Origin of the sequence: Bradyrhizobium sp. F1.13.3, assembly GCF_040548265.1 — a bacterium.
Classification (GTDB): Bacteria; Pseudomonadota; Alphaproteobacteria; order Rhizobiales; family Xanthobacteraceae; genus Bradyrhizobium.
The window spans coordinates 111,948-168,807 of record NZ_JBEPRI010000015.1 but is presented as its reverse complement, the minus strand read 5'-3'; the positions used below and the strand labels follow the sequence as shown (position 1 = coordinate 168,807).

Genomic DNA, 56,860 nt, shown 5'->3' with positions numbered 1-56,860 from the left:
AGCGCAGTTTTACCCCTTAGATCGAACGCCTTCATAATGCTTGCCATTCCGTTCCTCCTGTAAGTCTTCGAACTATCTGCTGTCTCAAAGATCTGCCGCCGCGAGATCCATCAATCCCTCGGCACCAAGACTGGCGCGCTGCAGCAAGGCGCGTGTCATAGGCAGTTCGCGCTTGGCCCAGAATTGGGCCAGTGCGAGCTTGCGCTCATAGAAGGACGATCTCGCATCTCCCTGCGCAATTTTTTCGTTTGCTCGAACAGCGATCCGAGCCCACATCATTCCGATCGCGACCAACCCGAAGATGTCCATAATGTCGTAGGAGGCGGCTGCGGCGTCGATGAGGTCACCGGCGCCCCTGCGTTGCAGCCACGCTGCGGCCTGCTTGAGATCCATTGTGCTCTCGCGCAAGCCCTTCGCTAGGCCGCCGAGACGCGGGACGACCTTGCACTGCTCGATCGCGCTCTCGATTTCCTCGAGAAAGGTTGCGAAGAGGCTGCCGCTAGAGATCGGCATCTTGCGAGCGACGAGATCCAGCGCCTGGACGCCGTTCGCACCTTCGTAGATCTGATAGATGCGCGCATCGCGCACGAACTGCTCGACGCCGTTGTCACGGATGTAACCGTGACCGCCGTAGATCTGGACCGTAGCGTTCGCGGCCGCGGAAGCTTGATCGCTGAAATAGGCCTTAATGACCGGCGTCAGCAACTGGGCCAGGTCCGCGGCTCGCTGACGCTGCTGCGGGTCGGCGGAATGCCGCTCAAGGTCGATGAGCAGGGAAATCCAAGCGCCGAGCGCCCTCGCCCCCTCGATGAAGGCCCGCTGCCGCATGAGCAGTCGCCTGACGTCCGGATAATCGGCGATCGTATGTGGTGTGGAGGCGCCCTGCGCGCCTTTTCCTGCAACGCGCTCTCGCGCGTACGTGGCTCCATTTTGAGAAGCTGTCTCCGCGACGGCCAAGGCAGAAATGCCGGTGGCGAGACGGGCGCCGTTCATCATGGCGAACATGCCCGCCATTCCGGCCGCCGAGCTCCGAGCACCCGACTTCTGATCGTTGCCGGCGAGGCGGTATGCCACCGCGCCCTCGAAATTCAGGACACAAGTCGCGTTACCTTTGATGCCCATCTTCTTTTCGACGCCGCCCACACTAACGCCGTTGCGACCGAGCATCTTTCCCGTGGCGGGATCGATCGAAAGCTTCGGAATCATGAAGAAATTCACCGTCGACAGATCGTCGACGAACTTTCCCTCCGCGTCCGGCAGCTTCGCCAGAACGAGGTGAATGATGTTCTCGGAAAGGTCGTGGTCGCCGCCGGAGATGAAGATCTTCGTGCCCGTTACCCGGTAGGTACCGTCCGGTTGTTCGTAGGCCTTGGTCTTCATCAGGCGGAGATCGGTGCCGCAGTGCGGTTCAGTCAGGCACATGGTGCCTGTCCACTTCCCGTCGATCATCTGCGGTCTGACGTGCTCCTGCATCCACGCCGCGCCCGACCGGGCGAGCGTGGCGTGAGCAGCGTTCGTCAGCCCGGAATAGAGCGCCAACCCTGCGTTCGCGGAGACGGAGAATTCGGAAACTGGCAGCGCGATGACACCGGGAAGGCCTGCGCCGCCGTGCTCTTCCGGCGCCGCAAGCTTATTCCACCCCGCATGGCAGTACTGCTGATAGGCCGCGGCAAACCCGTCCGGTGTCCGCACGACACCATTTTCGAGGATGCATCCCTGTTCGTCGCCGACCTGATTGAGAGGCTGCAGAACTTCCTCGCAAAAGGTCGCCGCTTCCTCGAGAATCTGCCGCGTCAGTTCCTCGCTGACGTTTTCGAACCCGGCAACATGCGTGAAGTCCTGAATTCTCAAGACTTCATGCAGGACGAACATGTACTCATCAACGGGTGCCTTGTAGGCGACCATCGCACAACTCCAGAGTAGCGAGGGAAGGTCTCAGCGGCCCTTAAAGACCGCGGCGCGACGTTCGACGAAGGACTGAATGCCCTCCTTCATGTCTTCGCTGTTCATGACTCGATCGCGGATATGGGGAATGATGTCCATCGCGGCCTTCTCTCCCGCCTCGATGAACTTGAGACCCGCTTCCTTGGTGATCTGGATGCCGATTGGCGCATTCTTGGCGATCAACTGACCCAACTCCATGGCTCGTTCCACCTGCTTGCCGACGGGCACGACCTCTTGGACGAGGCCGATCTTGTAAGCTCTCTGGGCGTTGAACTCGTCGCAGAGAAGCAGGTGGTACATGGCATCACCCCAACCGGCGCGCGTCAGATAGCGGAAGTGGGCGCCACCGAGCGGCGCGATACCGCGCTTCGATTCCATCTGGCAGAAGCGCGTATCCTCGGCGGCGATGACGATGTCGCCGGCGAGGGAGATCTCGATGCCGATCGTGAAGCAGATCCCCTGAACGGCCGTCACGATCGGTTTACGGCAACGGTTGGCGAGACCGAAGGGGTCGATGTTACCTTCCTTGCGCGGCTTCACTGTCGCTTTGGAGCCGAAGAACTTCGGCATGTCCAGACCGGCGGTGAAGTCCGAGCCGTTCGCACAAAGAACGCCGACCCACAGATTCTCGTCGCGGTCGAGCACCGTCATCGCTTCTGACAGCTCAGCCATCATTTCGGGGCTGAAGGAGTTCTTCTTCGTCGGATTGTCGATTACGATCTTCAGAACGTGACCGTGCGTTTCGTGATAGACGCAGCCTTCCGTCTCTACCTTGTCCGACATTTCCCGTCTCCGTTTCGTTGTGTTGCAGATCTGCCTAGCGTGGGATGATGATTACGTCGTTCGCGAGGGGATCCGCGTACAGACGTTCGACGGCGGCGGACCGACTGGTCAGTCCGGCGCGTTGATTGAGGTAGCCCTTGTCGGTGATCTCGTTGTGATCGGTCGACGGCGGCTCGCTGAGCAGGACCGCGCGACAGCACGTCAGCGTCAGCACTCGGTAGGACTCCTCCCACGTCGTCTTCTCCCTGTCCGGGGGTTGCTGACCACTCCGGACAAGTGCGGCCGAAAGTGATTGGCAGCGGCCGCGAACATCCCTATCTTCTGGAAAGCAATCTGGATGACGTTCATCATTCTGAAATCAGGATGACGACTATCATCCAGATCGTCAAGCGTTAGTTTTTGGAGATTTCGGAACGTGGGTCATTCTCAAGCCGACAAGGCGCAAAGCCGGCAGCGGATCCTGGACGCGGCAGCGCTTCAGCTCCGGGAACTCGGGCTATCCGGCGTGAGCATCGGGGATCTGATGAAGTCCGCGAAACTCACGCATGGGGGTTTCTACGGGCATTTCTCGTCTCGAGACGATTTGGTGGCCGAGGCGCTCGAAAAAGCGCTGCGGGACGGCGAAGAATCCTCGCTTCGCAGCGGCAGCGCGAAGGGTCCGCGCACGCTCAAATCGTTCTTGAACAGCTATCTCAGCAAGACCCATCGCGACAATCCGCGCACCGGATGCGCGATTTCGGCTCTGGCCGGCGATGTTGCGCGCGCCGACACGCGCGCGCGGTCGATCATGTCCGATAGGCTCGGAAAGTACTTCGAAAATATCAAGGACATCGCCGACGAAGACAAGGCCGACGACTTCGCCATGGCGGTCATGAGCATGGTCGTCGGAGCAGTGACCCTCTCGCGCGTCATGAGGGACGAGGAGACCTCGGACAAGCTGCTACTGGCGGCTCGCAAGGCCATCCTCGAATACGACGAGCTCCGCAAGAAGACCTAGGTCGGCCTAGCCACCGACCTTCGTGAACTCGGCTTCTGCGTTCTGCAAACAAGGCCTCCCTCGCCTCGGCGCTCAAGAAGCGCTCGCTGAACATGGTAAGCTCCCGCTCGAGCTGCCGCATCATCGCGGCACCGTCTCCCGCATGAGATGCTTCGTGTAGCTCAGCGATCCGGTCGGACGCGTGGCAAGAACTTCGCAGGCGGCGCGCGCGCGCCCTCGCAATTCCTCGGGGCTAACCACAGCGTTCGCCAATCCCCAAGACAGCGCGGTATGTGCGTCGACCGGCTCGCCCAAAGCGAACATCTGGTAGTCACGAACGTGCCCCACCCGCAGCGGAAGCAACAAGCTTGATGCTGCCTCGGGTACCAGCGCAAGATTTACGAATGGTGTTGGGAGCTTCGCGGTGTTCGCCCTGCACGGCAGCCACCGGCGGCTTGCCCGTCCGCGTTAGATTCCGAATGAACCGCGTCGACTGCCGCTCTTCATACGACTTTCCAGTCGACGCGGCGCTGAATTCAGAAATATCATCTTCGAAAGTTCCCTTGAGCCGAATCGACCCGGTGCCTTGATCAATCTGGTTGTCGATTAGTTCGAGCTGGCCTCGGCGAACTTGATGCGCTCGTCTTGATTATATGCCGACACAGTGAGCGATTTACCGGCGCGCGTTGCTTCGATGACCTCCGGGAGGTATTTCTGCGGCAAGGCGAAAATCACGCTGATTAGTGCGAGTTGTGTAATGACAACAACTCCGCGTGCATCGGAGCAGGAACGATGTTGCCCTGGTCGATCAGGCGGATCCCGGTGCGGCCTGCCAGTGGAGAAACGATCGTTGTGTACCCTACCTGCACGCGCGCATTGTCTATCAAGCCTGATGATGGGCGACCTCAGCTTCATACGGCGCGACCAGTGCTCCCTGCGTATCGACGCTCTGGCGGCTGGCGAATTCTTTCGCGACAAGTTTGCTGTATCGCTTTGGCGTTGGCGAGCAGCGCTTCGTCGCGCGCCTTGTCAGCCTTGATGCAGCTGGGCGTCATCTGGGCGCGGATCAATTTGCGCCATTACAGCGCCGACCTTCACATCTTGTCCTTCGCGAAAAGCGATCTTTTTCACCTCACCATCGAGGCGCGGTCTCAGCGTCACGGTGTTGTAAGCCTGGACAGTGCCCGGGCCTACGCGTGCAATTGCGAAGTTCTAATTCTTCACCACGCCACAGCTAGGGGCCGGCGGCTGGAGTATTCGCTGCCGGTTGGTGGCTTGGTATGCCTTCGCGCCATAAATGAGCGCTTGACTCGGCCAGCACGGCTGCAGACAAGCCCACGATCCATATTTATTGGGCCTTCATTTCGGTGATCCTCTCATAGAGCGCATGACCGACTCGATAGACCGGGCGTTCCATCTGTCTGAGGGCGCTTCTCTTGGAGCGGGACTACTCAGGTCTCCGCTGCTCAAATTCGGCGGCGTGGAGCTTCACGAAATCCCGCATATTCATCGGCGGCTTGCCGGTGAGTTTGAGGAAGGTATCGGTCAAGCGGTCATAACGCCCCTGCCTGTTCAACTCGGTCATGGCTGAGAGATGGTTGACGACGTGTTCGGGAAATCGCATCCTTCGAAGGCCTTCGCTCCACGCCGCGAGCGGGACGTCGCGATATCGGATGGGCCTGCCGAGCGTCTGTGAGAAATCGCGCGCGTAGTGGTCCAGATCGGCCGATTGGGGTCCCGTCAGATCATAGATTTGTCCGATATGCGGCGCCGGGTCGTCGAGGATTGCCGCTGCCGCAAGGGCAACATCGAGCGCCGATATGGGGGAGGTCTTGCCGGCGCCCATTGGGAGAGCCAACTCGTCGGAAGTCCGCACGCCACCTGCCAGCGTGAGGAAGAAGCCCTCAAGGAAGACGGTCGGCCGCATTGTTACAACCGGCAACCCCGACCAGGATAGAGCCTGCTCCGCCAGCCAATGCAGCTTATGCTGCGGACTCTCGGTGCTCTCGCTGATGCTCATCTGCGAGACTGTCATCTGCGACATGTTCACAAAAGCTTCGACGCCGTGGTGGCGTGCCACTGCGGCGGTGTTGATCGTCGCTTCCAGATATGCCGCTGACACCGACATTCCGAAATAAATGCGTTTGCACCCTTCGATGACTCGGTGCATTGAGGCGAGGTCCGTGAGGTCGCCCTGTACGACTTGCGCACCAAGGCGCCGAAGGGCCTCCGCCCGTGCGTCCTCTCGCCGGACCATCGCGCGTACCTTGTGGCCCCTTGCGAGCAGAAATTCCGTGAGGTTGCGACCAACCGCGCCGACGGCGCCGGCCGCTCCCGTTACGAGGATTGGGCTGTCATGGCTCTCTTTCGTCGTCATCTTGTCGACCTCACGTTGCATTCAAATGCCGAATTGCGGTACGGCCTACACCGGGATTTCTTTCGTGCGGCTGCTGCACGTCAGCGCGTGGGTAGTCCAGCTTGCCGCATGACGAACCGCTGAATGCGCGGAATGACTATTACCAACATGGGGACGACGAGAACGTAGCTCGTTGCCGCCGCTCTAAGCCAACGCAAGGCGAAGTCGGGCTGAAAGCCGTAGTTCAAGGCGAGGCCGACAAAAGACATGCTGGTCGAGGTGATGAGGCCCGTGATCATGGAAATTGCAGGTCCGATCAGTTTTGCCGGAAGTGCCATTTGCTTGCTCCTGGAAACGAGTTATTATTTATACGACGTAAAACTTATACAACGTAAAAGCAATAGGGCTCTATGCCGCGAACCGCAGATCCGATGCTGCCTCACAGAATCTTGAAGGCCGCCGACGCTCTATGGCAGTTGGGTGGCGAGGACGCCGTGACGATCCGCGGCGTTGCATCGGAGGCTGCCACCACGACGCCGACGGTCTATAGCTACTTCGCTGACCGGGAGGCGCTGCTGACGGCCTTGCGCACCCTCGCATTCCAGCGTTTCTCAGCGCACCTGGCGAAATCGCGCGATTTCCACGACGTCTGCGTGCGACATCTTGAGTTCGGCACTAGCCACCCGCGCGACTACGAATTGCTTTACGGGCGGGGCTGGATGGAGCGCGTCACGACAGATGCTCAGGGCAGCGAGATCGCACGATATACCAGCCATCTGGTGCGCGCCGGCGTCGAGGAAAGCAGGGCCGCGCACGTCGCCTATCCCGTCATGATGATGCTGCATGGCGTGGTAATGCATCGCTTATTGAACAAGAAGCAGAGTCCGCTCGGCCGCACGATCGCTGCAGCCTGTCTCGATGCTTGCATGACTCTCCTCGAAAGCGCGCGGCACGGTGAATAGCCGTTAGCGCAACCGTCAATGACCGGAGTGCGTTGCGCCCGCCGACCGCAACCAAATGAGATCCTGACAGCGCGCCCTGTGCCTGCCGCCCCAGCGCAAGAGCCGGCGGCGATTTGGCCTGCCGCGCGCCTGAGGATGTCGATGTATGCTGAGGGCCGCAGGACGGTCGACGCGACCGGCTGCTTAGCCAAATGTGCTTCGATCTCCATGTGCCAGGCAAATTGAGGCGAGATGCCGGCCCCAAAGCGGAGAGTTGCCGCTCGCGACAGCCCAGTCCACGAGCTACTTATCAATTTTGAAAGGAGCTAGATCAGGTCGCGCAAATCGCCTCGCGCCTTATGATGAGGTCCACCGAGCGGTTCTACGCCAAGTACATCCTGCAGAATCTTTTAATGGGCAGATCGGCGTGCTTTACCAGAGCGACGATTGCGGCCGCGACTACCTCAAGTGCTTAAGAGATGGGCTTGGAGCGGAAGCCGCGAAGCGCATGATCTTCGCCGAGATTCCTACGATCCGATGGGTTATTCGAAAACCACGTCGCTGAAATCGATCGAGACCAGTAGCATGTCCGTGATCGGCCTGCGATCAGGACCGCGGCAGTACGCGCGCCGTACGCTCGGCAGATGGATACCATCCGATACGATATAGTCAGATGTGAGCTGGGAGACTGGAAAACCTCCTGCGATGTTCACCCTGTAGTCGTGACGGCGCAGCATCATGTCTTCGCCGAAAAAGAACTCCTGGACCATGCAGTGAGTTTCCATCCACGCCGGGAGGTGGGCGCGGAGCACGCGCCAGGTCTCTTCCCCTTCCCGCCAGGCGTCGGTCTCTTCTACACGGACCCCATCCATTATCAGCAGGAAGGGCGTTGTGAGATAGGTCCACACGGCTTCGCCGTTGAAGTAGGCACGGTGAAGGGGATCCCAAGGTGTGTGCATCTGATGTCCGGCAAAGGAATCTCGGGTGCGCATCGCTCGCCGACCAGCGTACCATCGAGCTTCTCGATTGCGATCCGGTCCGGTGTGAACATCGTGCGTTGATCGGGAGCTCCGAACGGCGTGATGGAAGACCGCTCCTCGTGCAGCCACACAGTCATGCGGCGCGGATTTCGATCCTGTATCAAGCCTTTCAGCGGAAATAGGCCGCCACCGGTGACGATGGTGGCCTCAACTTTGCTGTGTTGCCCCCAGCGATCTAGACCGCCATGCGCTTCCAGGATGTGAGCGAGCAACGTGTCCACGGCTACCTCATGCGTTTAGATCGTGTAGAACTACTCTCCATCTTCTAACCTGAGCCAATGCCGTTTGATCAAGCTTTCCACCCTCGGCAGCGTGTACCGGCGGCCGGCCTAATGATCTCAGAGAGCTCTACCCGCTACTCCTGCCCACGCGGGGTCCCTACCACCGTTACCTCACCCGTCCGCCCATAGCTTCAACCGACCCAGTCGACTTCGCCGACGCTGGGTTTGTCTCAGTCTCAACCGCGCTGCTTACGAAGTGATCCTGCACCGGTTCGGCCGTCAGCTCGACCAGCGCGGGGCTGCCCGGCTGCGCAATCATATCCGTGTTGACGAGATTGGTCAGCCGCAATTCTTCGCGAGATAGTTCGCACAGATCCTGCCACGGCGGCACGTTCAGCGAGAGCGACAGCAGATCACCGGTGCCGCCCATGTCGAACGTGTATTTGGCGAGACGCCCGATATCGCGTTCCACGATCGTTAGATCATCTGCGCTGTAGGTCGCAGCCTTGGCGTCATTGGCGCGGTCGCCCATCCAGATCTGGTGCACCCTAACATGGGCACCGTCGGGAACGGAACGCGTCCTACCCGCTAAAAGTAGGAACACGCACATCGATTCGCAATATGCCCCCAACGCCATGTCGGCAGGAGCCTCCTGCGCGGTATTGGTCTGCACGCTGGTGCCGACCGTGGTCAGCGCCCCAAGATTGCGCCAGCGGCGTCCAAGCGCGATCGCGTCGTTGACGGAACCGCCACTGGAGTCCAGCACGATGGTCGTGCCGCGGAGCTGTCGGCCACGCGCGAATTCATCGAAATCTCCCGGAGTATTTGCTGTTACGAGGCCGACCGCGCTAACCCAGCCGCCGCAATTCGGCTGGCAAGAGACCCAGCTGAACATCATCGGCAATTTGCGTTCCTCGAGAACGACGCCGGCATGCGCCGAACCGGTCAGCACAGCCACTAATGCGATGCAAAGGGCGGCGCCAACCAGCAGAATCCAACCCCGAATCTCCATCCAAGGAGCGTGAGCAGAGGTCAGAATGGAAGTGCGAGCGCACTTGGAGGTTTCCGCCCTGGAGATTGTCGATTGAGATGGCAAGGGAGCGACGGAACCGGACCCCGAGCCGGCAGTTGCAAGACAAGGTCGGCGGCGTAGCGCCCGCCGGCCTTTCTCTTGCCCAAGCGACCAGCTGAACTTTTCGGGATTGTGCGGTCGACCGGCCAAACTACCCATCCCATTCCGCGCAATCAGCGGGGACGGAACCACGGCCAACGGACAAAGCCGGTGCCGAGCCCGAAATTGCACTCGATGAACAGGCGCAGCAATGGCTTTCGTCGACCAGCTCATTGACGACGAACATCGACAGGCTCACGACTCCGGCGGTCGTCGCGTCAGTTCCGCTGGGCGGTCCAGTAGCCCGAGCAACGCGCGCTTCCCGAATAGCCGCTCCATGTCCCGCGACCGGAATTGCGCGAGAGCCGGCCTGTGCCGGACGCATATTTGTCCGGAACGGTCACCGAGGCGTGGACGGCGCCCGAGCTCGCCACATGGCCCCTGAACCTCACGAGGTTGGGATGCGTGATGGCACCGTCAGTGATGTTGACGAAAAAACTATAGGTCGGATCGCACGCCCCTCTTTGCGTCACGAAGAGAAGGTCCCAAGACCCATCGTACGCAGAGCGAGCTTGTGCGACCGGTACGAAGGCGATCAGGCAACTCGCGGCGATCGCACATGCGAGAAAGTTTTTCATTGTAAGCTCCTAGTGTTTGGTCATTCGGTTGGTTAAAACCGTTCCCTCAGATCGGCTTGTCGATCTCAGTGCGGCGCATACCCGATGCGGCATGCGTTGCTGATCACTCTGCCGCGAGGGCGCGGTGTCGAAGCGGCAATTGGACGCGGCCCCATACATCGACTAGCGCTTCAGCGAGCGCGTCGACCTGTGCGTCATCATGATAGGGCGTCGGCGTGATGCGCAGCCGTTCGGTGCCGCGCGGAACGGTCGGATAGTTGATCGGCTGGACATAGATGCCGTGCTCGGCGAGCAGGAGATCGCTTGCTTCCTTGCACTTCTCCGGATCACCCACCATCATCGGTATAATGTGCGTCTCACTCGGCATTACCTGCAGCCCTGCTGCATTGAGCACCGACTTTACTCGCGACGCGCGCTCCTGATGGCGGTCGCGCTCCCATTGCGAAACCTTGAGATGCCGGATCGCCGCGGTGGCTGCGGCACAAATCGCCGGTGGTAGAGCAGTGGTAAAAATGAATCCTGGCGCGTAGGAGCGCACCGCATCGATAACGCTGGCACTTCCCGCGATGTAACCGCCCAGGCAGCCGAACGCTTTCGCCAGCGTGCCCTCGATGACGTCGATGCGGTGCAAGGCCCCTTCCCGCGCGGCGATGCCGGCGCCGGCCGGGCCGTACATGCCGGCCGAATGCACCTCGTCGATGTAGGTCATGGCGCCGTAGCGCTCCGCGAGGTCGCAGATGCGGTTCACCGGCGCGATGTCGCCGTCCATCGAGTAGAGAGCCTCGAATATGATCAGCTTCGGCCTATCGGGTGCCTCCGCCGCCAGCAATTCTTCGAGGTGAGCGACGTCATTATGGCGCCAGATCTTCTTTTCCACGCCGGCACGACGCACGCCCTCAATAATTGAATTGTGGTTCCAGGCATCCGACAAGATCACGCAGTTTGGCAGCAGTCTGGCGATCGTCGCGATGCCGGTCTCATTGGAGACATAGCCCGAGGTGAAGACCAGCGCCGCTTCCTTGCCGTGCAGGTCGACGAGTTCGCGCTCCAGCTCGACCAGCGGGTGGTTGGTGCCGGAAATGTTGCGGGTGCCGCCCGCACCAGCACCCATGCGGGTCGCGGTTTCCACCATGGCGCCGATCACCTTCGGGTGCTGGCCCATACCAAGGTAATCGTTCGAGCACCAGATCACGACCGGGCGGGGGCCGCCCGGCGAATGCCATGTTGCGTGCGGAAAACGACCGGCGATGCGCTCGAGATCCGCGAATACGCGGTAGCGTCGTTCCGCGTGCAGGCGAACAAGCGCGGAGGAGAAGTAATGATTATGGATCACGGATCAACTCCCTGAAATTGTCCGACCTGGCGTTCCAGATCAGAGCGCCGGCTTTTTTGCGCGAAGGTTTCCATCGTATTGGCTGCTTTTCGTCAGGCCGGAGGAGCCTAAGTCGGTGGAATTCCCTCAGGGGGCATTGCCGTCAAAGCCGTGCATGCCCAGCGCCCATTGCAGCCCTACGACCGCGCCCTTCACCGGTTGCAGCAGGGCCAGCGACATCAGCACCGTCAGCGGCAAGTAGATCGCAAGCTGCAGCCCTACCGGGGGCGAGTAGTCGGTCTCGATCAGAAGCGCGGCAGGAACCACGATATGTCCCACGATGGCGATCACGAGGTAAGCCGGCAGATCGTCAGCGCGATGCGGTGTAAAATCGAGCCCGCACACGGAGCAACGATCGTCGACTTTCAGGAAAGCTTGGAACAAGTTGCCTTGGCCGCAACGTGGGCAACGGCTGCGAAACCCGCGGCCAATGGAAGACCATAAATCGCGTTTTCCGGCCGCGACTTCGCCGGTCCAGACTTTATTGGGGGGCTTGATCGTTAACATGACTTGGCTCTCTTCGAGTTGCTAAATGATCACTGGTCACGAGCTCGATTTGGAATCGTCTCCTATCAGGCCCAAAGGGCGGCCGGTCCTCAGGAGGGGGAAAGGACCGGCCGCAGAAAGCCACGACGGAGGGAGGAGCGCCGGGGCCAAGCACTTGCGGAGTTGTCCGCTTCCGCAAGGCAATTGGTACCCGACAAGGACTGTCGGTGCGAGTGAAGCAATCCAAATCTCAGCAAATCGTGGAGAATGCGTACACAGTGCCTCAAGCACACTGATGTCGATCGATACAATGTCAATTCGGCTTGCCGAGCACGAAAGTGAAGGGCACAATGAAGAGCTCATCGCCCTGATCGTCGCTGACATGCAGGACCCAGTCACGCCAATCCTCAAAGCTGCGCTCGCTGGTGAAGGATTGCACGAGGCGGGTCGCATGATCGCGCGCCTCAACGAGATCGTCGACCACGGCCCCCCGGTGATCGAGGAATACCTTCTTCGTGTTGGAGCAGTGGAAATATACCTGGGTCATGTTCAACCTCCTTCAAATGGACGTGTAGCCAACAGACCTCGTCGCTGCTGGCGTCGTCGACGGTGCGGTACGAAAGCCAGATTCGGTGACGCTTCGAGGATGCGAAACCACATCCAGAGGTTCATCAGGGGGAGCAGGAACATTTGTGCACCTCGTGCCATTCGCCTAGCCGTCAACCGCCACACTTCGTGGCCATGAGGTTATTGAAAGCGTTGATTTCGGAATCAAGCACGGCGAGATTTCGCTCGCTGGGAGTGCACGCTGTCGCGACCTGCCGAAGCGTCACCGCCTCATAGAACAAGGTAGCGTAGGTACGGCAGATCTTCTCCTTATCCGCCTCTTTGGCCGGCTGGCTGCGCACCATCTCCCAGCGCGAACGAGAGGTGTCGATGTCCTTGATCGACGTACATCCCGCAGCAACCGCAGGAATCGCGGAGACGTTGATCGCGGCGGACGCGATGAGAACGGCGATTCTCCTCATGAGCGAACTCCACAGAGAGAGTTGTTGTAAGAAGAATTACAGTTCTGCTGGCCTACATTCTATTGTACGGGAGTCGTTCCGAGTACGGCTTGTGGTTGCCGCACATAACCCTTGGCTTAGGACGGAGGAACAAGGATTCTGATGCGAGGGGCCACCGCCTCTCAGCGAGCGGCGGCACCAAACTCAATCGACGGTCGCCTGTACTTCCAGCTAATAACCGCGTTCTACCGCTATGGAGACGAGGGACTGGGAATGCAGCCCGGCCGCGCCCGAGCTCCGCCTATCAATCCAAAGAAAGTCGTCTCGACTTCCGCCCGAACTCGTTGCAAGAGCGTTTCGCCCGCGCCGCCCTTGCCGTTTCGGATCGTGACGGTTGCGGTCAAGCCCGACACCAGCGGCACGCCCGCCGGCACATTGTCGATCGCAATCCGGACCGGCACACGTTGCGCCAAGCGTACCCAAGTGTAGACCGGATCTACGTTGGGTAACCCTTGCGTCGCAGCCGCTGCGTTGGATACGCTGATGCCACGCGTCACTGTTGCGATGTGGCCTATGATTGACGCTGAGTAGCCCATTAGTTTTGCCTCGGCGCGGTCGCCTACGCACAACCGTGCCAGCTTCGTTTCCTCAAAATAGCCATCGATCCAATAGCTATCCGCATCGATTATCGAGACATTGGTGGCACCTTGATGCGCGTAGTCGCCCTCTCGCAGCAAGAGATTTGTAACGATTCCATTCACCGGACTGCGCACTTCAGTGCGCTGCAGGTTGATCTCCCCCTGTGATACTTGCTCTTGAGCCACGTCTACGGCCGCTTTCGCCTGAAGCGCACTTCCCTCATAGACTTGCTTCTGTTCAACGGAAGTAGATAGTTCTGATAAGCGGTTCCGTCGCTCGGACTGCAATTGCTTCACGTTCAGATCGGCTGTCTTTTGCTGCAATGTCGCTTTGTGTGCACGGAGCGCGACCTCGAAGTCGAATGGCTCGATGACATACAAAATATCCCCCTTGTGGATGAATTGGTTGTCTACAATTCGTAGTTCCTTGATTTGACCGGAAATCTGCGGCGCTACACTTGCAACATGAACTCGCACGCGCCCATCCCGTGTCCAGGGCCCGGCGTTATAGCGATCCCAGGCGACGAGAGCGACCAGCACCGCAACGACTGCGATAGCGGTAGTCGCCACCTTGCGCAGTAGAAACCGTGCGGTTCGCAGAGTGCCGCCTCGCCTCCGCACCATGGACGCTCCTGAGGGAGAGAAGGTCTTACCTGGATCACTCTCCAATACTCTTCGCGCAACGTTGTCGATTTCGCCGCCCGGGCGGGGTGCGTCATCGACAATCTGCGACGGGCGCGCGACGATTGCCTGCACCTTGTCTTGCTGAATAGTCTCATCATGAACGGCCGCATCCATCACCACCTCCTCTATAATAGCAGCATCAATAAGCTCAGAATGATTACGCCCAGACTCAACTCTGCGATCGAGGCGTGACTGAACATCTTCGCAAAGCCGACGACATGCAGAAGCGGTCGCAGAACTATGATGACGATAAGAGTCATCACCAGAAAGGTTACAAACGGCGCCAGCAGGACGCCCCCGACGACCAGCTCTGAAAAAGTCTGTGCCATCAGGCTGCCTTCCCAATGGCATCGGCGCCACTGCCCCCGTCGAGGATGTTGCTTGTCATCACAAGGCACGCAGCAACATCTGCCTCGATCGAGCCGTTCTGCGGAGCTTGTTCACAAAACCTGGGTGCAATGGCGCGCAAGGCGGCGGTATCCCGCCCGGCAATCGCTGCGCGTGCTTCGTCCACCAGCGATGCAAGTGGCCCATCGGTCAACTCCATCAACTTCGTATCGCAAAGCCGCAGCATCGACGACTTGTCGAAGCAGGAGACCATTTCCGCGAGGGCGCGACTGTCCTGCGCTCCTCCAGCGCCGAGAAACTGCCCGATTCGCGAGGCGTCCCGGAACGCTGCTTCCTCCGCAGCTTCTCGCTTCGGGTGGACCGGTCCATGCAGCTCGCTGCGAGCCTCCGCGAGCAGCCGCATCCTGCGTTTTTCATCGGAGACGGGCGGAATCAGCGTCTGTGCTGCAAACAGCAGCGTCGCTGCCACGATGACGAACAGAGAGGTGAACAGGAAGGCCTGCGGATTGTAAGTCTGCGGATTACTCGGCGCCAGGATCATGGTGATGAAGGGCAGATTGATGCGGCCAAGGGATGACCACAGAAGGTTTTTGGAGGTCAGGAGGAGTGCTGCGCCCACCGTGAAAGGAGCAAGACCGATGGCCAGCGCCGGAAAGGCGTCGGCGCCATCGAGGATGATGAACTCGAGTGTGCCGGCCAGGACAGCTGCGATCGGCGTACCAACAAGGCCGAGAGCGGTGAAGCCGCGCGGATTCGGAGTCGTGTTCCCCAATGCGGCAATCAGGGCCACGAAAGACAGCGAAACGCTCGTCGCAGGCCACCCGGCCCAAATGTAGAACGTGGAGGCGATTGCAAACCATGCGGCGGCGCGGACCCCGCTTTCGGCCGCCGATCCAAAGGACCGATACAAGGGCGCGCGCCAGACCCGCAGCGGCCACCTCGCCAACCTCAGGGCTAGTAGATTCCTGCGGACCTCGTCATCCCGGTGCAGTAATTCCCGCGCCGCCCATTCCGAAGTTTCGCTCTCAAGACCCCGTTTAGTCCGCGCAACCTGCAATTCGGCGACCAGCGCGACCGCAGCACTGCGGGCGGCAGCGCTCCTGACGGATCCACTGCTCGACTCCAGAGCTACGCTTGCGATCTCCGGCCGGAGCGCCACGATTTCCAGCAGCAGCGTCAGGAATGTAGTCGGGCTGCCTGGTCCACCGCGGAGGGTTGCGCTTGCATACGCACGAACGCGGCGATGAAGCGCGGCCAGCTGCGCTCCCAGCCGCGGTTGACGGTCGGGAGCAAATACCAGCGTATTTACCATTGCGATCGAAAGAATGCCAACCGCGATTGCGGCGCCACGCGCCATGCTGGATTCAAAAACGTGCTGGGGGTTATCGATCTGCTGTGTCGCAATAAGTGCTACCGTGTAGCCGGACAGCACGGCCGCATAGGCCCGATAGCCGTCGAAAAGTTTCGCGGCAAAGACGCAAATGCCAAGCCACACTGCAAACGCCGCGAGGATCAGATCTCGCGCCTGCGAGAACAGACCGGTGATCGCGATTGACGCTGCCACGCCAACCAGCGTGGCGAGCAATCGGAAACCTGCCTTCTCCAGCGCCTGGCCGCGGGTTGGCTCGGCAAGAACTGCAACGGTAAGCGCGGCCGACGCCGGCGCTTCAAGCTGTAGCCAGAAGCTGACGAACAAGGCCAGGACCGTAGCCAGCCAGACGCGGATGGCGAAGCTCCAGGAGCTGACGGGAATCCTCGCTACCGTGAACGGCTGATCTGCTATCGTCGCGACCATGTTGGTGCCTTTGCGGATGCCTTGCCAGTTGTGCTCAGTTCTCGTGTCCCGACACATCGACGGACGCGACAAAGCAGTAGCCGCGTCCGGGGATGTTGACGATGAACCGATGCCCGTCCCGGCCGTCACGCAGCGCGCGACGCAGCGCTGACATATGGACCGTGAGATTGGCAGGCTCGACGAAGATGTTGGGCCAAACCCTAGCCATCAAATCCTGTTTGCTGACCAATTCACCGCGTCGTTCAAGTAAGGCGATCAGGATTTCCAGAGCCCGGCTTCCGACAGCTACGGGTCTGTCGCCCTCCCGCAAGAGAAACTGCGTCGGAAGCAGGCAGAATGGTCCGAACGAAATCCTGGGGGGCGTGGCGCCGGCCGATTCGAAGAATGGTTTGCTTGTTTCCGCAGTTTGAACGGCGCGTCTCTTCTCAGGCGCCGCAGCTGGCCCGTGGGTCCAGGGCAAGTTTTCGAAATCCGTAGTGGATCCTGATGCGCGCATGGCAATCTCGTGTGCGTGAGGAAGGCTAAGTCCTGACAAATCCTAGTGAGGCGGAGTTTGTAGGCTTAGGGCACCGCAGTCCATTGCGCGTAGGGCGGTGTGAGGTTCGCTTATGGTTGTCCATGCTAAGCGATCGCTTAGGATCAACGCCGGCGGCCAGACCTCTAACCTCGTGCTTCATTCGTTGGCTGAATGAGCAGGTAAGGGTACAACGGTCAGCGCTGGGGGCGACCGTGCCAGATGGCCATCTGCGCGCAAATTTGCGTGCATACCGAGCGCCTTCGGGCAAAAGCGACTGGGCAGGATGCCTGGCTCAGAACTCTACGTCTGCTGTAGTCTCACATTGAGCATGTCCGCCATCCTGCTGAGCTCGGGAAGCGAACGCGCCTTTATCTTCCGCATCAGATTGGTGCGATGCACCTTCACCGTCGATTCAGCGATACCGATATCGTTGGCTATCTGCTTGTTCAGGCGACCGGCGACGACATAGACCATGACTTCACGCTCGCGGGGACTAAGCGTGTCGAAACGCTCCCTGAGCGCAGCTAATGCCCGATCGCTCTCTCGACGGGCACGATCGCGAGCGAGGCCGGCCTCGACAGCGTCCAGGAGGTCCTGATCACGGAACGGCTTCGTGAGGAACTCCATGGCACCGCCCTTCATCGCTTGCACGGTCATTGGCACGTCGGCGTGCGCCGTAATGAATATGATCGGCACCTGCCTGTTTGCAGCGGCAAGATCGCGTTGAAGTTCAAGACCGCTTCGCCCGGGCATTCTCACGTCGAGTATTAGGCAGCTCGGGCCCTCCGGCGGATCCGCCTTGAGAAAGTCGGGAACAGACGAAAATTCCCGGGTATGCAGGCCGACCGTCCGCAACAGCCGCGCAACCGAATCCCGAAACTCGGTGTCGTCATCGATGACCAAGACACTGGGATTTGCGTCACCCATCCCCGGTACTCTGCGCTAAATAAGCGAATGCTTCCCACTGGATTAACGTCATTCTACGCACAATCGGTCGAGATGAACAGTATCCGTTGGCTAGGCAGATAGCCGGCGGCCTAAGCCATCGCTTAGGAGCGCCGGCATTGCCTTATCGGGAAATGTCCCTGAGAATTGGACCTTGCGTCCGGGCGCGAAGTGTTGTGCCGCGGGAATGCTGGAGCGAGGAAGTTGCCTGGAAAACGCAATGTTGAATCGCACATTGATATCTATTGTCGACGATGATGAGCCATTTCGCGAATCCATGCGAAAACTTGTCATGCTGATCGGCTACCCAGTCAAAGCGTTTCCATCGACAGCCGATTTCCTGGCATCGAGTCTGCTCCCTGAAACCGCCTGCCTGGTCTCCGACGTCCACATGCCTGGCATGACCGGCGTCGAACTCCATAGACACCTGGTCAAATTGGGGTACGCGATCCCGACCATCCTCATTACCGCGTATCCTGATCAGGTCGACAGGGATCGCGCTCTGAGGGACGGAGTGGTTTGTTACCTCAGCAAGCCCGTGGACGACAGGGATCTGGAGCGGTGCCTTCGTTCGGCTCTGAAACCCGGTCACCCGATTAAAGACAATTCATGAGTTCTCTTGGGTCGCCGGCAGAGTGAATTGAAATACGGCGCCGTGAGGCTCGTTCGCTTCCGCCCATAGCTTGCCCCCATGAGCATGGATGATGGAGCGGCATATCGACAGCCCCATACCTGTTCCACTGGACTTCGTGGTGTAGAAGGCGTCGAAGACTCGCTCGAGATGCGCGGAATCAATGCCTGGCCCCGAATCGCGTACCGCCACGACGGCGCCTGCCTGGTCCTGCGCGGTGCTGATCAACACCGCTCTTGCGCTCTCCTCAACCGAGCCCATTGCTTCAGCCGCGTTCAGAATCAGGTTCAGCAAGACCTGCTGCAACTGAATCCGATCCCCTAGAACTGGAAGCCATCCATCCACAAGCCGGGTCTCGACTGAAACGCCGTTCCTGTGGGTCACGCTTTGTGCCAATATGAGCACTTCGTTGATCGCCGCATTGAGATAAACGCGTTCCTTTCGAGGTGGCGCTTTCCTGATGTGATCACGCATCCGTCCGACGATGTCACTGGCTCGGTCCGCGTCCCTGACAACACATCCGAGCGCTTCCTTGACCTCACCCAGATTCGGTGGATTCATTTCCAAAAAACGCACGCCCGCACGCGCGTTGTTGCGAGCGGTAGCGATCGGATGTAAAATTTCATGAGACAGCGAGGCAGCAAATTCTCCCATCGTGCTCACACGGTTCATGTGGGCCAAATCAGATTGCATCTGCTGCAACCGCGCCAACGCTTGTGTGCGATCTTCGGTGTCAGTCAGCAGCGAATACCAGCGAACAATTCGGTCGGAAGAGCCCTCCCGGACCGGAATGCCGCGGATCTCGAACCAGCGATATTCGCCGTCGAAGCGCCTCACACGTGCCTCGGTCCTGTAGGGAATGCCGGCGGCGATCGATTTTGTGAAGATTTCAGCGAGTTGGGGAAGGTCATCAGGATGAATCGTTCCGTTGGTGCCCCAGTGCCTCAGCTCTTCCAGTGACTGGCCGCTATACTCGAAGATCTGACGATTCACGGCTTCGATGTCACCGTTCGGAGCCAATACGGCAACCAGACCCGGTATCCCGTCAATTGCCGAGCGCAAATTTCGCTCACTTTCACGCAGTGCCTCCTGCGCGCGAATGATCGCTGTCGCGTCCGTACCGGTGCCGCGATAGCCGAGGAATTCGCCACCGGCGCCAAACACCGGCTTGCCACTGGCCCTCACATACATCGGAGAACCCTCACCGCCGGCGGCGAGATAGACGAAGTCACGGAACGGCTGATGCGAATCCATCGTGGCCTGGATCGCCCGCCACTTCTCCGGTTCGGTGTCAAGGTCGAGAGCACGCTCCCAAGCTGCGGTGCCAAGCCGAGCCGAAGGGCTCGAGCCGAATGCGTTCGGGGTCAGCATCGTTAACTTGTGGTCTGGACCCATCTCCCAAAACCAGTCGGAGGCGGTTTCGGCGTAGTCGCGGAATCTTTCTTCGTTCTCGCGCAATGCGTTCTCGGCGCACTTGCGCTCGGTGATGTCAATGACACCGGCAAGGCCTCTGGTCCTGTCTTCAGTTACATATCGCAGCGTGAACAGCGCATCGAAGATCGTGCCATCGAGCCTGCGCACGCGTGTCTCGGTCGAGAACTTATCGTTGCCCGCAAGGGTAGCCAGGACCGCCTCCACATAATCATCGAGGCTTACTTCCGGCCAGAACGCCTCGACGCTCGTAAGCAACTCCTCCTTGTTACCTCTCCCGAACAATGCGACCGTCTGATCATTGACATCGACGACATACGTCGCGCGCATGATCTCACGTATCAGACGTGGGTTTTTCTTGAAGTGGCTCCTGAAATCGTGAACCCCCTCATCTCTCAACGCGCGCAATATTTTCCTGCTGTTGGTGTAATCGAGTTCGAAGAACGACACTGCCATCGCTTGGAAAAGATTCTGATAGCGCGTCTCACTCTGCTTGAGCGCTCGCCCGGCTTCCTTAGCCATCGTGACATCCATGACTGCACCCGCAAATTGCAGGTTTTGCGGCTTGTCCACCACGGCATGGGCCACGACATGCAGATGCTTTACCGATCCGTCCGACATCTGCAACCGATGCTCGATGTTGAAGGCTTCCCTGTTAGTGGCGGCGCGATCGATGACTGCCTGAACTTGCATTCGGTCCTCGGGGTGCACGCGCTGAAGCACCGTGTCAAAGGTGACTGCGGTTCCCGGCTGGCAACCAAAAATCCGGTAGGTCTCCGCCGACCAAACGATCTCTTCCTTCGACACGTTCCAGCCGAAACTGCCCGTTTGGCTGAGCTGCTGGGCCTCGGCGAGAAAAGTCTCGCCGAGGCCCAGAGCACTTTCGGCCCGCTTCTGAGCCTCTGCGGTTGCAACGTGTTGCCGTCTACGGCGCACAAAATGCCAAGGGCGCTTGCCGGGCACGATCCAAGGACACATTAGCACATACCTCTTGAGCAAAACCGCCGGAGCGAAGACTAGCTGCTGTAAGCGCGCTCGCTCATGATGCGAGAGCCCGCCGTTCCAGCTTCTCCTTGCGCGTCGCGCGGATGCGACGCGACTAAAATATATTATTCCTTCAACATCCACCATTATGCGCCATGGGCGTGGCCTCCCAGAATCGTACCTGATTGGCTACGAAATGCCAGCCGACCCGGTAGTACCATTAGCAATAATTTGGCGCGATTTGCCGGACTTCACTGGCTTAAGGAACGCATGCGGGTCAACTAGAAGCCATCGCGGACAAGAAATCCCACGATGGCAACGCACACCTTATCCTTGCGCTAATCAGCCGGCGCTTGATCAATCCTCGACTAGGTCGCTTAAGATCAATCGCAATACAAAACCGAAAACATGGAGAATAGACATGACTACGCTCGAGCAGACACGCACCACCGGACAGGATCGGGTCGCGGAGAAAATCAAGAAGCTACGCGAGCTTTACGCCGACGCGCCGGAGATCGGAAAAGCCGCGTTGGAGAACGGGCTCGCCATGCTCACGGAGGCGCTGGCAGCGCCTGGGCGGGCGCAAACCGCCGGACGCATCGGCGCCCGGCAGGGCAAGGTCTCAGAGCTCACCGTGTTCCTTCCGTTCGTGAAAGGGGGAGCGAAACGGCTTCGTGGCTTCCTGCAGTTGCTGGACGGGAACTTCCGGGCGGCGGACGCGGTAGGCACGGTCCATAACATGCGCTTCGTGTTCGTGGACGATGACACAAAGTTGCTCTTCGCGACGGCCTATGACGGCGACTTTGACCCCTACATCGACGACTTCGCGGCGAAGATTCCGAACGCCATGGATCTGTGGCTGTGCAATTTTGAGGGTTTCCCCGGAATGGGTAACCCGAAGGCGGCGGCGGACTGGATCGCCAAGCACCAGATCGCGGCCGAGGCTTGGTACGTCAACAGTCCGAATCTCACCGGGGCGGAGACCCGACGGCTCGAAAAGGTCGGCCAGGCCGTCGAGGAACTGCTCGACAAGATTGGATAGCCGCAGCGGTCAAATCGTTCGCTTGGGGTCCGGGCGGAATAGACCCGGCCCCATGAAAGGATCTCCCATGTTGTCCGTAACGGAAGTTGCCGGCGAGAAACGTTCGACGCATTCGCCGACACTTGAGTTGCACGAAATACAGGCGACAGTTCTGCGGCCCAGGCCGGCGCCGTACTTCGGCACACATGTGCTCTTGCGTATCGACGATGCTCAAGCGGGCCGTGCGTTTCTTCGGCGGCTGACACCGTATGTCGATTCTGCCGCAGACTCGCGAATCACGGCCAATGCCTGGCTTGACGTCGGGATCACCTATGGGGGACTCAGGGCGCTCGGACTTTCCCAAGAGTCGCTGCAAAGCTTTCCGGAGACCTTTCGCGTCGGGATGGCGGCACGTGCAAAGCACCTTGGCGACGATGGGGTCAACGATCCGAAGAATTGGGACAACCCCTTCGGCACAGGTCAAGTCCATATCGGCATCAGCGCATTCACTGATACGGAGGAAAAGCGGCACCGGGCGCTGGCGATCGCGCGCGAGCAATACGAGGGCTTCGCTGGTGTCAGCGTGCTCGACACGCAGGACTTTGGCGCCCAGCCCGGCGACCTCAATTCGCTCGGTTATAAGGACGGCATCGACCAGCCGGCGATCGAGGGCAGCGGCGGAGAGTCTCCGCCGGCCTATGGACGGCCGATCAAAGCCGGCGAGTTCGTCCTTGGATATCCGGGTGAGACCGGGGTCCTCTTGCCGATGCCGCAACCGGACATCCTCGGTCGCAACGGCACATACGTGGGCTTCCGTAAATATCAGTCGCGTGTCGGCGCCTTCAATCGGTTCCTTCAGGCTAACGGAAGCACCGAGGAAGAACGTGAATTGGTCGCCGCAAAGCTCGTTGGCCGTTGGCGCAGCGGTGCGCCGCTGACGCTGGCCCCGGATGTCGACGACCCCGCACTCGGTGCGGACCCACAACGCAACAACGACTTCGATTACGCGAGGGACCGGCGCGGCTACAAGGTGCCCTTCGGAAGCCACATTCGGCGCATGAATCCGCGGGACACGCAACTCACCCGCCTGACCGACGTCAACCTACATCGCCTGATAAGACGCGGAACGACGTATGGACCACCCTACGATCCGAACGCATTGTCCGAAGCCGATGACGAAGTGACGCGCGGCGCCATCTTCCTGTTCATCAGCGCCAAGGCGATGGCCACCATCGAATTCCTGCAACAAGAGTGGGTCAACGACGGTGATTTCATCGGCGCCAACGACGAGCGCGACCCGGTCATCGGGCGGCAGGAGGAAGGGGCGACTTTCACCATTCCAAAGCAGCCAGTCAGGCGTCGCATCCGCGGCATCCAGACGTTCAACGTACTCAAGGGTGGCGAGTATTTCTTCATGCCGAGCATCAGTGCCTTGAACTGGCTCGCGAACTTGAGCACATGAACGGAGGCCGATGATGTCCGATCACGTTGATGGTCCGCGCTCGATTGGCGACCCCGCGGCCGATATCACCGACCTCTTCGCGTTCACCAGTCCAGAAGACCCGGCGCGCACCGTCCTCGCCATGAATGTTTTCCCTTCGGCCGGCGAAGATGCGATTTTCTCGAACGTCATCGATCACTCAATTGTCCTTCGCCGTGTGAGCGTTGCAGGCGTTGGTAGCGCCGCAAGATTTCTGCCTGCTGACGACGAGATTCGCTTTAGCTTCCGGTTCGAGACCCTCAAGCGCGATGCCGCGGGGAAAGTGATCCAGCATGGCGTTTGCAGACTGCCGGGTGGTCGCGAGCTGTCGCTAAGGGTGAACGATGAAACAGGGGCGCCGACACCGGAAGGTGATATCCGCGTGTTCGCCGGGTTGCGTTCCGACCCTTTCTACCTCGCCTGGGACGTCGCGCAGCTCAAGAAGCTTCCGAATCTGCTGCAGCATACCAACGTTCTCTGCATTGTCATCGAGTTAGACACGCGCCAAGTGCTCGACCCTACAAAGGGCTCGTTATTCGGCGCTATCGCGGAGACTGTACCCCCACAGCATCGAAGCATTCTCGCACCTGCAATCCCCCGCATCGATTGGGTCGGTCGGCCCGAGCAAACGAATATACGGCTCAATAACCCGGCGCTGTCGGGGGGTGACGATTTACGCGACCTTTGGAATCAGCAGACGCCCTTTGCGATTCAAAAAGAGCTGCAGCCACTATTTCTGAAGCGCCTGAAGGACAGCTTCGCAAACTGGGACATGCAAGACGGTAAGGCCGATTGGACGCCTGAAGCCCTTGCCGCCAACGCCAACGTCTTCCTCGACGATTTTCTGCTGTTCGATGTGGCCAAGCCGATCAACGACGAAAGCCACCTTGAGATCGAGAAGAGCACGCTTTCCGGCCGCCCTTATCAGACAGGAGGAGGACGCACGGTCGACGCGAATTCGATCGACATCCTGCTCACCTGGCTGGTCAATTGCGATCGGGAGTTCCTCCTGGGCGGCGCGACCGGGGCGACGAAACCCGGCATGAAAGTCTTTCCGTACTTCGCGACGCCGAATACGGAACTACAGACTGTTGCCGAATCCGTTGAGCTTGCGGCAACGCCCGATGAGGTGTGGTCGTTGATCGGGCAGTTTGGCGGCACCTGGCATCCACTGACCGCGAGAGTCAAGCTGACGGGCACGGGGATCGGTCAACTCCGTAACATCCAGACACTCGATGGCAGGGAAATCGTCGAGCGCCTTGAGGCGATTGACGACGGGAAGCGGTTCTTTCGCTACACGAGCATCGCCGGAATGCCCGTTTCGCAATACACCGGCACGATCGAGGTAAAACCGAGGGGCGGCGGCAGCGTCGCCGATTGGCGCGTGCAATTTCTGGCCAACAATCAACCTGACGCTGCTGTGAAGAGAATGCTCTCGTCGTTTCTTAAGGGTCTCGAAAGTCTGAAGGTGCGTTTCGGAGCCGCGAAATGACTGCATTCGCGGAACTTGATCATCCGGGTCCATCCGCGACCGACGGGGAGATCGCCGCGATCAACCTGGAAAGTGCGCGCCGCGGGGCTTGGGCTCGTTTCGCGCAAGACCCGCTGCTGCCGGGAGTGGCGGAGGAGATTGTTGATAGCGAGCGTCTGGCATTGCAGTTTTTAGGTGATCTGGACGTGCTCGACCGTCTGAATACGCTCGCCTTGCAATTCGCGCGCGCGGATGACTCGTTTCGTTCGGCCCTTGTTCAAGCCGAGGTCGCCTCGGCAGCGCATCGCTTCGAGGATGCCCGCGGCTACCTGGCGCGCGCCGCGCTGACAGGTGGGCCCCGCGAGGCGGTCGAGCGCCAGGCGTTGGCGATCGATCAGGCCACTGGCGTGGGGCTCGATGCGGTGCTCGCGGCTCGCCGCGGGTTCGCCAAGGCGAGCGGCCGACTCGAAGACCTCATGCCTCTCGGCGCTGTGCTTGCTGATCTCCAGCGTTTCGCCGAGGCAGACACTGTCTATAAGCAGGCGTTCTTCTCATACGATGACGTTTCGCCGTTTCCGCTGGCATGGACCTGCTTTCAACTCGGCATGCTGTGGGGGGAGCTCGTTTCAGTACCGGACCCAGGCCTCGCGGCGTTCTGGTACCGACGCGCGGTAACTTACTTGCCGGGCTATGTGAAAGCGCGTGTGCACCTGGCGGAGATCTACGCAGGCCAAGACCGCACCGGCGACGCGGAGGCATTGCTCCTGCCGGCGCTTTCGAGCCGCGATCCAGAGGTCAATTGGCGCCTTGCCGATGTGCTGACTGCGCAAGGCAGGGTCAAAGAGGCCGAGAGACAGCTCGATGCCGCACGGTTCGGCTTCGATCGGCTCCTTGAGAGGCATCTGCTTGCCTTCGCGGACCATGCCGTTGAGTTCTACGCCGGCAGCGGCAACGATGGCCGGCGGGCGCTCGAACTCGCGCGCACCAATGTCGCCAATCGCCCGACGCGCCGTGCGGTCAACCAGGCGAACGCGATCGCGCTGATTGCAAACGAGACGGCAGCCGCAAGCGATCTCCACGAAACCTGCGTTGCGGGAACCCCCGCCTGACGATCATCGCAGAACCCAGCCCTGTGCACTGGCGTCGTTGCCGCCGGTTCGCATCGATTTGCAGTTCTTTGGCTTTCTTCACTCACGCGCGCGGGTCCGCCTGGCATAACTAATGGATGACGCGAGACGCAGCCGAGTTGCGCGAAGCGCGCTGCACTTGAACTGCCGTACGACGTTCTGCAGGAGGAACCATGATCAAAGTTAGCATGATTTATCCCAACAAGGCGGGCACGCGGTTCGACCACGATTACTACCGCACGACGCACCTCCCCCTCATCAAGAGCAGGGTGGGCGCCGCCTTCAAGTACTACGCCATCGACAAGGGACTTGCGGACAAGGATGGAACGCCTCTCGGCGCATATGTCGCTATGTGTCACCTGCTGTGTGACTCGATCGATGCGTATCAGTCGTCGTTTGCACCGCATGCCCAGGAAATCAGGGCAGACATAGCCAACTTCATTAACGTGGTGCCGATCCACCAGATCAGTGAGGTGGTGGTTGAGAACTCCGCAGAGGATGGTGCAAAGGCACGGCATCGAATCCCGATTGATCCCCCGCACTTGTCCCATCCGGTGGTCGGATGAAAAAGCCCATCGCGTTGCTGTTCGCCTTCAGCGTGCCGGCGCAGGCGCATGACTCACTCGCGCCACACGCGCATCTGCACGGATTGAGCATGCTGGCCGGCAACGACGCCGTCATATGCACGCTGTTCGCACTTGTGGTCGGCCTGGTCGCCCATTGGCGATTCAGGCGCACGCCCTGAACGCAAGCAAGGCTCTGGGAGTTTGCCGTGTTTAAGAAGCTGCTCATCGCGACCGTCGCACTCGGATGTCTCGTGCTTGCAGGCTTTGGCGTGTTGGCGTGGAAACCTGCCATCGCACCGGTCGCGCGGCCGGCCGCTGGCAGCTTCGCGCCGGAGTTGGTCGCGAAGGGTGAAGCTCTTGCCGGCGGCGGCTATTGCGCGGCGTGTCACACCGCAAAGGGCGGCGAGAAGTTCGCCGGCGGTTACGAGATGGCAACTCCGTTCGGTGCGATCTATTCAACCAACATCACGCCCGATCCGGAGACCGGCATCGGCACGTGGTCGGAGGCGGCCTTCAGGCGCGCCATGCATGAGGGCGTGTCACGCGACGGTTCGCATCTCCTTCCCGTGTTCTCCTTCGACCATTTCACAAAGCTCTCCGACGCTGACGTGCGTGCTCTCTACGCCTACTTCATGACGAGGACTTCGGTTCATGCCACGCGGCAGCCGAACGGCATCCCGTTTCCGTTTAACATCCGCTACCTGCAGGCGGGATGGAAGCTGCTGTTTTTCCGACCCGGTCGCTTCGAGCCGGATGTCACCAAGAGTGCGGAGTGGAATCGCGGCGCTTATCTCGCGCAGGGCTTGAGCCATTGCGGCGCCTGCCATACGCCGCGCAACCTGCTGGGGGCCGAGAAGTCCGGCAACGCATACGGCGGCGCGGTGATCGACAACTGGGTCGCGCCGCCACTGACGGCCGCAAACCCCGCGCCGGCACCCTGGACGCACGAGGAACTCTACGACTACCTGCGCAGCGGCACCAGCAAGCTGCATGGAACCGCTGCAGGGCCGATGTCCCCCGTCGTGCAGGGGCTTGGAGCGTTGCCGGACGCTGACATCCGCGCGCTCGCGACCTATTTTGCCGATCTCGATAAGGCGGAAGACCGGCTGCCATACGTCGCCGGCGCGGTGAGCCTTGCGATGTCCAGCGCATTGGCCAAGCAGGGCGCGCCGTTCGATCCCGACGCGCGCCTCTACACCGCAGCTTGCGCGTCCTGTCACTACAACGCAACCAACGCGCCACTCGCTGCACGGCCCGATCTGGCGCTCAATAGCGCCGTGCACCTTTCCGATCCAAGCAACCTGATCCAGGTCATCCTGCGCGGCATCAGCGCCAAGGAAGGAATGCGTGATGTCGTCATGCCCGCTTTCGGCGGCGCACTCAGCGATGCCGACATTGCCCGCATCGCTGCGTACCTGCGACGGACACGCACCAGCCTTCCGCCCTGGCCGGATCTCGCAGCGAGCATCTCGGAGATCCGCCGCGAGAGCGGTGCAGCCAAATAACCCATCGGAGAACGAGCATGACCTCATTTGACATCAATGGCCGCGCGGTGACGGTCGACGCCGAGGAGGATACGCCCCTGTTGTGGGTGATCCGCGATGTCATCGGTCTCACCGGCACGAAGTTCGGCTGCGGGATCGGGATGTGCGGCGCCTGCACGGTCCACGTCGGCGGCCGGCCCACACGGTCGTGCATCACGCCTGTTGCCAGCGTGTCCGGCGCCAAGGTCACCACCATTGAGGGACTCGATTCCGAGAGCCGGCATCCGGTGCAAGAGGCGTGGGCCGACCTTCAGGTTCCCCAATGCGGCTACTGCCAGTCGGGGCAGATCATGCAAGCGGCCTCACTCATCAAAGACTTCCCCTCCCCGACCGATCAGGACATCGATGCCGTTATGGCCGGAAACCTGTGCCGCTGCATGACCTACGTGCGCATTCGCAACGCAGTCAAACAGGCCGCCGCCCAATCACGAAAGGTCGCCAGTGATGACTAAGCCCAGGGATCAGAGCGCGCTTTCGCGGCGCGCATTTCTAGTCGGCTTGGCCGGCACCGCCGTCACGTTCGGTTTCGCGCCGGGGCAAGTCACCGCGCAGCAATCAGGGTCAAGCCCCTTCGAACCCACGATTTGGTACAGCCTTGACCGCGATGGCATCGTGACCGTGAACATCACCCGTGCAGAGATGGGTCAGCACATCGGCACTGCCATCGCCCGCGTCCTCGCCGATGAACTCGAGGTCGACTGGAGCAACGTGCGCATCCTGCTGGTCGATGCCGATCCGAAATGGGGTTTCATGCAGACCGGCGGCAGCACGTCGGTCTGGGTCGATTTCCCGATTTACAGCCGCGCCGGTGCTGCAGGGCGCATCGCCCTGATCGAGGCCGGCGCAAGGCTGCTTGGGGTGAGCCCGTCGCAATGTGTCGCGCGCCGGGGCTCCGTATCTGCCGAAGGTCGGTCCATCACCTACGGCGAAATCGTCCGGCGCGGGAGCCTGGCACGCGAATTTACGTCGGACCAACTCGTGAAGCTGCCGATCAAGCCGCCCTCAGAACGACGTCTTATCGGGCAAAAGATCGGCGCTCTCGATGTCCCCGGGAAGATCAACGGCACGGCGCGTTACGGGATCGATGCGGTCGTTGAGGGTATGGTCTATGCCCGGCCGAAGATTCCTCCCACACGCTACGGCTCAGTGGTACGCACCGTCGATGACTCCGCGGCAAAGCGGGTCAAGGGATATCTCACGAGCCTCGTGTTGGAGGACCCCTCCGGGACAGTGCCCGGTTGGGTAGTCGTATTCGCGACAACTTATCCGGCAGCAATCCGCGCCGCTGACCTCGTCAAGGTCGATTGGGCCGCGGGTGATGCTTCGATGGTGTCGGAGCAGGACATCCTCGATTACGGCGAGAGGCAGATCGCGGCACCGCGCGGGGGAGCGGTGGTGGTTGACGACCCCGAAGTCGATACCGCGTTTCGCGCAGCCGCCTCCACTCTCGAGCGGACGTACACCACCAACAGCGTTCTCCATGCCCAACTCGAGCCGGTGAACGCTCTCGCCTTCGAGAAGGACGGCCGCTTCGAGATCCATACCGGCAGTCAGGCGCAGAGCACGATTCTGCCCGTGCTTGCACGAGCGCTGGACCTAACGCAGGATCGCATTGTCCTGCGCACCTATCTGCTCGGCGGGGCATTCGGGCGCAGGCTCAACACTGATTATGCCATCCCCGCCGCGCTGGCCGCCAAGGCTCTCGGCAAGCCCGTGAAGCTCGTACTGACGCGCGAGGATGACACGCGTTTCGACTCGTTTCGTTCGCCGTCGATCCAGAAATTGCGGCTGGCATTCGATGTCCATGGGAAGGTCTCGGCCATGGAACATCACGCGTCGGCCGGTTGGCCGACCTCAGTCTACGTGCCGCCAGCGGCCATGCCGAAGGCGTCTGACGGAAACCCATTCGATCCATTCGCCATCGATGGCGCGGACCACTGGTACAGCGTTGGGGCGCAACGCGTACGCGCTATCGAGAACGACCTTGCCAATCGTTCGTTTCGCCCTGGCTATCTGCGCGCGGTGGCGCCCGGCTGGACCAACTGGGCGCTCGAGACCTTCATGGATGAGGCGGCGCGGATGGCGGGCGCAGACCCTGTCGCGTTCCGCACCGGGTTGTTGGACGGCGCCGGCCGCAATGCCGGGTCAGCACCCAGCGCGGTGGGCGGCGCGAAGCGTCAGGCGGCAGCCCTCAAGCGAGCGGCGGAAAAGGCCGGATGGGGCGCGCGGATGCCGGCTGGCACCGGGCTCGGCGTCGCCACCACATTCGGCCAGGCACGATCGATGCCTACATGGGTCGCTTGCGTCGCGCGCGTTCGCGTTGACCGCAGCAACGGCGCCGTTGCAGTCGAAAAGCTCACGATCGTCGTCGATGCGGGCACCCTCGTCCATCCAGACGGCGCGCTGGCGCAAGTCGAAGGCAGCGCTCTATGGGGCCTCAGCATGGCGCTGTATGAGGGAACCGAATTCCACAAAGGCCAGGTGAAAGACACGAATTTCGACAGCTACACGCCACTGCGCATCGGTGACGTGCCGGATCTCGACATCGAATTCGTCGACAGCATCGAAGCTCCGGTCGGCCTCGGCGAGCCCGGTGCGACGGTCGTCGCACCCGCTATCGGCAATGCCATTTTTGCCGCAACCGGGATTCGCTTGCGCCATCTTCCCATTCGGCCAGCCGCCGTGCTCGGGGCACTCGCGTCGAAAAAGTGAGTGACGTTACCGACGTAAATCCCACGCGAATTGAAAACTGAGAATATCGACGCCAGGTGGACATAGGATCGAAAGTGAGATGAAAGACGTCTTGAGCCTCGTTACGTTTGCCATCATAACATTGTGCTTCGCGGTCTTCGTTGGCATGGTAAGGCCGCTTAGCGCAGGCCCGGGGTCGAGCAATCCCGCGAATTGCATAATGATGAGTTCTGATGCGCCGGGATGCGCCTCCGAATGGCGTTGGCCGGATTTGACGGGCCGGCGTAGTTCGCGATCGGCATCCGAACTTCCGAGCGTTGCCTGGTTCGGTCCGACCGTTGAGCGGAAGCTCGCGACATGAATACTGTCTACCTCCCTGCAATCGCGGCCTTGGCAGGCTCAGCAATTGGCGGCCTGACGTCGTTCGCATCAGCTTGGCTCACTCAGTACCGTCAAGATCGAGCCAATCTGCTGTCGGGGGAAAAGGCGAGGCGGCAAAAGTTGTACAAGCAATTCATCGACGAGGCATCGAAGCTCTTCGCCGACGCGCTCGTGCATGATCAGGCGGAAGTTGCCGCTCTAGTCAGCGTCTACGCTCTCATCAACCGAATGCGTGTCGTATCGAGTTCTCCGGTGATCGAGAAGGCCGAGGCCGTCGTCCTTTTGATCATCGACACTTATTCCACACCCAACAAATCCTTTTCGGAATTACGCGATCTGATGAGCAGCCACGCGGTCAATCCGCTTCGGGCCTTCAGTGAAGAATGTCGGGCTGAACTGCGAGCACTCAATTCTCGCTGAAGCCGCGTCACTGCATCAGCGCGTAGAACCGGCCAGATTCATCTCGACGAGCACCGCGTGATGGCAGACCGCTGTCAGCGCCAGGACGCTTAGTGAACACCACGCTCTCGTCCCGATCCCTCTTCCCAGCCGCGGCGCCTGCCGTGGTTAGGAACAATTTGCCGGGATTTGGCAGCCTTCACTCACGCTCTTGAAGCCCATGAGGTTACCTATCGGGAAAGCCGCGAGGCCCAACGAACGGCTGATAGTGGTTTCGCAAACCAACTTTCTGCTTGAGGGAGCCCACCATGAACAGCATCGCGATTTCGGTATCGCGCCTTTGGCTGGCTTCACGGTCTGGCTGGGTGGAGCGACTGCCCTATTTCATCAGTTTGGCCAAGCCGCGCGTTATGGCGCTCGCGCTTTTCACCGCGTTCGTCGGATTGATGGTTGCACCGACACGCCTCGATCCACTCTCTGGCTTCATTGCAATTCTTGCAATCGCGGTCGGCGCCGGAGCCGCCGGCGCGCTGAATATGTGGTACGACGCCGATATCGACGCAGTCATGGCTCGCACCGCGATGCGGCCAATTCCCCGCGGCAAAATCTTGAAAATCGAGGCGCTTGTCTTTGGGCTCGTCCTTGGCGTTATCGCCATCACGACCCTCGCTTTGGCAGCGAACCTGGCGGCTGCCGCGCTTTTGGCCGGCACGATCCTCTTCTATGTCATCGTTTACACGGCCTGGCTGAAGCGGGCTACGTCCCAGAATATCGTCATCGGCGGTGCCGCCGGCGCGCTGCCACCCGTGATCGGATGGGCTGCGGCGACCGGACAAACCGGGCTAGAGCCTCTCCTACTTTTCCTTATTATTTTCCTTTGGACACCGCCCCATTTCTGGTCCCTCGCGCTCAACCGCACGGATGATTACGCTCGTGCCGGCGTTCCCATGCTGCCGGTTGTCGCTGGACGGGCTGCAACAATACGGCAGATCCTGATCTACAGCGGTCTGCTTGTTCTCGCTTCGGAACTGCCTTGGGCGCTCGGGTTTGCCGGCACGATCTATGGCGCGATCGTCGCCGTCTGCGGCGCGCTCTTTCTCTTGCTGGCGGTTCAGCTGTGCCAAAGCGCTGAAGCCGATCGCCGCTCGGCTCACAGGCTGTTTGTCTTCTCCATCTCCTATCTAGTTCTGCTGTTTGCAGCCCTTCTGGTCGATCACAACGGCGGTTCGTTCGCACCGACGCATTTGTCGAATGATAATCCGATGAGCGGGTCCCCGTCTGCCGCGCGACAGTCGGGCGCCACGCGCAAAGCATGTACCCACAAGGTTCGGGAGGCCTAACATGCGATACGGTTCGCTTACCATGGTCCTGCTGGTGGCCGCGACACTCGGTGGCTGCGATGGAGGCGTGCTCGATCCGAAGGGACCCGTCGCCCTCGCCGAACGGCAAATTCTGATCAACGCGACCGGCATCATGCTGGCGATCGTGATCCCGGTGGTGATTGCGACACTCGGCTTTGCCTTCTGGTTTCGTGCATCGAATGGGCGGGCGCGCTATCGGCCGGATTTCATATATTCCGGCCGCATCGAGATGCTGGTCTGGTCGATCCCGCTGATGACTGTGCTTCTTGTCGGCACCGTGGCCTGGATCGGTGCATACGATCTCGATCCGCCGAAGCCGATTGCCTCCTCTACCAAGCCACTCAAGGTTCAGGTCGTCTCGCTCGACTGGAAATGGCTGTTCGTCTATCCGGAACAGGGTGTCGCGAGCGTCAATCACCTGACGATCCCGGTTGGCACGCCGGTCAGCTTCGAGCTGACCTCCTCGGGCGTCATGAACAGCTTCTTCGTGCCGCAGCTCGCCGGCCAGATCTACACCATGGCCGGAATGGTGACCCGCCTGAACCTGCGGGCCGACCATTCCGGAACTTACCGCGGGATGTCGGCGAATTACAGCGGCGCGGGCTTCGCCGATATGTACTTCCATGTCGACGCGGTAGCGCCCGACGGCTTTGCGCAATGGGCTGCCGCAACGCGCAGCGCCGGCCCCGTGCTCGACGCACAGACGTATGCCGATTTGGTCAGGCCGAGCAAGGCGGTTGCACCCTTTACCTATCGGTCGGTCGCCAATGGCCTGTTTGCCAACATCCTGAGTGCCGCAATGCAGCCGGCCGCTGGTCTCTGTATCGCTTATCCCAAATCCATGAGGGCAGAACGATGAACCTGTTGGGCAAACTCAGCTGGGCCGCCATTCCTTTTCAAGAGCCCATCATCATGGGCACAGTGGCCAGCGTCGGGGCTGTCATTCTGGCGGTTCTGGCATGGGTCACTGTCAAGGGATACTGGCCGTATCTGTGGCGCGAATGGATCACGTCCGTCGATCACAAGCGAATCGGCGTCATGTATCTCGTTCTTGCCCTGGTCATGCTCGTACGCGGCTTCGCGGACGGAATCATGATGCGCACGCAGCAGGCCGTCGCCGCCGGCGGCGCGCAAGGATATCTGCCACCCGAGCATTTCGACCAGATTTTCTCGGCGCACGGCACGATCATGATCTTCTTCGTCGCCATGCCGCTTGTGATCGGACTGATGAACTTTGCGGTGCCGTTGCAACTCGGCGTCCGTGACGTGGCGTTTCCCACGATGAATTCTGTGAGTTTTTGGTTGACCGCGACAGGCATTCTGCTGATCAACGTCTCGCTGTTTGTCGGTGAGTTCGCAAAGACGGGCTGGGTCGCCTACCCACCGCTCAGCGAACTACAATTCTCGCCCGGCGTCGGCGTCGACTATTATCTTTGGTCGCTGCAGATCTCGGGCATCGGGACCTTGTTGAGCGGCGTCAATTTCGTCACCACGATTCTAAAGATGAGGGCTCCCGGCATGAGCTACATGCGCATGCCGGTTTTCTGCTGGACTGCGCTCGCTTCGAATCTGCTGATCGTGGCTGCATTCCCGGTGCTCACCGCGCTCTTTGCGATGTTGCTGCTCGACCGTTACCTCGGCTTCCACTTCTTTACGCTGGACGCCGGCGGCAACGCCATGATGTACGTGAACCTGTTCTGGGTCTGGGGTCACCCCGAAGTCTACATCCTGGTCCTGCCGGCATTCGGTATCTATTCGGAGGTGAGCGCGACATTTTCCGGCAAGCCGCTGTTCGGCTACCGGTCGATGGTCGGTGCAACCCTGGTGATCTGCGTGCTCTCCTATACCGTGTGGCTGCACCATTTCTTCACCATGGGTGCAAGTGCTGGCGTGAACGCGTTCTTCGGCATCACGAGCATGATCATCGGCGTGCCGACGGGCGTCAAAGTCTTCAACTGGCTGTTCACGATGTACGGCGGTCGTATCCGATTCACGGTACCGGTGCTTTGGACAATCGGCTTCATGGTGGCTTTCGTCTTCGGCGGCCTGACCGGGGTTCTGCTGGCCTTGCCGGCTGTGGATTGGCAGGTGCACAACAGCGTGTTCCTGGTCGCTCATTTCCATCATGTCATCATCCCGGGCGTCCTGTTCGGGGCCATCGCAGGCTACAATTACTGGTTTCCAAAGGCCTTCGGCTTCAAGCTGGATGAGCGCTGGGGCGTCGCCTCTTTCTGGTGCTGGTTCATCGGCTTCCATCTCGCGTTCATGCCGCTCTACGTGACAGGACTGATGGGCATGACCCGTCGCCTGCAGCACTACGATGTGCTCTCCTGGCAGCCTTGGCTATTGGTGGCTGAAGCGGGCGCAGTCATCATTCTGATCGGTATTATCTGTCAGATCGTCCAGATCGTGGTGTCCATTCGTCACCGTGAGCAACTCCGCGACACGACCGGCGATCCGTGGAACGGCCGCACCCTGGAGTGGGCTACCGCATCGCCACCGCCAGCCTGGAATTTCGCAGTGCTGCCTCGTGTCCATGAACTCGATGCCTTCTGGGCAAAGAAGCAAAGCGTGCTCGCGAAGCAAGAATTGCCAGGGCGGCTGCATAAGTACGAACCAATCGAAGTGCCCAAGAACAGTCCGACCGGCTTCGTGACCGCCTTCTTCGCGGTGATCACCGGGTTCGCCCTGATCTGGCACATCTGGTGGATGGCAGGCGTTGGAATTCTCGGTCTGACTGTGACGCTGCTTGCCTTCATGTTCCGCGTGGAGGACGAGGTTGAGATCTCCGCAGAACAGATCGGTCAATTCGATCGGACGCACGCCGTGGAGGTATCGCTATGAACGTCGCCGTTGAAATGGATGATGTCCGCCGCGGCGAACTGCTGAATGTCAGCGAGGCCGGTCCGGCACCCAAGCGAATCATCGCGGGCTTTGGCTTCTGGATCTTCCTGCTCAGCGACATCGTGATGTTCTCGGCGCTGTTTGCGAGCTACGCCGTGCTCGCAAAAGCCAGTGCCGGCGGTCCAACCGGTGCCCAGTTGTTTAATCTGCGAACCGCAGCGATCGAGACCGCTTTTCTCCTGCTCTCCAGCTACAGCTGTGGACTGATGTCCCTGGCCATCAATTCGCGGCACCATCTCGGCATCTTCGTTGGCGCCGTGGTGACGTTCCTGTTGGGCGCGGCATTTCTCAATCTCGAGTTTCGCGAATTCCACTACATGATTTCGATGGGCGCGGCTCCGCAGCGCAGCGCGTTTCTTTCCGCCTTCTTCACGCTGGTCGGTTGTCACGGGCTGCACGTAGCTGTCGGACTGGTCTGGCTGGTTCTTATGATGGTTCAGCTGTCACTGAGGGGTTTCCAACAGGCCGTGGTGCGCCGCCTGCACTGCTTCACCCTGTTCTGGCATGCGCTCGACATCATCTGGGTCCTGATATTCACGATTGTCTACCTGATGGGAGTCCTTCCATGACCGAAACGCGTTGGGATGTTGCACCGGGAGATAGGCCAGCGATTCCGGCCTCGGAGCAAAGCTCTTCTTCTGGCTTGCTCGTGTACACGATCGGCTTGCTGCTGGCAGCGATCTTGACAGCCACATCCTTCTGGGTGGCAAACACCTCGGCAATCTGGGCTCCCGGCGTGCCAGCCGGACTCGCGGTCCTAGCCATCGCCCAGATGGGAGTGCACTTGGTCTTCTTTCTTCACATCACGACGGGACCGGACAGCACCCACAATGTGCTGGCACTCGCATTTGGCGTACTCATCGTATTCCTGGTCCTCGCAGGGTCGCTCGTGATCATGGCCAATCTGAACGACAATATGATGGCACATGGTCAAATGATGAATGTTCAGATGCAGCGCTGACAGGCCATCACTCTCGATCGGGTCCGGCAGTCAAGGAAGGAGCACGCAGTGTGGTTCGCCGCCGACGTGGCGCAGCCAGAGCGATCTTCGAGAGATTGCGAGCTAGAGGAGCAGCAAATGCCTACCCGAGCTATGTCTTGCGACGGCTGTTGGGCACCGTGATGGGGGCTGGACCGTCGCATGCGACGCGCTTGGCCGCATCATCCGGTGCGAAACAGAGAAACTGGCGCTCTCGGTCGCGCGCTATCGCCGTCGTCGCCTCGAGCCCTTGCGAGGTGAAAACCCTACCCTAGCGCGCACTGAAAGGCGGCGCGGCAGGAATGGTGCCGGTCGCGCCACCGCTTCAGTCAAGGATGTATGGCGCGGAGCGCTTCAACAGCGACCGAGGCACCACGTAGACACGGGTGCCTCACCAAGGGTTCGGATGACTGCACCCAACCCGATCGTGGCGCCAACTTCCCTGAATGCCACGCCGCTTTCCTGACGACGAGAGGCCCAATTCTGTATCGGCTCTGGTTAAGCGATGGCGCCGAGTGGCCTCCGATCCAGAGCGAAAGCCGCGAAACCTGCTGGCGCAGTCCCATCGCCTGAGCCCGTAGGCTCGATCTTGTTCGCGAATGAACGGCAGCTGTGCGGAAACGGTCATTGACGAGCTCGGAAGCAAATCCTTCTGAGAGCACCGGAAAACCAGTAAGTGTGCTCAGGCCGGCCGCCCGCCACGCTGCTGCAGTTGCAGCAGCGGGCGCCATCCGCATCCGGAGACCTGACCACCTTGCAATCTGTACTCGATCACCGCCAACAGGGCCGCGATCAGCGCGCCGTTCCGCGTCGTCAACCGGTACGTCGGCAACCTCGCGCCCCGTTTCCGGATTACGCGGCGCCGGTCGTCCGGACCGGCGTCGGCGGCCGCGACCTCGTCACCGCGTCGCTTCAGGCCGACCATCACCTTCCGTCGGCGCTGAGGACGCTGCCGAACTGCTCCCATGTGGTGCCGTTCCAGCGCTGCAACTGAAGCTGCGTATACGCCATGCTGTTGTCCGCGCCCGTGTTGATGGTGACGCCCGGGATGAGAGTGGGAAGCGACAGCCCTCTGATGCTGCGCGATTGCCTGACGACGTTCTCGCGCGAGAGATCATCTCCGCACTGCTTCAGCACCTGCTCCAGGATCTGCCCCTGCTGTGTGCCGAACAGATAGTTGGCATCGCCGATGTCGGCGCCCGGCAGGTATTTCGCGAAATACTCGCGGTACCATTTGACACCGGCATCATCGTCCCACTTCGTGTCGTTCGGATCCTTGATCATGGTGGCCGCGACGATGCCGATCGCCTTGTCCAGCCCCGCCGGAACGATCGTGGAAGACACCGAACTCGAAACGTAGTTGATCAGGAACAGCGGCTTCCAGCCGATCTCGTCGGCTTTCTTGATAGCCTGGGCCGCAAATTTCGGCGTGCCGGCGACCAGGAAAGCCTCGGCACCGGACGCTTTCAACATCACCACGTGGGAATCGATCGTCGGCTCGGTGACCTCGTATGACGACGCGACCACCTTGTCGTCGAAGTCCTCCTTCAGATAGCCTTTGAAGGCATTGACGAAGTCCTTACCCAGATCGTCGTTCTGATACAGGATCGCGATCTTGGCGTTCGGCCGGGTCTGGGTGACGTATTTCGCGTAAATCCGACCTTCCGTATCGTAGCTGGGCAGCCCCGTCGTGGTCATCGGGAACTCGGCAAAGTTGGTGAACCGGGTGACGCCGCTCACCACGAACAGATGCGGCACCTTCTTGGCGTTGACGTATTTGATCGTGGCGCTGATGCCGGGCGTTCCCAGCGGACCGAACAGGAATGCCACCTCGTCGCTCTCGATCAGCTTTCTGGTCTGCTCGACGGTCTTGGGCGGGCTGTAGGCATCGTCGTAGGTGATGAGGTTGATCTTGCGGCCGTTGATGCCGCCCCGCTCGTTAATCGAGTTGATGTAGGCGATCAGCCCCTTGCCGGTGTTGCTGAGCGGCGATGCGGGACCACTGAACGGGAACGTGGCCCCGATCTTCACTTCGCTGCTCGTAACCCCAAGCGGCTCCGCACGCGCGGGCGCGCCGGCGATCGCAGCACCGATCGCCGCTACCATCAAAGTCCGTGTAAACATCGACATCTCCCTTGTCCCGCGACGGCTGCGCCGCGCGTCGTTCATTCAAACCCGCAAGATCGGCGTCGCATCACGCGACGGGCATCAGCCGGCGGCCGCCGCATCCAGCGCCTTGCCGGTCGACCGCTCGATCGCCAGTTCCCGAAGCTTGTGCTTGAGGATCTTGCCGGTGGACGCCGCAGGCAGGGCGTCGAGCACGATCAGTTCGGTCGGACGCTTGTACGAAGTGAGCTGTTGCGCCGCGTACGCCTTCAGCTCCTCGGCGCTGACGCGGGCGCCGGGAAGAAGCTGGACGAACGCGACGACCTCCTCGTTACCGTCGACCGGGCGTCCGACGACGGCGGACTGAACGACCTGGTCGTGCGAAACCAGCACCGCCTCCACCTCGGCGGGGTAGACGTTGAAGCCGGAGCGGATGATGAGTTCCTTGGTGCGGCCGGCGATGTAGAGATGCCCGTGGCCGTTCAGCCGGGCGAGATCCCCGGTGTTGAACCATCCCTGGCCATCGATCGCCGCCGCCGTCAGATCGGCCGCGCGATAGTAGCCGAGCATCACGTTGGGGCCGCGGACGTGCAGTTCGCCGACTTCGCCGGCCGCAACGTTGTTAGCGTTCCTATCCACGATGCGATGCTCGATACCGGGAAGGAACGGGCCGACCGACTCGTCCGCGACCGGTTGTTGCAAACGCACACCCGACAGGCCCGGCGAACATTCGGTGATGCCGTAGTTGTTCAACAGCGGGATTCCGAACTCGTCCTCGATCCGCTTCTTCAAATCGAGGTCGAGCGGCGCACCCGCGACGGCGATGTTGCGCAGACTGCCGCGCTCGAGCTGCCGGATGCCCTTGACCGCCTTGTGTTCGAGCAGTCGCTGATAGGTCGCGGGCACGCCGAAAAGGTTCGTAATTCCCTGCTCGGCGATGGCAAGGGCCAGCGCGGCGGGATCGGCCTTGGCCACAACGTACAAAGTGCCGCCGTGCATCAGCGTGGCGATCAGCAAAATCGTGTAGCCGACGATGTGGGACATCGGCAGCACGCCATAGATGCGGTCGCCCGGACCGCTGTCGCGGAGGATGCCCGACGTCCTCGCGGTGAAGAGAAGGTTGGTGTGGCTCAGCATCACCCCCTTCGGGGTACCTGTCGTACCCGAGGTGTACAAAAGGCCCGCGACCTGGCGGGCGCCGTCCTTTTCGACCGGTTCCACCTTCGCATCCGCATGGAGCGGACTGACGCCGATTCCGCCGAATGGTCCGACAGCACCGATCGTTGCGCCCACGCGGCTGGCGTGCTCGCCGGCCTCCTTAGACAAGGCGGCGTTGAACAGCACGCGCCGGGCGCTGCTGTGCGTCCCGATCAGGTCGATCTCCCTGGCCGAGAGACGAGGATTGACCGGAATGCCCCATGCATCGAGCTTACTCGCCGCGAACAGCAGCGCGCCCAGAGCCACGCTGTTCTCGCTGGCAATCATCACGCGATCGCCGGGCCTGATCCCCAAATCGGTGAGATCCTTCGCCGCGGCATCGACGGCGTCGGAGAATTGTCGGTAGCTCCAGGAACGGCCGCCTTCCACGAACGCCGGATGATCCGGCATGCCGCGCACGAATGGCGCGTAGACCTCGTGCACCCTGGACGGCAGACCGTCCAGCAATTCGGCCGCAGTGATGTCGTCCACGCACCTCATGCCGTCCTCCTTGCGCATTTTTTTGGGAAGCACTTTGCGGCCCCCTTTCAGACGGACAGGTCAGCCCCTCATTTCCGTCGACGTACGAAGTAAATAGTTCTAAAATAGAACTGTCAAGCTTGGCGATTTAATGCTGGGTTATGCGCGTCTAAAATATTCATCTCAAACTTCAATTCCGATTTTAGATTGATGTATTGGTAGTCAAATCGTTAGGCGAAATCAGCCGGATAAGGCCTCGCTCGAGGAAGCTCGGCGAGCGTCGAAACGCGCAATCTCGATGGCGGTCGCGGCAGTCCGCTGTTTCCAAATCGACGCTCGCTTCGCGTGGCCTCAGAGCGTGAAACGCGCCGACTCGGAAGTCATGGCTCTAGCCCAGTGCAGGTCCGCACCGAATATGCCGGTCACCATTTCTCGACCCACGGCCGCAGCACGACTTCGAAGGCCCAGGTCGAGCGATGCTGGCGATGCAGTTGCAGATAGGTTTTTGCGATATGATCGGGGTCGGCCATGTTGTCGTCGACCGTGGTGCCCGCCAGCCGGTGCGCGCGGGTGCCGTCTTCCTGGGTCCAGCCGATTGCGGCGTCGATCGGCACATTGGCGACATGGATGCCCTGCGGCATCAATTCCCTCGCCATGCTCTGCGCCAGTCCGGACTTCGCATGACAGGCCATGGCAAAGGCGCCGCTCGACGGGTAGCCCTTGAGCGAGGCGCTGGCGTTCGTGAACACAATCGTTCCTCGCGCGCCATTGGCGTCGGGTTCGTTTCCGAGCATGAGACGGGCGGCCTGCTGGCCGATCAGAAACGCGGAGAATGCCGAGTTTCGGACCGTTTCGAGCGCCATGACCGGATCGGCCTCGATGATGCTCTTGCGGAAAATGCCGGGAACGCGGCCGTCGATATTGTGCACGACCAGCCTCGGCGTCCCTATATCCTGCACGACATTCCCGAAAAGCTGCGCCACGGCTGCCGGGTCGCTGGCATCGCAGGCATAGCGACGCACGCCATGCGCCTTCTCGAGAGCCACAAGAACCAGTTTCTCCGGATTTCTGGCCGCGACGGCGACACGCATGCCGCTTTCCGCGAACAACTTGGCGCAACTCGAGCTGATGCCCGGGCCGCCGCCGACAATGAGGGCGACGCCCTCTACGGAAGTGTCGCGTTCGGATTGAGTCATGTTGCGTCCTTCACCGGTAATTGGGCGCGCGCTTCTCGATGAAGGCCCGCACGGCCTCGCAATGTTGCGCAGTACCGGCTGCGGCGACCATCTTCTCGGCCTCCTGATCCAGTGAGGTGAGGAAGTCCGCCGACAGCGCGAGGTCTAGATTATCCTTGATGGACGCATAGGCGCTCGCCGGACCGTTCGCCAACGCCCTCGCGGTCCCGAATGCTTCGCTTTGCAGCTCCGCATCGGGCACTACGCGATTGATCAGCCCCAATGCTTCCGCACGGCGCGCATCGATCCGTTCCGACAGGAACATCAATTCGCGAGCGCGCGCCGTCCCGGCCAACCGGGTCAACAGCCACGAGATGCCGTAATCGCCGGTGAGCGCGATCCTGGCGTAGCCGGTCGTCATGATGGTGGATTCGGCGGCGATGCGAATGTCGCAGGCCAGCGCGATCGCAAGTCCGGCGCCGGCCGCCGGTCCCGGCAACGCAGCGATGGTGGGCTTGCGCACCGAGACAAGCACGCCGGTCAGGGTTCGCTGGCGTTCCCGCAACAGCGCCACCTTGTCGTCGAATGACATAGGCGGTGCGGCCGTGTTGCCGCCCATCCCCTTGACGTCGCCGCCCGAACAGAATGCGGTGCCCGCCCCCGTGATCAACAGCGCGCCGACATCGGGATCGTCGCCGTTGCGCTTGATCATCCGTCGCAACGCGGGCGTCAGATGGTCGGACAGCGAATTGCGGGCCCCGGGCCTGTTCAAGGTGATGATGGCGATCCGATCCCGGATCACGCACAGCAGCTCATCCGTCCCGGTATCGATCGAGATTGATCCGTCCGTCATGGCTTTGACCTTTCACATTCTGCGCTCGGCGTCACCAGGTCTCGCCGAACGGCCGCAACTCGGTGAGGAACGACCAGGCCGACCGGTCCTGGCTGTAAAGATGAAACAGTTCATCGGCGATGGCGGCAGGCTTGATGAAAAATTCGTCGGGCTTGTCACTCAGTCGCGCCCGCATCCGCGGCGTGTCGATCACGGCGTCGATGAGGACATAGGAGACGTGGACGCCGAGCGGTCCCACGTCGCGCGCGATCGACTCGGCCAGAATGCGCTGTGCCGCCTTGGTCGGCGCGAAGCCGGCGAAATTGGCCTTGCCCCGGATCGACGATGTATTTCCGGTCACCAGGATGGCGCCTTTGCCCCGATCGATCATGTCGGGCGCCAGTTCGCGCGCTAGGTACAGCAAGCCCATCACGTTGACCTCGAAATTGCCCTTCAGCATCTTCGGGTCGATCTCGCGAAAGCTGCCCCAGCCACCGCCGACCGCGTTGTGGATGAGAACTTCAGTCGCGCCGAAGCGGCGCTTGATGTCGGCGACCACGGTCCGCACCTGATTTTCATCCGAGACGTCGCAGGTCATCGCGTGCACGTCAGGCAGCTCCTGCGCCAGGCGATTGATGATCTCGGGTGAGCGGGCAAGCCCGATGACACGAAACCCACCGGCAGAGAAACGCTTGACGATGGCAGCCCCCGTGCCCGGCCCTACCCCGGTCACAACAGCGATTGGCTCGTCGGTCATTCAACGTTTCCTTCGGGCTAATTCGCGGCCGCTCTCATATGAATTCGCTCGGACTGCGACTGATGAGACGCAGCCTCGTGGTCCGGCACCAAAGCGAGGCGAACCGCGACGTTCTTGTGGTAGGGCGTTCCTGCAATCGGATCGCGGTTGCCGCTTTCAGTGAGCAGATTGATGCGCGGCCCGTTGACCAGGCGTTCTCCGTCCGGCGCGGGATAGGCCTGACCGTAGCCGTGCGGCAGCGCCAACTGGCCGCTTCGCATGGCGTCGTCGGCCTTGCAGCGGACCACAAGCCGCCCAACCGCCGACTCGACGGCGATCCAGTCGCCGTCCTTTGCGCCCAACTCGCCCAGATCGTTCGAATTGATCAGCATGGCTCCGTCAGGATCGTCGCGACGCCAGGCCGGATCGCGAAAAATCTGGTTGGCATTGAACATGCGTCGACCGCCAGCCGCCAGCATGAACGGAAACTCCTTTGGCGCGCCCGCAGCTTGCGGATCGAGGCGCGCCAGCCATTCCAGCATCTGGGGCACGGAAAGCCGAACCTTGCGATCCGAATAACCGATCAGCGTCCAGACCTCGTCATAGTCGTGACGGGTCACCGCGGCGCCCTGCCGCGCGGCCACGATGCTGTCGAACAGGAGATCGCCGAGCTGATGATCCGCCACCTCGTCCGATGCGCCGATCGCGCGCCGCACCGCCTGCGGCGATCGCTTCGCGCAGGCCAGCGCCGCGTTCCACAACGGCGCCGCGGCTGCGGTGCCATCCGGAAGCGTCTGCCCGAGCGTATGGTAGAGCACGAGGGCCGCGACCGCTTGGGCCGAAGGGTTTTCCGCCATGAACGCACGAAAGGCGGTAGTGAATTCGGCGCGCGAACGTCGCGCCGCTTCCCGTAGCGGCGCCAGCACGTTGTCGCCCGGCAGCAGCCCGAGCGCGACGGCAAGCCGGGTGTAGATCTCGGGCTCCGGCAGGGTGCCGGCAAGCGGCGGCAACACACCGGCGCGAACGTGAAAATAGTTGGTCGGAAACTCGAAATTGAACAGCGTGAACTCGGTTTTCTCGAACTGCGAGGACGCCGGCAGAACGTAGTGCGCGAGCCGCGCGGTTTCGGTCATCGCGACGTCGACCACGACGCACAGGTCCAGCGAGCGCAGCGCGCGTTCCACGGCTTCGGTGTTGGCCGCCGTGTTGGCCGGATTGGAACTGTCGATCCAGGCGCAACGCAACCGTTCCGGATGGTCCTTGAGCACCGCTTCGGGAAATATGTTCGGCGGCAATAGCCCGCCGATGATCGCGTCACCGGTCGGCGCGAAGGTCTGGTTCGGCGAATTGCCCCATAGCGGTTGCAGCCAGCTATGCAACTGATTGGTACCCTTGCGGCCGAAATTCCCGGAAAGCATGATCAGGAGCTTTTCGAGATAGGAATTCAGCGTCGAGTTGATGCCTTGCTGGATGCCAAGCTCGACCCGAACCACCATCGCCTTCGCCGCTGCAATCATGGCGGCGCACCGCTCGATATCCGCGACCGGGATATCGGCGGCGGCCGCCCATTCTTCCACCGGGATATTCAGCAGCGCCTGCCTCACTTCGGCGAATCCGATCGTGCGCTCCTCAAGAAAGGCATGGTCGACCCGGTCGGAACGGACCAGCGTGGCCAGCAGCGCGCCGAGAAGAAACGCATCGGCGCCCGGGCGCACCGCGAGATGCAGGTCCGCCATTTCGGCGGTCTCGGTTCGCCGCGGATCGATCACGATCAGCCGGCGTGCGGGATCCTTGCGGATCTGGTTGAGATGGTCGCGCGCATTGGGGAAGCCGTGCGCGATCCAGGGATTGGCGCCGATGACAAGCAAGAGATCGCAATGATGCACGTCTTCGGCGGTGTGGCAGGTCTGGCTGCCGAACATGTGGCCATTGACCCAGAAGTCGCCGGTCTTCTCCTGGGAAAGGGCGTTGAAGGTGCTGCGTGAACCCAGCGCGCGCAACAATCCGCTGCCGTAGGCGCCGCCGGCGTGGTTGCCCTGCCCGCCGCCGCCATACAGGGCAATGCTCTTGCCGCCATGTCTGTCGACGATATCGCGCAGCCGCGCGGCGATTTCGGCGATCGCCACGTCCCACTCGATTTCGTCAAAGCCGCCGTCGGCGCGACGACGCAGCGGGGTCTTGAGCCGATCCTTGTGATGCGCGTAATACGGAATCCGGGTCGCCTTGTTGCAGAGATAGCCCTGTGACTTCGGACTCGAGCGGTCGCCCCGCACCTTTTCGAGCCGCCCGTCATTCACCAGGACCTCGATCCCGCAATTGACGTAACACAGGTTGCAGGCTGTTTTGAGCCACTTGCCGGCCGTCATGGTGACCTCCCTTGCATCACGATATTTCGCTGCGCTTCGCCTCTATTGCTGTCAACTGATCGTTCCAGATCCGGCTGACGGCGGTTTTGCGTCCGGCTTCGAGGATGCGGTTGGACAATTTCCCCGCGCCGACAGCACGCGACAGCACAATAGACCCGACCATGGTCGCGATGGCACCGGTTGCGATCTGGCGGGCCTGTCGAGGCGGCTCGTCAGGAAGCAGTTCGACAAAAATGTGGATCATCTCTTCCAGCTTGGCGGCCAGGGCCTGCTGTTCGCTCGCGCCCGATCGGGCGACATCGACAGCCAAGGTCGGAAGCGGGCAACCATGCCTGGGATCGTCGCGATGCCGGGGACTGAGGTAATCGGCGATCAACGCCTCGAGGCGCCGCCCGTTGGCCTTCTTGTGCGTCAGTTCTTTCCATCGCGCCGTCATCTGGTCCATGGCGAACGCGACGGCCTCGCCAACCAGCGCGGCGCGCGAATGGAAATGGTTGTAGAAACCGCCATGCGTCAGGCCCGCGAGCTTCATCAGATCGACGACGCTGAGCCCCTTGGCGCCCATTTGGCGCAGGCCGTAGGAGGCATTTTCAACAATCCGGCTGTGGGTTTGACGCCTGTGGTCCTCTACGTATCGCATCGCCACTCCGTGCAAGGTCACGCCGTGCAAGATCGCTCATGCAAGGCCTTGGGGTGATCGGCCGCACCGGCCGTCACCCTCTCCTCCTAGTCGTTCCGGAACCGCATTGCCCTTATGGTTGCGGCCTCTTTTGTTGCGTTGCCGGCCATCTTATATGACTATCGTCATATAACAACCTCTATCAACAGGAGAGTTCGCCATGACCGCCGCTTCCGACCCCGTCGTCATCGTTTCCGCCGCCCGCACGCCGCTTGGCCGCTTCATGGGCGAGTTGTCGCCGCTCAGCGCCCACAAGCTCGGCTCCCACGTGATCGGCGCGGCGCTGGAACGGGCCAAGCTTGCGCCCGAGCGGATCGACGAGGTGTTCATGGGCAACGTGTTGCCGGCCGGACAGGGCCAGGCGCCGGCACGCCAGGCCGCCCGAGGCGCCAAGTTGCCGGATGCCACCGGAGCCACTACCATCAACAAGGTCTGCGGCTCCGGCATGAAGGCGACCATGCTCGCCCACGACATCATCAATGCAGGTTCGGCCTCGATCGTGCTGTCAGGCGGCATGGAAAGCATGAGCAATGCCCCCTATCTGCTGGCCAAGGCGCGTGGCGGTTACCGCGCCGGTCACGACCGCATCATCGACCACATGATGATGGACGGATTAGAAGACGCCTATGAAACCGGCCGCTCGATGGGCGATTTTGGCGAGGCCACCGCGGAGGCCTACCAATTCACCCGCAAGGACCAGGACACCTATGCGATGGAGACGCTGACCCGCGCCCGCAAGGCGGTCGAGGGCGGCGCGTTCAAGGCCGAGATCGCGCCTATCACGCTCGCCGAAAAGGCCGGGCCGCGCATCATCGCCAACGACGAGCATCCGCTGAAGGTGGACCCGGCCAAGATTCCGGGATTGAAAGCCGCGTTCCGCGCCAATGGCACCATTACGCCGGCCGCCTCCTCGGCCAATGCCGACGGCGCCGCCGCGTTGATCCTCGCCAAGCGCTCGCTCGCCGATCGCGACGGGTTGCCGGTGCTGGCCGAGATCAAGGGCCACGCCACCCACAGCCAGGAGCCGCAATGGTTCACGACGGCGCCGATCCCGGCCATTCGCAAGCTGCTGGACAAGATCGGCTGGAGCGTTGGCGACGTCGACCTGTTCGAGATCAACGAGGCCTTTGCCGTGGTGGCGATGGCGGCGCAAAAGGATCTCGGAATTCCCCGGGAGAAGCTGAACGTCAATGGCGGCGCCTGCGCGCTCGGTCATCCCATCGGCGCCACCGGTGCCCGTCTGATCGTGACGCTGCTGCATGCACTCGAGGCGCAAAACCTCAAGCGCGGCGTCGCCGCGCTCTGCATCGGTGGCGGTGAAGCCACCGCCATCGCGATCGAGCGTCACTGATCGCACGGCCGATCCGGCAGAATGGCGCGGCGAGCGGCGCACGTCGTGCCGCTCGCCGCCCGGCCGATGATCAGTCCAGCAATCAGCTGTGGGCTGACTGCCGCGGACCCCGTTTCAGCTCGCCAATTTTGTGAAGTCAGGCTTGCGCCGCTCGGCAAAGGCGGCGAACGCTTCGCGCGCTTCTCCAGTCTGCAACCGCTCGGCAAACAGCGCGCTTTCGCGGTTCATCTGCGCGGCGATCTTGTCCATCTCGCGCATCAGCGCCTTGGTGTGGTTGAGAGAGCCGGCGGCCCGTTTGGTCAGGGCTTCGGCGGCCTGCGATGCACGCGCGCGCAAATCCGCTGCCGGCACCACGGCATTGGCCAGGCCACAGGCCAATGCCGCTGCTGCGTCAAGCGGCTCTCCCAATGCAAACATGGCATAGGCACGGACGTGCCCGATGCGGGCGGGCAACAGCCAACTCGAAGCCGCCTCGGGAACCAGCGCCAGGTTGACGAACGGCGTCAGCAGCTTCGCGGTGTCGGCCAGAAACACCAGATCACAATGCAGCAACATCGTGGTGCCGATGCCAACCGCGTTGCCCTGCACGGCCGCGACCAGCGGACGGGTGGCCTTGCCTAGATTGCGGACGAAGCGGAACGCCTGGCTTTCTCCGCTATCGTTCCCGTTGGCCTGGGCGCTGAAATCGGCAATGTCGTTTCCGGACGTGAAACTGTCGCCATCCCCCTGAAACAGGACGACCCGCACGGACGGATCGCTCTCCGCGCGCTCCAGCCCGTCCGACATCGCGCTGTACATGGCATTGCTGAGCGCGTTCTTCTTCTCGGCACGCGCCAGCGTGATCGTCATGACGCCGGCATTGATTTCGGTTTTCACATATGGGGTCATCGACCGCTCCTTTGATCAGGTACCGTGGAATTCCGGCTTGCTGCTGCCAACCGGACGCTTCATTTCGAACATGTTTTCCGTCTTGACCTCGAGGTAATCCCTGCCTCGGCCGGCACGCAGGATGGGACGCGGAAGTGCCCTGTAGACGCCATCCTCGATCAGGGATTTGTCTATATATACTGCGACGACCTCGCCGAGCACGAACCATCCCTCGACCTTCTCACCCCGCGCATTCCCAAGCTGGAGACGGCGGTTGCATTCCATGGCGGCCCTGCTCTCACCCAGGCGAGGCAGGGCGACGTGTCGCCCGGGTACTGGCGTCAGTCCTGCCGCATCGAATTCACCCACGCCCTGACTGAGAGGCGCTGCCGTCACGTTCATGCGATCGCCCAGATCCATGGTCACCAGCTTCCAGGTGAATTCGCGGGTCTCGCTGACGTTCTTGACCGGGTCCTTCCATGAGATCGAGGAGAAGCCGATGATCGGAGGGCCGTAGAGGATCGCGTTGAAGAAGCTGTAAGGCGCGAGATTGAATTGACCGGCCGCATTGTTCGACGAAATCCAGCCGATCGGACGCGGTGCGATGATCGCGTTGAACGGATTGTGTCTGAGCCCGTGGCCCGTCGACGGCTCGTAATAGTGGAGGTCGGCCAGATACATAGATTCCCCTTCGGCGAGGCCGGCGAAGGCCATCCATCGATGACCGGCCGGGCCCGTTCGACGTTCACGCAATCGCCCGGGCGGCAACCGGCCTTTGCTCGACGCCATCGAGGAAGCCGGTCAGGCGCTGACGGATAATTCGTTCGGCGTCCGCCATGATGCGATCGATCAGTTCCTTGACGGTCGGAATGTCGTGGATGAGGCCCGCGACCATGCCGCAACTCCATGCGCCGGCGTCCATGTCGCCGTCGAGCATCACCTTGGGATAGACGCCTGCCACCTTGTCGTGAATGTCATCGATTTTGAGGCGCCTGCCCTTCTCGCGTTCGATCTCGAGCAATTGCTCAACGCCCTTGTTGTTCAGGACGCGCTCGGTGTTGCGCAGCCCGCGCATGACCAGACGAGTGTCGAGTTCGGTTGCCTTCAGCAGCGCGTTTTTGACGTTTTCGTGCACGGGCGCTTCCTTGGTGGCGATAAAGCGCGTCCCCATGTTCATTCCGGCAGCGCCCATCGCCAGCACCGCGACCAGGCTACGGGCATCCGCCATGCCGCCGGAGGCAACGAACGGAATCTTCAGTTCCTCGGCAGCGCGCGGCAACAGGATCATGTTGGGCATGTCGTCCTCGCCGGGATGACCGCCGCATTCGAAACCGTCGACGCTAACGGCATCACAGCCGATCGCCTCAGCCTTCAGCGAGTGCCGGACCGACGTGCATTTGTGGATCACCTTGATACCCCCGGCCTTCAGGGCCGGCATATACTGCTCGGGACTGCGACCGGCGGTTTCGACGACCTTGACGCCGCCTTCACGGATCGCGGCGACATATTCCGGATAGGGCGGCGCGGTGAAGGTCGGCAGGAACGTCAGGTTCACGCCGAACGGCTTGTCCGTCATGTCGCGGCAACGCGCGATCTCCTTGGCCAGCAGTTCCGGCGTCCGTTGCGTCAGGCCGGTGATGACGCCAAGCCCGCCGGCGTTCGACACCGCGGCCGCGAGTTCGGCGAATCCCACATAGTGCATTCCGCCCTGGATGATCGGATGTTCGATGCCGAACATCTCGGTGACGGCTGTCTTCACGCGTGCCTCCGATAGGGTTTTTCAGGTGTTGGATTGCTGAGCGTCAGTGGACGATTTCGAGAAGTCCCGCGGCACCCATTCCGCCGCCGACGCACATGGTGACGACGGCGTATTTGGCCTTGCGCCGACGCCCCTCGATCAGGGCGTGACCGGTCAGCCGCGCGCCGGTCATGCCGTAGGGATGGCCGACCGCGATCGAGCCGCCATTGACGTTGAGCTTTTCCGGATCGATGCCGAGCTTGTCGCGGCAATAGATCACCTGCACCGCGAAGGCCTCGTTCAATTCCCAGAGATCGATATCGTCGATCTTGAGCCCGTGACGCTTGAGCAGTTTCGGCACGGCGTAGACCGGCCCCACGCCCATCTCGTCCGGCTCGCAGCCCGCCGCGACGAAGCCGCGGAAAATGCCGAGCGGCTTCAGCCCCTTCTGCGCCGCCAGCTTGTCGCTCATGATGACGGCGGCACTTGCGCCGTCGGAGAGCTGGCTGGCATTGCCGCCGGTAATGGTGAAGCCCGGTCCCTTGGCCGGCTTGACGCCCGCGAGGGCCTCGGCAGTGGTATCGGGGCGCGGACCCTCGTCGGCCGACAGGGTCACTTCGCGATAGGACACCGCACCGGACGCCTTGTCGGTGACCGCCATCGAGGTCTTGATCGGTGCGAGTTCGTCGTTGAAGCGGCCGCCCTGTTGCGCGGACGCGGTCCGGCGCTGGCTCTCGAGGCTGTATTCATCCTGGCGCTCACGGGAGATATCGTAGCGCTTGGCCACGATCTCGGCCGTATCCAGCATCGCCATGTAAGCGTCGCCCTTCATGGCGAGCAACTCCGGATCGACCGCGTGAAACATGTTCATTTGGTTGTTCTGCACCAGGCTGATCGACTCACCGCCGCCGCCAATGGTGACTTCCACGCCATCGAAAATCACCGACCGCGCCGCCAGCGCGATCGCCTGAAGACCGGACGCGCATTGGCGGTCGATGGTCGTTCCGGCCACGCTGACCGGCAGCCCGGCGCGCAGCAGTGCCTTCCGCGCGATATTGGTGCCGGTGGTGCCCTGCTGCATGGCGCAACCCATCACCACATCCTCGACTTCGGCACCGTCGATTTTGGCGCGCGACACGGCCTGCGAGATCGCATGTCCCAGCAGGGTGGCGCCCTCGGTGTGGTTGAGCGCGCCCTTGTAGGCCTTGCCGATCGGGGTACGGGCGGTCGAGACGATTACTGCTTCGGTCATCGGTGTGCCTTTCTTTGGATTCGACAGTCGGATTGCCGCCCGGTGAACTTCAGCTCTGCTGCGCGTATCGCATCAGATGATAGGCGGGATCGCCGAACTGGATGTTGATGGAGCTGATCCGCTTGAAGTAGTGGCCGACGTCCAGCTCGTCGCTCATTCCCATGCCGCCGTGAAGTTGCACGGCCTGCTCAGCGATGAAGCGCGCGGCGTAGCCGACCTTCGACTTCGCGCCAGCCGCCATTTTTGAACCATTCGGCTCCCGGGCTGCCATGCTGAGATTCAGATGTTGCGTGAGCGAGACGGCCTCCTCGAGCGCGATGAACATGTCGACCATGCGATGCTGCAATACCTGAAACGTGCCGAGCGCCGCACCGAACTGCTTGCGCACCTTGCTGTATTCGAGCGTCGTTGAATTCAGCACTGACATCGCGCCGATCGCTTCCGCGCAGAGCGCGGCGATCGCACGGTCGCGGCAGGCCTCGAGCACGGCGACGCCCTCACCTTCGGCACCCAGCATCTGGCTGGCCGGCACCCGAACGTCCATCAGCGTCAGTTCGGCGGCGCGCCGGCCATCAATGGTCTTGAAGCTCTGCAGATGAAGATTGGGCGAATGGCGATCGAGGACGAACAGGCTGACGCCGGCACGATCGCGCGGCTCCCCGGAGGTGCGCGCCGAGACGATCAATTTGTCCGCCCACGGCGCACCGATGACCGCTGCCTTGGTTCCGCTCAGGACGAAATGGTCCCCCTCGCGTCGCGCCGTCGTCGCGACGTTGTCGAAATCATAACGCGACCGCCCCTCGGCCCACGCCAGCGTCCAGATCGCGCTGCCGTCCATGATGCCAGGCAACAACGCCTGACGCTGCTCGGGCGAGCCGGCTTCCTCGATCAGGCCGCCCGCGAGCACGACGGTCTCGAAATAGGGTTCGACGACCAGGTTGCGGCCGAACTCCTGCATCACGATCATGGTCGCAAGCGTCCCGCCACCAAGACCGCCGGAGCTCTCCTGAAACGGCGCCGCGCACAACCCCAGCTCGGCAAAAGCGCTCCAGTGCTTGCGGCTCCAGCCTTCGTCGGTCGCGACAATCTTGCGGCGCTCGTCGAAATCGTACTGATCGCGCAGGAGTCGCTGAATGCTGGACCGGAGCAATTCCTGCTCTTCCGTCAACTGGATGTCCATCCGATGCCTCGTGCGATGTAGTTAAAGACCGAGAACCGCTTTCGCGATGATGTTGCGCTGGATTTCGTTCGATCCCCCGTAAATGCTGAGCTTTCGGGAGTTCAGATACTTCTCGGATGCGGTGTGCCCGTATTCCGGCCCCGGCATGAAGCGGTTTGCGCTCACCGGATGTTCGCGGATTGCCAGACCGTAATTGCCGATCGCCTGGTGCGTCAGATCGGTGATGCGCTGGAATATTTCGGTGCCCCTGATCTTGAACAGCGACGCCGCCGGTCCGGGGTCGATGCCTCGCGACATCTGCGCGACGATGCGCAGTTCGGTTGCTTCCAGGGCCAGCACGTCGAGCTCGACCCGCGCGATTTCCCTGGTGAACTCCCCGAAGGTCGGGTCGTCTTCGCCCACCTCGGTGCTGACAATACGCTTGAGGCGCTCCAGATAACGCGTCGACCGGCCGATCCCGGCCATGCTGGTGCGCTCGTTGCCGAGCAGGAACTTGGCGTAGGTCCAGCCTTTATTTTCCTCGCCCATCAGGTTTTCCGCAGGAACCCGCACGTCCTCGAGGAACACGTCATTCACTTCATGCGATCCATCGATAGTGATGATGGGCCGCACGGTGACGCCGGGTGATTTCATGTCGATCAGCAGGAACGAGATGCCGGCCTGCGCCTTGGCCGACGGATCGGTCCGCACCAGGCAGAAAATCCAGTCGGCATGCTGGGCCAGCGTCGTCCAGGTCTTGTGTCCGTTGACAATGTAGTGGTCACCGTCCCGCACCGCCTTGGTGCGGACCGACGCCAGATCGGAACCGGATCCCGGCTCCGAATAGCCCTGGCACCACCAATCCTCGCCGGAGAGGATTCGCGGCAGAAACTTCCGTTTCTGCGCGTCGTTGCCGAATGTGTAGATGACCGGGCCGACCATGGTCACGCTGAATGCCAGCGGCGGCAGCGTCCCGGCGCGCGAGGTCTCCTGCTCGAAGATGAAGCGCTCCGTGATCGACCAGCCGGGGCCGCCATACTCTTTGGGCCACAGCGGCGCGATCCATCCCTTGGTGTGAAGGATCCGGTGCCAGAGCATCATCTGCTCCTTGGAAAGGTCGGTTTCCGGATTGAGAACACGCATCTCCACCGGATAGTTTTCCGCGATGAAGGCCCGCACCTCGTCGCGAAACGCAGCCTCCTCGCTGGAAAGTTTGAGCTCCATCGCGTGAGGCCCCCGCTACCACTTCTCGCCGAACGGACGGATTTCATGCTCAAAGGTCCAGGCATCGCGCGGCTGTTGATAGAGTTGCCAGTAAGCCTCAGCGACAGCGGCCGGACGCATCAGGCGATTGGGATCGAGGTTTTCGATCGCTTGCGCACCTTCGCGGCTCACGATTAACTGTCGCACCCATTCGGTATCGACGCTGGAATCAATCACGAGATGGGCGACATGGATGTTTTTGGGACCAAGCTCGCGTGCGGCTGATTGTGCAACCGCCCGCAATCCGAACTTTGCGCTCGCAAATGCAGCGAAACCCGACCCCCCGCGCATGCTCGCGGTAGCGCCCGTGAAGAAGATGTTCCCCTTGCCTCGCGGAAGCATCAAGCGGGCCGCCTCTCGACCAGCGAGAAAGCCCGAATAGCAAGCCATTTCCCACACCTTGCGGAAAACCCTTTCGGTCGTATCGACGATCGGAAAATTCACGTTGGCGCCGATGTTGAACACACAGACCTCCAACGGCGCGTGCCTGTCGGCGTCGCCCAGGAAGGAAACCATCTCGTCCTCCTTGCGGGCGTCGAGTGCCCGCCCAGACACCGTTCCGCCCGCCGACTCTATTTCCTTGACCAGCGGGGCAAGCTTCTCTCCCTGGCGGCGTCCGACAAATACAGTGAAACCTTCGGACGCGAACTTTTTGGCGATCTCTCCGCCAATGAAGTCGCCGGCCCCGACAACTGCTACGGTCGCGTTTCTCTTCTTCAAAATTCTTCTCCCGGTCAAGTTAGATATGCTGTCTGCGAAGTTCGGCCGTCTGCGCCGAAGCGGTTTTGCTACCTTCGCCACGCACGGACTCCGCGAGCTTGTGCTTGAGTATCTTGCCGGTCGAGGTGGCCGGCAGGGAATCGAGGATGATGATTTCGGAAGGCCGCTTGTAGGAGGTGAGCTGAAACCGGACGTAGCTCATCAGATCGTCAGGCGTCGTGCGGGATCCCGGCAGCAGTTGCACAAAGGCGACAATCTCCTCATTTCCATCGGCGGCACGGCCGACCACGGCTGACTGTACGACCTCCTTGTGCGAACTGAGCACCGCTTCGACTTCGGCGGGATAGACATTGAAGCCGGAACGGATGATCATTTCCTTGGTGCGACCGACGATGTAGAGACAATCGCCGTCGAAGCGCGCGAGATCGCCGGTATTGAACCAGCCCTCGCTGTCGATCACCTTTGCGGTAAGCTCGGGGGCACGATAGTATCCGAGCATCACGTTACGTCCGCGAACGTGCAGTTCGCCTACTTCACCGCGTGACGTCGGAATGCCGTCGAGTGTCCTCACCCGCGCCTCGACGCCCGGCAGCAGCGTGCCGACCGCAGAATCGGCACGCGGCGCGTCGAAACGCACGCCGGATATTCCCGGCGCACATTCGGTGATCCCGTAGCCATTGAGCAGCGGGAGGCCGAATTCCCGCTCCACCCGCTCCTTCAGGTTCAGGTCGAGCGGCGCGCCGGCGACAGCGATCAGGCGCAGCGATCCCCTGGCGAGCAGCTTCACACCCTTGACGCTCTTGTATTCCAGCAGACGCTGATAGGTGGCGGGGACGCCGTTGAGGATGGTAACGCCCTCCTCCGCGATCGCCTTGGCGGTCGCGGCCGGGTCGTATTTGCTGACCATCCGCACCGTGCCGCCGACCATCAGCGTCATCAGCAGCAGGGAGATGCCTACGATATGGGAGATCGGCAGGACCAAGTAGATCTTGTCGTCCTCATTCATCTTGCGGAACTGCGCGGTGGTCTTCGCACTGATCAGCAGATTGTCATGCGACAACATCACGCCTTTCGGCGTACCCGTCGTTCCCGACGTGTAGATCAGCACCGCAACCTGTCTGGCAGGATCGGCAACCACCGGCTCGACGGCAGCGCCCTCGTTGAGCGAACCGACGCCGATCTCCGTCAGCGGCCCCACTTGCCGCAGCTCGGCGCCATAGCGCGACGCGTGAGCCGCAGCCTCTCTTGAAATACCTGACGTGAACAACATCCGGCGGGCGCCGCTGTGGTCGCGAATCTGATCCAGCTCGCGCGCCGACAGCCGAGGATTGGCGACGATTGCCCAGGCGTCGAGCCTACTCGCCGCCAGCAGCAACGCCGCCAGCGCAATGCAGTTCTCGCTGACGATGATGATCCGGTCACCCGGCCGGATTCTCAGCGACGAAAGGACCGCGGCGGTTTCGGCGACGCGCAGATCCAGCTCGCGATAGCTCCAGCAAGCTCCGCCTTCGACCAGCGCGATTCGGTCGGGCGCCCTTGCAACTTGCCTTGCCGTCACTTCATGGATGCGGCGCGGCAAGCCAGCGATCCCGTCGAGGCCGATCGAGTCCGAATGCTGCGCCACGACTAAGCTCCCGTTCACATGATGCCCGCTTGTGCAGTGCGACACGTTCGACGGTTACTTGAAGTTCTTTTTTAGAACTTGTCAATCGCTATTTCAGCATCCCCACGGTTGGGGAAACACGGCACCTTTCCTGCCATAAGCACGCGGATCTGCAAAACCTCGTTTACAAGACCCTCGCCAGCCGCTACGAATTAAGTCTCAAATAGGAACTTACAAGGGAGAAGCGAAATGGCGGAGAGCCGCGGCGTAGCGATACTTGTGGGCGCAGGCGACGCCATTGGTGCTGCGGTGGCGCGGCGTTTTGCCTTCGGCCGCTACACGGTTTGCATCTGCAGGCGCGACGCCGCGAAGTCCCAGGGGCTGGTGGATGAACTGACGGCTGCGGGGCACAAGATCCATGCCTACAGCGTCGATGCACGCCAAGAAGCCGAGGTGCAGAAGCTGTTTGCCGACGTCGAAAGCAACATCGGACCCATCGAAGTCTGCCTCTACAACGCTGGTTCGAACGTCAACAAGTCGCTGCTCGACACCACCGAGAAGCTG

General features: G+C 61.2%; 56 protein-coding genes and 3 pseudogenes (2 of these 59 only partly in view). 21 read left to right on the top strand and 38 right to left on the bottom strand.

Annotated elements, in window-relative coordinates; genetic code table 11:
- The 4 genes in view from ABIB66_RS32865 to ABIB66_RS32850 are tightly spaced (at most 37 nt apart) and all read right to left on the bottom strand, a layout consistent with a single transcriptional unit that may run on beyond the window.
- Positions 1-47: the 5' end (the start) of an SDR family oxidoreductase gene (locus ABIB66_RS32865; RefSeq protein ID WP_354257371.1), read on the bottom strand. The gene continues 733 nt to the left of window position 1, outside the view; the window shows 47 of its 780 coding nt (coding positions 1-47); the start codon lies at positions 45-47; the stop codon falls past the left edge of the window.
- A 37-nt stretch (positions 48-84) separates the two neighbouring features.
- Complete coding sequence (locus ABIB66_RS32860) at positions 85-1,905, bottom strand: acyl-CoA dehydrogenase C-terminal domain-containing protein (RefSeq protein ID WP_354257368.1); 1,821 nt, start codon at positions 1,903-1,905, stop codon at positions 85-87.
- Between the two features lie 30 nt (positions 1,906-1,935).
- Positions 1,936-2,727 carry a crotonase/enoyl-CoA hydratase family protein gene (locus ABIB66_RS32855; RefSeq protein ID WP_354257365.1) on the bottom strand — a complete coding sequence of 264 codons (792 nt, stop codon included), beginning with the start codon at positions 2,725-2,727 and terminating at the stop codon, positions 1,936-1,938.
- 34 nt (positions 2,728-2,761) lie between these two features.
- The gene (locus ABIB66_RS32850) at positions 2,762-2,941 is read right to left on the bottom strand and encodes a hypothetical protein (protein ID WP_354257472.1); all 180 of its coding nucleotides are present in this window, start codon (positions 2,939-2,941) and stop codon (positions 2,762-2,764) included.
- Positions 2,942-3,142: 201 nt separating this feature from the next.
- Between ABIB66_RS32850 and ABIB66_RS32845 the strand changes: the two genes are divergently transcribed.
- Positions 3,143-3,724, top strand: coding sequence for a TetR/AcrR family transcriptional regulator (locus ABIB66_RS32845; RefSeq protein WP_354257362.1), 582 nt, complete (start codon positions 3,143-3,145; stop codon positions 3,722-3,724).
- A 120-nt stretch (positions 3,725-3,844) separates the two neighbouring features.
- Here the strand turns inward: ABIB66_RS32845 and ABIB66_RS32840 are convergent, their stop codons facing one another.
- The 6 genes and pseudogenes from ABIB66_RS32840 to ABIB66_RS32825 all read right to left on the bottom strand — a co-directional run bounded on the left by ABIB66_RS32840 (position 3,845) and on the right by ABIB66_RS32825 (position 6,397).
- On the bottom strand, positions 3,845-4,093 hold the full coding sequence (locus ABIB66_RS32840) for an enoyl-CoA hydratase/isomerase family protein (protein ID WP_354257457.1): 249 nt from the start codon (positions 4,091-4,093) through the stop codon (positions 3,845-3,847).
- Positions 4,035-4,325 (bottom strand): annotated as a pseudogene (locus ABIB66_RS43690) (hypothetical protein); the annotation flags it as partial. The pseudogene ABIB66_RS43690 and the gene ABIB66_RS32840, both read right to left, overlap by 59 nt.
- A gap of 261 nt (positions 4,326-4,586) precedes the next feature.
- On the bottom strand, positions 4,587-4,736 hold the full coding sequence (locus ABIB66_RS43685) for a hypothetical protein (protein ID WP_502918343.1): 150 nt from the start codon (positions 4,734-4,736) through the stop codon (positions 4,587-4,589).
- On the bottom strand, positions 4,733-4,864 hold the full coding sequence (locus ABIB66_RS32835) for a biotin/lipoyl-binding protein (RefSeq protein WP_354257359.1): 132 nt from the start codon (positions 4,862-4,864) through the stop codon (positions 4,733-4,735). The genes ABIB66_RS43685 and ABIB66_RS32835 overlap by 4 nt, the downstream gene beginning before the upstream one ends.
- A gap of 286 nt (positions 4,865-5,150) precedes the next feature.
- Positions 5,151-6,101: an NAD(P)H-binding protein gene (locus ABIB66_RS32830; RefSeq protein ID WP_354257356.1), complete on the bottom strand. Its 951-nt coding sequence runs from the start codon at positions 6,099-6,101 to the stop codon at positions 5,151-5,153.
- Between the two features lie 59 nt (positions 6,102-6,160).
- Positions 6,161-6,397, bottom strand: coding sequence for a DUF2798 domain-containing protein (locus ABIB66_RS32825; protein WP_354257353.1), 237 nt, complete (start codon positions 6,395-6,397; stop codon positions 6,161-6,163).
- A 111-nt stretch (positions 6,398-6,508) separates the two neighbouring features.
- On the opposite strand from ABIB66_RS32825, the gene ABIB66_RS32820 reads away from it, so the two are divergent.
- Positions 6,509-7,021 (top strand): TetR/AcrR family transcriptional regulator, encoded by a 513-nt coding sequence (locus ABIB66_RS32820; RefSeq protein WP_354257350.1) that lies wholly within the window; start codon positions 6,509-6,511, stop codon positions 7,019-7,021.
- A gap of 521 nt (positions 7,022-7,542) precedes the next feature.
- Here the strand turns inward: ABIB66_RS32820 and ABIB66_RS32815 are convergent.
- The 12 genes and pseudogenes from ABIB66_RS32815 to ABIB66_RS32760 form a co-directional block, all read right to left on the bottom strand.
- Positions 7,543-7,959 carry a hypothetical protein gene (locus tag ABIB66_RS32815; protein WP_354257347.1) on the bottom strand — a complete coding sequence of 139 codons (417 nt, stop codon included), beginning with the start codon at positions 7,957-7,959 and terminating at the stop codon, positions 7,543-7,545.
- 468 nt (positions 7,960-8,427) lie between these two features.
- Complete coding sequence (locus ABIB66_RS32810; protein ID WP_354257454.1) at positions 8,428-9,273, bottom strand: COG3904 family protein; 846 nt, start codon at positions 9,271-9,273, stop codon at positions 8,428-8,430.
- 377 nt (positions 9,274-9,650) lie between these two features.
- Entirely contained in the window at positions 9,651-10,010 is a 360-nt protein-coding gene (locus tag ABIB66_RS32805) for a hypothetical protein (protein ID WP_354257344.1), read from the bottom strand.
- A 103-nt stretch (positions 10,011-10,113) separates the two neighbouring features.
- The gene (hemA, locus tag ABIB66_RS32800; RefSeq protein ID WP_354257341.1) at positions 10,114-11,343 is read right to left on the bottom strand and encodes a 5-aminolevulinate synthase; all 1,230 of its coding nucleotides are present in this window, start codon (positions 11,341-11,343) and stop codon (positions 10,114-10,116) included.
- Positions 11,344-11,450: 107 nt separating this feature from the next.
- Positions 11,451-11,889: pseudogene (locus ABIB66_RS32795) on the bottom strand (DUF983 domain-containing protein).
- Positions 11,890-12,181: 292 nt separating this feature from the next.
- Positions 12,182-12,415: a DUF6894 family protein gene (locus ABIB66_RS32790; RefSeq protein ID WP_354257338.1), complete on the bottom strand. Its 234-nt coding sequence runs from the start codon at positions 12,413-12,415 to the stop codon at positions 12,182-12,184.
- Between the two features lie 172 nt (positions 12,416-12,587).
- Positions 12,588-12,896 (bottom strand): hypothetical protein, encoded by a 309-nt coding sequence (locus tag ABIB66_RS32785; RefSeq protein ID WP_354257335.1) that lies wholly within the window; start codon positions 12,894-12,896, stop codon positions 12,588-12,590.
- A gap of 230 nt (positions 12,897-13,126) precedes the next feature.
- Positions 13,127-14,311 carry an HlyD family secretion protein gene (locus ABIB66_RS32780; RefSeq protein ID WP_502918339.1) on the bottom strand — a complete coding sequence of 395 codons (1,185 nt, stop codon included), beginning with the start codon at positions 14,309-14,311 and terminating at the stop codon, positions 13,127-13,129.
- A gap of 11 nt (positions 14,312-14,322) precedes the next feature.
- Positions 14,323-14,526 (bottom strand): DUF1656 domain-containing protein, encoded by a 204-nt coding sequence (locus ABIB66_RS32775; protein WP_354257332.1) that lies wholly within the window; start codon positions 14,524-14,526, stop codon positions 14,323-14,325.
- A complete protein-coding gene (locus ABIB66_RS32770; RefSeq protein ID WP_354257329.1) occupies positions 14,526-16,340 on the bottom strand; it encodes an FUSC family protein in 1,815 nt (604 codons plus the stop codon). Before ABIB66_RS32770 ends, ABIB66_RS32775 begins: the two co-directional genes overlap by 1 nt.
- 34 nt (positions 16,341-16,374) lie before the next feature.
- Complete coding sequence (locus ABIB66_RS32765) at positions 16,375-16,836, bottom strand: winged helix-turn-helix domain-containing protein (protein WP_354257325.1); 462 nt, start codon at positions 16,834-16,836, stop codon at positions 16,375-16,377.
- Positions 16,837-17,157: 321 nt separating this feature from the next.
- Positions 17,158-17,784: a response regulator transcription factor gene (locus ABIB66_RS32760; protein ID WP_354257322.1), complete on the bottom strand. Its 627-nt coding sequence runs from the start codon at positions 17,782-17,784 to the stop codon at positions 17,158-17,160.
- A gap of 238 nt (positions 17,785-18,022) precedes the next feature.
- On the opposite strand from ABIB66_RS32760, the gene ABIB66_RS32755 reads away from it, so the two are divergent.
- The gene (locus ABIB66_RS32755; protein ID WP_354257319.1) at positions 18,023-18,415 is read left to right on the top strand and encodes a response regulator transcription factor; all 393 of its coding nucleotides are present in this window, start codon (positions 18,023-18,025) and stop codon (positions 18,413-18,415) included.
- Here ABIB66_RS32755 and ABIB66_RS32750 read toward each other — a convergent pair.
- Positions 18,410-20,842 (bottom strand): PAS domain-containing sensor histidine kinase, encoded by a 2,433-nt coding sequence (locus ABIB66_RS32750; RefSeq protein ID WP_354257316.1) that lies wholly within the window; start codon positions 20,840-20,842, stop codon positions 18,410-18,412. The two genes, ABIB66_RS32755 and ABIB66_RS32750, sit on opposite strands and share 6 nt — an antisense overlap.
- A 427-nt stretch (positions 20,843-21,269) precedes the next feature.
- On the opposite strand from ABIB66_RS32750, the gene ABIB66_RS32745 reads away from it, so the two are divergent.
- From ABIB66_RS32745 to ABIB66_RS32670, 16 genes and pseudogenes are all read left to right on the top strand, one after another.
- Positions 21,270-21,890, top strand: coding sequence for a hypothetical protein (locus ABIB66_RS32745; RefSeq protein WP_354257313.1), 621 nt, complete (start codon positions 21,270-21,272; stop codon positions 21,888-21,890).
- 67 nt (positions 21,891-21,957) lie between these two features.
- The gene (locus ABIB66_RS32740) at positions 21,958-23,331 is read left to right on the top strand and encodes a Dyp-type peroxidase (protein WP_354257309.1); all 1,374 of its coding nucleotides are present in this window, start codon (positions 21,958-21,960) and stop codon (positions 23,329-23,331) included.
- Positions 23,332-23,344: 13 nt separating this feature from the next.
- Positions 23,345-24,841, top strand: a complete 1,497-nt coding sequence (locus tag ABIB66_RS32735; RefSeq protein WP_354257306.1) for a DUF4331 family protein — start codon at positions 23,345-23,347, stop codon at positions 24,839-24,841.
- Positions 24,838-25,929: a tetratricopeptide repeat protein gene (locus ABIB66_RS32730; RefSeq protein WP_354257303.1), complete on the top strand. Its 1,092-nt coding sequence runs from the start codon at positions 24,838-24,840 to the stop codon at positions 25,927-25,929. Before ABIB66_RS32735 ends, ABIB66_RS32730 begins: the two co-directional genes overlap by 4 nt.
- Before the next feature lie 191 nt (positions 25,930-26,120).
- Complete coding sequence (locus ABIB66_RS32725) at positions 26,121-26,513, top strand: EthD family reductase (protein WP_354257300.1); 393 nt, start codon at positions 26,121-26,123, stop codon at positions 26,511-26,513.
- Complete coding sequence (locus ABIB66_RS32720; RefSeq protein WP_354257297.1) at positions 26,510-26,692, top strand: hypothetical protein; 183 nt, start codon at positions 26,510-26,512, stop codon at positions 26,690-26,692. The genes ABIB66_RS32725 and ABIB66_RS32720 overlap by 4 nt, the downstream gene beginning before the upstream one ends.
- A 27-nt stretch (positions 26,693-26,719) precedes the next feature.
- Complete coding sequence (locus ABIB66_RS32715; RefSeq protein WP_354257294.1) at positions 26,720-28,018, top strand: c-type cytochrome; 1,299 nt, start codon at positions 26,720-26,722, stop codon at positions 28,016-28,018.
- Between the two features lie 17 nt (positions 28,019-28,035).
- Positions 28,036-28,509 carry a (2Fe-2S)-binding protein gene (locus tag ABIB66_RS32710; RefSeq protein ID WP_354257291.1) on the top strand — a complete coding sequence of 158 codons (474 nt, stop codon included), beginning with the start codon at positions 28,036-28,038 and terminating at the stop codon, positions 28,507-28,509.
- Positions 28,510-28,555: 46 nt separating this feature from the next.
- Positions 28,556-30,769, top strand: a complete 2,214-nt coding sequence (locus tag ABIB66_RS32705; RefSeq protein WP_354257288.1) for a xanthine dehydrogenase family protein molybdopterin-binding subunit — start codon at positions 28,556-28,558, stop codon at positions 30,767-30,769.
- Positions 30,770-31,105: 336 nt separating this feature from the next.
- Positions 31,106-31,549, top strand: coding sequence for a hypothetical protein (locus ABIB66_RS32700; protein WP_354257285.1), 444 nt, complete (start codon positions 31,106-31,108; stop codon positions 31,547-31,549).
- Between the two features lie 287 nt (positions 31,550-31,836).
- Positions 31,837-32,868, top strand: coding sequence for a heme o synthase (locus ABIB66_RS32695; protein ID WP_354257281.1), 1,032 nt, complete (start codon positions 31,837-31,839; stop codon positions 32,866-32,868).
- 1 nt (position 32,869) lies between these two features.
- Entirely contained in the window at positions 32,870-33,748 is an 879-nt protein-coding gene (gene cyoA / locus ABIB66_RS32690) for a ubiquinol oxidase subunit II (protein ID WP_354257278.1), read from the top strand.
- A gap of 2 nt (positions 33,749-33,750) precedes the next feature.
- Positions 33,751-35,733, top strand: coding sequence for a cytochrome o ubiquinol oxidase subunit I (gene cyoB, locus ABIB66_RS32685; RefSeq protein WP_354257448.1), 1,983 nt, complete (start codon positions 33,751-33,753; stop codon positions 35,731-35,733).
- A 14-nt stretch (positions 35,734-35,747) separates the two neighbouring features.
- The gene (locus ABIB66_RS32680) at positions 35,748-36,362 is read left to right on the top strand and encodes a cytochrome (ubi)quinol oxidase subunit III (protein ID WP_502918342.1); all 615 of its coding nucleotides are present in this window, start codon (positions 35,748-35,750) and stop codon (positions 36,360-36,362) included.
- Positions 36,359-36,754, top strand: a complete 396-nt coding sequence (cyoD, locus tag ABIB66_RS32675; RefSeq protein ID WP_354257272.1) for a cytochrome o ubiquinol oxidase subunit IV — start codon at positions 36,359-36,361, stop codon at positions 36,752-36,754. The genes ABIB66_RS32680 and cyoD overlap by 4 nt, the downstream gene beginning before the upstream one ends.
- A 779-nt stretch (positions 36,755-37,533) precedes the next feature.
- Positions 37,534-37,679 (top strand): annotated as a pseudogene (locus ABIB66_RS32670) (SOS response-associated peptidase); the annotation flags it as partial.
- A 17-nt stretch (positions 37,680-37,696) separates the two neighbouring features.
- Here the strand turns inward: ABIB66_RS32670 and ABIB66_RS32665 are convergent.
- From ABIB66_RS32665 to ABIB66_RS32635, 7 genes are all read right to left on the bottom strand, one after another.
- A complete protein-coding gene (locus ABIB66_RS32665) occupies positions 37,697-38,896 on the bottom strand; it encodes an ABC transporter substrate-binding protein (protein WP_354257269.1) in 1,200 nt (399 codons plus the stop codon).
- 84 nt (positions 38,897-38,980) lie between these two features.
- Positions 38,981-40,576: a class I adenylate-forming enzyme family protein gene (locus ABIB66_RS32660; protein ID WP_354257266.1), complete on the bottom strand. Its 1,596-nt coding sequence runs from the start codon at positions 40,574-40,576 to the stop codon at positions 38,981-38,983.
- Positions 40,577-40,977: 401 nt separating this feature from the next.
- Positions 40,978-41,751: an SDR family oxidoreductase gene (locus tag ABIB66_RS32655; RefSeq protein WP_354257262.1), complete on the bottom strand. Its 774-nt coding sequence runs from the start codon at positions 41,749-41,751 to the stop codon at positions 40,978-40,980.
- Positions 41,752-41,761: 10 nt separating this feature from the next.
- Positions 41,762-42,583, bottom strand: a complete 822-nt coding sequence (locus ABIB66_RS32650; RefSeq protein WP_354257259.1) for an enoyl-CoA hydratase-related protein — start codon at positions 42,581-42,583, stop codon at positions 41,762-41,764.
- 31 nt (positions 42,584-42,614) lie between these two features.
- Positions 42,615-43,319, bottom strand: coding sequence for an SDR family NAD(P)-dependent oxidoreductase (locus ABIB66_RS32645; RefSeq protein ID WP_354257256.1), 705 nt, complete (start codon positions 43,317-43,319; stop codon positions 42,615-42,617).
- Positions 43,320-43,336: 17 nt separating this feature from the next.
- On the bottom strand, positions 43,337-45,664 hold the full coding sequence (locus tag ABIB66_RS32640) for a molybdopterin-dependent oxidoreductase (RefSeq protein ID WP_354257253.1): 2,328 nt from the start codon (positions 45,662-45,664) through the stop codon (positions 43,337-43,339).
- Between the two features lie 16 nt (positions 45,665-45,680).
- A complete protein-coding gene (locus ABIB66_RS32635; protein ID WP_354257445.1) occupies positions 45,681-46,325 on the bottom strand; it encodes a TetR/AcrR family transcriptional regulator in 645 nt (214 codons plus the stop codon).
- 178 nt (positions 46,326-46,503) lie between these two features.
- On the opposite strand from ABIB66_RS32635, the gene ABIB66_RS32630 reads away from it, so the two are divergent.
- The gene (locus ABIB66_RS32630; RefSeq protein WP_354257250.1) at positions 46,504-47,694 is read left to right on the top strand and encodes an acetyl-CoA C-acyltransferase; all 1,191 of its coding nucleotides are present in this window, start codon (positions 46,504-46,506) and stop codon (positions 47,692-47,694) included.
- A gap of 114 nt (positions 47,695-47,808) precedes the next feature.
- Here the strand turns inward: ABIB66_RS32630 and ABIB66_RS32625 are convergent, their stop codons facing one another.
- The 8 genes from ABIB66_RS32625 to ABIB66_RS32590 form a co-directional block, all read right to left on the bottom strand.
- On the bottom strand, positions 47,809-48,582 hold the full coding sequence (locus ABIB66_RS32625) for an enoyl-CoA hydratase-related protein (RefSeq protein ID WP_354257247.1): 774 nt from the start codon (positions 48,580-48,582) through the stop codon (positions 47,809-47,811).
- Between the two features lie 15 nt (positions 48,583-48,597).
- Positions 48,598-49,242, bottom strand: coding sequence for a flavin reductase family protein (locus tag ABIB66_RS32620; protein WP_354257244.1), 645 nt, complete (start codon positions 49,240-49,242; stop codon positions 48,598-48,600).
- 64 nt (positions 49,243-49,306) lie between these two features.
- Positions 49,307-50,320 carry an NAD(P)H-dependent flavin oxidoreductase gene (locus ABIB66_RS32615; RefSeq protein WP_354257241.1) on the bottom strand — a complete coding sequence of 338 codons (1,014 nt, stop codon included), beginning with the start codon at positions 50,318-50,320 and terminating at the stop codon, positions 49,307-49,309.
- A gap of 43 nt (positions 50,321-50,363) precedes the next feature.
- Positions 50,364-51,551 carry an acetyl-CoA C-acyltransferase gene (locus tag ABIB66_RS32610; protein WP_354257238.1) on the bottom strand — a complete coding sequence of 396 codons (1,188 nt, stop codon included), beginning with the start codon at positions 51,549-51,551 and terminating at the stop codon, positions 50,364-50,366.
- Between the two features lie 49 nt (positions 51,552-51,600).
- Positions 51,601-52,731: an acyl-CoA dehydrogenase family protein gene (locus tag ABIB66_RS32605; RefSeq protein WP_354257235.1), complete on the bottom strand. Its 1,131-nt coding sequence runs from the start codon at positions 52,729-52,731 to the stop codon at positions 51,601-51,603.
- Between the two features lie 21 nt (positions 52,732-52,752).
- Entirely contained in the window at positions 52,753-53,934 is a 1,182-nt protein-coding gene (locus tag ABIB66_RS32600) for an acyl-CoA dehydrogenase family protein (protein ID WP_354257231.1), read from the bottom strand.
- 15 nt (positions 53,935-53,949) lie between these two features.
- On the bottom strand, positions 53,950-54,693 hold the full coding sequence (locus ABIB66_RS32595; protein ID WP_354257227.1) for an SDR family NAD(P)-dependent oxidoreductase: 744 nt from the start codon (positions 54,691-54,693) through the stop codon (positions 53,950-53,952).
- 19 nt (positions 54,694-54,712) lie between these two features.
- Complete coding sequence (locus tag ABIB66_RS32590; RefSeq protein ID WP_354257224.1) at positions 54,713-56,317, bottom strand: class I adenylate-forming enzyme family protein; 1,605 nt, start codon at positions 56,315-56,317, stop codon at positions 54,713-54,715.
- 228 nt (positions 56,318-56,545) lie between these two features.
- On the opposite strand from ABIB66_RS32590, the gene ABIB66_RS32585 reads away from it, so the two are divergent.
- A protein-coding gene (locus tag ABIB66_RS32585; RefSeq protein ID WP_354257221.1) for an SDR family NAD(P)-dependent oxidoreductase crosses the window boundary here: on the top strand, positions 56,546-56,860 show its beginning. 429 nt of this gene lie beyond the right edge of the window; the window shows 315 of its 744 coding nt (coding positions 1-315); the start codon lies at positions 56,546-56,548; its stop codon lies beyond the right edge, outside the window.

What these genes read in the sequence shown, in the direction of transcription:
- ABIB66_RS32860 (WP_354257368.1), bottom strand. Translation starts at nt 1,905, where the DNA reads ATGGTCGCCTACAAGGCACCCGTTGATGAGTACATGTTCGTCCTGCAT.
- ABIB66_RS32855 (WP_354257365.1), bottom strand. Translation starts at nt 2,727, where the DNA reads ATGTCGGACAAGGTAGAGACGGAAGGCTGCGTCTATCACGAAACGCAC.
- ABIB66_RS32830 (WP_354257356.1), bottom strand. Translation starts at nt 6,101, where the DNA reads ATGCAACGTGAGGTCGACAAGATGACGACGAAAGAGAGCCATGACAGC.
- ABIB66_RS32825 (WP_354257353.1), bottom strand. Translation starts at nt 6,397, where the DNA reads ATGGCACTTCCGGCAAAACTGATCGGACCTGCAATTTCCATGATCACG.
- ABIB66_RS32815 (WP_354257347.1), bottom strand. Translation starts at nt 7,959, where the DNA reads ATGCACACACCTTGGGATCCCCTTCACCGTGCCTACTTCAACGGCGAA.
- ABIB66_RS32810 (WP_354257454.1), bottom strand. Translation starts at nt 9,273, where the DNA reads ATGGAGATTCGGGGTTGGATTCTGCTGGTTGGCGCCGCCCTTTGCATC.
- ABIB66_RS32805 (WP_354257344.1), bottom strand. Translation starts at nt 10,010, where the DNA reads ATGAAAAACTTTCTCGCATGTGCGATCGCCGCGAGTTGCCTGATCGCC.
- ABIB66_RS32790 (WP_354257338.1), bottom strand. Translation starts at nt 12,415, where the DNA reads ATGACCCAGGTATATTTCCACTGCTCCAACACGAAGAAGGTATTCCTC.
- ABIB66_RS32785 (WP_354257335.1), bottom strand. Translation starts at nt 12,896, where the DNA reads ATGAGGAGAATCGCCGTTCTCATCGCGTCCGCCGCGATCAACGTCTCC.
- ABIB66_RS32780 (WP_502918339.1), bottom strand. Translation starts at nt 14,311, where the DNA reads ATGGATGCGGCCGTTCATGATGAGACTATTCAGCAAGACAAGGTGCAG.
- ABIB66_RS32775 (WP_354257332.1), bottom strand. Translation starts at nt 14,526, where the DNA reads ATGGCACAGACTTTTTCAGAGCTGGTCGTCGGGGGCGTCCTGCTGGCG.
- ABIB66_RS32770 (WP_354257329.1), bottom strand. Translation starts at nt 16,340, where the DNA reads ATGGTCGCGACGATAGCAGATCAGCCGTTCACGGTAGCGAGGATTCCC.
- ABIB66_RS32765 (WP_354257325.1), bottom strand. Translation starts at nt 16,836, where the DNA reads ATGCGCGCATCAGGATCCACTACGGATTTCGAAAACTTGCCCTGGACC.
- ABIB66_RS32760 (WP_354257322.1), bottom strand. Translation starts at nt 17,784, where the DNA reads ATGGGTGACGCAAATCCCAGTGTCTTGGTCATCGATGACGACACCGAG.
- ABIB66_RS32755 (WP_354257319.1), top strand. Translation starts at nt 18,023, where the DNA reads ATGTTGAATCGCACATTGATATCTATTGTCGACGATGATGAGCCATTT.
- ABIB66_RS32750 (WP_354257316.1), bottom strand. Translation starts at nt 20,842, where the DNA reads ATGTGTCCTTGGATCGTGCCCGGCAAGCGCCCTTGGCATTTTGTGCGC.
- ABIB66_RS32745 (WP_354257313.1), top strand. Translation starts at nt 21,270, where the DNA reads ATGACTACGCTCGAGCAGACACGCACCACCGGACAGGATCGGGTCGCG.
- ABIB66_RS32740 (WP_354257309.1), top strand. Translation starts at nt 21,958, where the DNA reads ATGTTGTCCGTAACGGAAGTTGCCGGCGAGAAACGTTCGACGCATTCG.
- ABIB66_RS32735 (WP_354257306.1), top strand. Translation starts at nt 23,345, where the DNA reads ATGTCCGATCACGTTGATGGTCCGCGCTCGATTGGCGACCCCGCGGCC.
- ABIB66_RS32730 (WP_354257303.1), top strand. Translation starts at nt 24,838, where the DNA reads ATGACTGCATTCGCGGAACTTGATCATCCGGGTCCATCCGCGACCGAC.
- ABIB66_RS32725 (WP_354257300.1), top strand. Translation starts at nt 26,121, where the DNA reads ATGATCAAAGTTAGCATGATTTATCCCAACAAGGCGGGCACGCGGTTC.
- ABIB66_RS32720 (WP_354257297.1), top strand. Translation starts at nt 26,510, where the DNA reads ATGAAAAAGCCCATCGCGTTGCTGTTCGCCTTCAGCGTGCCGGCGCAG.
- ABIB66_RS32710 (WP_354257291.1), top strand. Translation starts at nt 28,036, where the DNA reads ATGACCTCATTTGACATCAATGGCCGCGCGGTGACGGTCGACGCCGAG.
- ABIB66_RS32700 (WP_354257285.1), top strand. Translation starts at nt 31,106, where the DNA reads ATGAATACTGTCTACCTCCCTGCAATCGCGGCCTTGGCAGGCTCAGCA.
- ABIB66_RS32695 (WP_354257281.1), top strand. Translation starts at nt 31,837, where the DNA reads ATGAACAGCATCGCGATTTCGGTATCGCGCCTTTGGCTGGCTTCACGG.
- cyoA (WP_354257278.1), top strand. Translation starts at nt 32,870, where the DNA reads ATGCGATACGGTTCGCTTACCATGGTCCTGCTGGTGGCCGCGACACTC.
- ABIB66_RS32680 (WP_502918342.1), top strand. Translation starts at nt 35,748, where the DNA reads ATGGATGATGTCCGCCGCGGCGAACTGCTGAATGTCAGCGAGGCCGGT.
- cyoD (WP_354257272.1), top strand. Translation starts at nt 36,359, where the DNA reads ATGACCGAAACGCGTTGGGATGTTGCACCGGGAGATAGGCCAGCGATT.
- ABIB66_RS32665 (WP_354257269.1), bottom strand. Translation starts at nt 38,896, where the DNA reads ATGTTTACACGGACTTTGATGGTAGCGGCGATCGGTGCTGCGATCGCC.
- ABIB66_RS32660 (WP_354257266.1), bottom strand. Translation starts at nt 40,576, where the DNA reads ATGAGGTGCGTGGACGACATCACTGCGGCCGAATTGCTGGACGGTCTG.
- ABIB66_RS32655 (WP_354257262.1), bottom strand. Translation starts at nt 41,751, where the DNA reads ATGACTCAATCCGAACGCGACACTTCCGTAGAGGGCGTCGCCCTCATT.
- ABIB66_RS32650 (WP_354257259.1), bottom strand. Translation starts at nt 42,583, where the DNA reads ATGACGGACGGATCAATCTCGATCGATACCGGGACGGATGAGCTGCTG.
- ABIB66_RS32645 (WP_354257256.1), bottom strand. Translation starts at nt 43,319, where the DNA reads ATGACCGACGAGCCAATCGCTGTTGTGACCGGGGTAGGGCCGGGCACG.
- ABIB66_RS32640 (WP_354257253.1), bottom strand. Translation starts at nt 45,664, where the DNA reads ATGACGGCCGGCAAGTGGCTCAAAACAGCCTGCAACCTGTGTTACGTC.
- ABIB66_RS32630 (WP_354257250.1), top strand. Translation starts at nt 46,504, where the DNA reads ATGACCGCCGCTTCCGACCCCGTCGTCATCGTTTCCGCCGCCCGCACG.
- ABIB66_RS32625 (WP_354257247.1), bottom strand. Translation starts at nt 48,582, where the DNA reads ATGACCCCATATGTGAAAACCGAAATCAATGCCGGCGTCATGACGATC.
- ABIB66_RS32620 (WP_354257244.1), bottom strand. Translation starts at nt 49,242, where the DNA reads ATGTATCTGGCCGACCTCCACTATTACGAGCCGTCGACGGGCCACGGG.
- ABIB66_RS32610 (WP_354257238.1), bottom strand. Translation starts at nt 51,551, where the DNA reads ATGACCGAAGCAGTAATCGTCTCGACCGCCCGTACCCCGATCGGCAAG.
- ABIB66_RS32605 (WP_354257235.1), bottom strand. Translation starts at nt 52,731, where the DNA reads ATGGACATCCAGTTGACGGAAGAGCAGGAATTGCTCCGGTCCAGCATT.
- ABIB66_RS32600 (WP_354257231.1), bottom strand. Translation starts at nt 53,934, where the DNA reads ATGGAGCTCAAACTTTCCAGCGAGGAGGCTGCGTTTCGCGACGAGGTG.